Source organism: Algoriphagus oliviformis, assembly GCF_017254915.1.
GTDB classification, from domain to species: domain Bacteria; phylum Bacteroidota; class Bacteroidia; order Cytophagales; family Cyclobacteriaceae; genus Algoriphagus; species Algoriphagus oliviformis.
Genome location: NZ_JAFKCT010000008.1, coordinates 171354 through 229024 on the forward strand (window position 1 = coordinate 171354; position 57671 = coordinate 229024).

A 57671-nucleotide genomic window follows, 5' to 3' on the forward strand; every position below is an offset into this window, starting at 1 on the left:
AAAGAGGTAAAAATTATGGTCATCGGAAGTGGGCGCTACCGGAAAAAATGGATTGAGGTTCATCGCGTCCATCCTCCGCTGCTCCAGCCTGTTTTTGATCTCCTCGATGATGTCTCCGACCGGCTTGGGCTCAGTGACGAGCAGGTAGCCGTACTGCGGTCTTTGCTGATCTTCTACAAAAAACTTGACCTGGCAATTGCCCGACGCAAGGGTCTTGGTCGTGATGCTGATTTTTTCGGCGTGTTCCATAGCTGTTTCAGATTTACGCCAGCTAAGTTAGAAATGTTGTTTTTATAAACATATCGATGATCAAAAAATAAACATCCTTTCCGACGATTTCTGTCAGTTTTCCACCCAGTCTCGCAACACGCTATAAATCAACGGACATCAGGATGGAGAATCCGGATTTTTTTTCCAAGATCCACTGCTTATTCGGTTTTATTACCGCTCAACTAATTCTCACCTGACATCCTTCTTTTATCTGGCTTCCTTTGTAGGCTACTATATCCGCTCTCCAGACTACCCAAGAATCCCGGAGTAGAAACACGAGAAACCGCAATAAACCATGAAATACCTATTATCCCTTGCACTCTTTTTGTCAGGCCTGTGTGGCGCTTTTTCCCAGACCTACACCGTGAGGGGAAAAGTACAGGACACCGGCAACCAACAGGGGATTCCCTACGCCAATGTCCTTTTGCTTTCCGTAGCCGACTCCGCGCAGGTCGCCGGCGTGATCTCCGACCCCGAGGGCAATTTTGAACTTACCACCTCTTCTGAGGGAGATTTTATCCTCAAAATCCAATACCTGGGGTACCAGAGCGCCTTCAAAAGTATCCACATCACAGGGGACTTGGACATCGGCACTTTGGGCATAGGTGAGGAAGCCACTGCACTGAGCGAGGTGGTCGTGGCTGCCAGGCGATCGAGCGGCACCCAGAAGAGCGACACGACGATGTACAATGCCGACGCCTTCAAGACCATGAAGGACGCCAGCGCACAGGTGCTGATCGAAAAACTCCCCGGCGTGGTCTCTGACAACGGAACCCTCCAAGCCCAGGGCGAAAGCATCGCCCAAATCCTCGTGGACGGGAAGCCCTTCTTTGGCACGGACGTCAAAACTGCCCTGCAAAATCTCCCTGCGGAAGTGATCCAGAGCATCGAGATCTTTGACCAAAAAAGCGAAAAAGCCCAGCTCAGCGGATTTGACGACGGGCAACGACTCAAGACCATTAACATCATCACCAAACCCAACCGCCGCAAGGGCCAGTTTGGCAAGGCGACCGCGGGATATGGAACCGACGAGCGCTACATGGCCGGCGCCAGCATCAACGCCTTTGACGAGGATAGACGCATCACCTTTACCGGCCTGACCAACAACATCAACATGCTCAACTACTCGAGCGACCCCAATTCCCAGGACAACTCCAACCCCCAAGAAGGCATCATCACCACCAACATCCTGGGACTGAACTACACCGATCTCTGGGGTGAAAAAATCAAGGTCACCGGAAGCTATGTCTTTTCCAAGCGGGAAAACGTAGGTGTGGTCAACAGGTTCCGCGACTTCGTGACCACGGACGAGTCCAGCCAGTTTTACACCGAGACTGCCACCGACTTTCGCAGCAACGACCAGCACCAGGCCCACCTTCGTCTGGACTACAACATCGACGACAAAAACAGAATCCTGTACATCCCCCGATTTTCGGCCCGCTTCGAGACGGAGCGCTCAGCTTTCACCGGCCAGACCGAGGACGGCTCGGGCCTGATCAACGAGGTGGACAACCTCAAGACCGGCTACTACAAGGACTACGACCTGTTCAACCGCCTACTCTACAGCCACAAGTTTGACAAGCCTGGCCGTACGCTCACGCTCCGGGCCAACTTTGCCAACAACCTGAACATCGACGAATCTGACCGCAAAGCGAGAAACACCTACTACGAGTCTGACGGGGTGAGAAATGAAAACCTGGACCAGCGCACCACCCGCGAGCGTACGGGAGACTCCTGGGAGACGGGCATTTCCTACACCGAGGCTTTGGGCAAAAGAGGCCAGATGGAGATCGAATATGAAATCGGCAACCGAGGCAACGACTCCGACAAACTGACCTTTGACGTCGAGGGCGGGGACTTTGAGACAGGCACCCTTTACCTGGACACGGCTCTGAGCAATACCTTCCAAAGCGAGTATCTCACCCAGGAGCTGGAGGTAGGCTATCAATACAGTGCCGAAAAACTCAAGGTACAGGCGGAAGTCCAGTACCAAGACGCCCAGCTGGACAATTCCCAGGAATTTCCGGAGCCATTTGAGCTGAGCAGAAACTTCAACAGCATCCTGCCTACGGTGAGGATGGAGTATAAGTTTTCGCCCAACACCAACATCCAGCTGGACTACGACACGCAGACCAACGAACCGCACATCAGCCAACTGCAATCGGTGATCGACAACTCCAATCCCCTGCAGCTGCGCACGGGAAACCCAGAGCTCGACCAGTCCTACCGAAACCAGTGGAGAATGAGGCTGAGAAGCAACAATCCCGACACCGACAAAAGCTGGTTTGTGTACGCCCAGGCAAGCGTGGTCGACAACTACATCACCAACAGCTCTTTCATCGCCCAAGAGCCCACCGAAATCCAAGACGGGATCATCCTCGAAAAAGGCTCCCAGCTCAACAAACCAGTCAACCTGGACGGGTATTTCGAATTCAGGTCCTGGATGAACTACGGCATGCCCCTGGACTTCATCAAGTCCAAACTGAACGTCAACCTAGGCGGCGGGGTGTCCAAACTGCCCAGCTTGGTGAATGATGCGGTCGGCTTCAACAATTCCCAGCGCATCGTGACCGGCTTCTCCGTCAACTCCAGCATCAGCGATCAGATCGACTTCAACATCTGGTCGAGATCTTCATTCAACGACGTGGAAAACACCGTCAACCCAAGCCTCAACAACCACTTCTTCCAGCAGCGTTTTCGCGTGAACTTCAACTGGATCTTCTGGGCGGGATTTGTGTACCGACTCGACCTCAACCACCAGATCAACTCCGGGCTCTCCGAAGGCTATGACAACAACTTTTCCCTGGTCAACATGAGCTTGGGCAAAAAGGTCTTTGGCAACCAGCGGGGCGAAGTCAGCCTGATGGTCTATGACCTGCTCGGCCAAAATGCCAACGTCCGCAGAAACATCGCCGAGACCTACATCGAAGACGTCCAGACCAACGTCCTCCAGCAGTACGTCATGCTGTCCTTCACCTACAACCTGCGCCGATTCAGCAAGGGCATGGACGAGGACAAATACAATCAGATGTACCAAAACAACTGATCTCCAGTGTGAAGTAGGCAGTCTGCAGCAGCCGCTCCTAAGTAGTGGATGTGAGTAGTAAGTCGTGAGTGGTGTGTGCCAGACTACTCGCGACTTACTACTCACACTTTCTGACCAAACTGTGACTGATCACTGCCTAGGGAATCTATCTTTCCCAAAAAGCCGGCGGTGCGATCCCCAAAGCCCTCAGATACACATAGCCCTGCCCGCGATGGTGTACTTCATTGTCGATGAAATACAATAAGGTGCAGTATCCCTGATCTTCGTATTGGCCGAAAGCCACCAACTTTTCCTGGAACCGTCCTTCGGGAATTTGCGCCCAGTATTCGTTGATCTGCTCGGTGGTCTGATCCCAAAGCTCCAGCAGCTTGGCCTTGTTGCCTTGGGCTTGATCACGCTCGTCCAGCTCTTTCCACTCGTCCGTAGCCAGCCCCACCACTCCCGGCCCGGCGATGGCAAGCAGCTCCGCGACCAGGACTCCAAAAGTCCGCATGCCTCCGATGCTGAAAGAAAAAAGATCTTTTTCGGGAAAGGCCTCAATCGTTCTTCGGGTCAGCGCCCGATGTCCTTGCCAGTGGGCAAGCAGTTGTTCTTTGGAGATCAGCGTTTCGTTTTTCACTTGGGTTTCCATGTTTTTTTTTGGTTTAGGTTAGATATTGACCCAAAGAAACAGCCGCCGAGTGACAGCCCTATGTCAGCAGGCTTTTCGTATTTTTCACTTTTTATAAAAAATCAAACGCATGAACCGGATCGACCGCCTCACGGCCATCCTTACCCAACTACAATCCAAGCGAGTCACCAAAGCCCAAGAGATCGCCGACCGGTTTTCTATCAGTCTACGGACGGTCTATCGGGATGTGCGGGCCTTGGAAGAGGCGGGCGTCCCGGTCATCGGCGAGGCGGGACAGGGCTATTCCCTGGTCGAGGGCTACCGCCTTCCGCCGGTGATGTTCACCCAAGAGGAGGCACAAGCGATGGTCGTGGCTGAGAAAATCTTCGAAAAGCTCTCCGACCGCAGCAGTTCGGATCATTTCCACTCGGCCATGCTCAAGATCAAGTCTGTCCTTCGCAGTTCGGAAAAAGATCGGATAGACCAGCTTTCACCCCTGGTAGCAGTATTCCGCAACCGCAACCAACTCCAGCTCAAGGGCAAGGACGAACACTTGCGTCTGATCCTCGATGCGCTGGGCGCCAAAAAACTGCTGGAGATGGAATACACGACCTTTGATGAGGAAAAGACCAGCACGCGAACGGTAGAATCGGTAGGCGTATATTACGCTTTTGAGCAGTGGTATATGATCGCCTGGTGCCGCCTGCGGCGGGACTATCGCACCTTTCGTCTAGACCGCATCCAGCGGCTCAGGGTACTGGAGGAAAGCTACAGTCCCACAGGACACCCTACCTTGAAGGAATACATCGACAAAGTCCGCGCCTCGGAAAATCTGCTGCAGATCGTCTTGGCGGTGCCCTTTCCCACGGAAAAGTACCTGCGCGAGCAGAAGTATAACCAAGGTTTCGTGATGGAAAAACGAATGGACGACCATGTAGAAATGACTTTTATGACTTCCCACTTGGAGGGCTTCGTACGCTGGCTGGTGTGCCTAGCCGACCAGGTCCGCATCCTAGCCCCTTTCGAGGCCAAGGAAAGAATGAAAATACTGGCGGAAGAGATTCGGTCTAACTCGCAAGGCTGAGACAAAAGGCAGCAACCAAACGCGAAATCAGTCTTTTCCCCACCCTCAAAAAGCCGCGCATGGCATAGCCAGCTTCCTACACCCAAACTGCTCTTCAAGCCCTGCATTGCACTTTTTAGTATTTTCCGAGAAACAAACAACTTGAAAAAGTACCAATCACTTTTCTTAAAAGTACAATATTCGGTAGATTGAAAAGAGACAGTCAGTTCCTTTGCTGTGTAACTGACATCGGTACCCGCTCGGGTTACACCATTTTTACCCGTTTTCTTTCAACTAAAATAAACCCAAAAACAATGAAGAATCTCTTTCCAAATTCCCTTGGAGGGCTGTTGCTGATTTTGGCTTTGACAGTCTTCCAAACAGGTTGCCTTTCAGACGGCAGCGAGCAAGAACAACCCCTGGACCCCAGCATGGATCTCGATGAAACGATGGGGGTTCCCGATGCATTCCCTCTCGAAAACATGAGAATGGACGGAGCTACCGCCAAGATGCTGGGTAAGCTCAGATCGGCTACAGCGAAATACCACCGTTTGGAGGTGGCTCTAGAGGATGGCTATATCCTTGGCTCAGAATGTGTCGCCTCGGCGGACGGCGGGATGGGCTTTCACTACATTTTGCCGCCGGCCATTGATGGTGCGCTGGACTACGACCAACCCGAGGCATTGCTCTATGAGATGGACAAACATGGCAAGCTAAAGCTCGTAGGGATAGAATATGTCATTGTGGCCGCGCTTTGGGATCTGGAAAATGACGATACACCCCATTTCGGCGTACAAGTCTTTGACGAAGTACCCGCTCCAGTTCCACTTCCTTTCGACAACTACCAGCTCCATGTCTGGGTATGGAAAAACAATCCGGCGGGGATTTTCATGAAATACAATCCCAACGTCAAGTGTCTTTAAATCCCTAGCCAAATGGAGAGAGAAAGCGCTCTCTTTCCTCGTCACGTTCATCAAAAAAGCCCCAGGCAGCATGTGCTACCTGGGGCTTCAAATTTCCAATATCCAATAACTACCTCCCAAACTTCCCCTTCAGCATCGCCAGCTTTTCGGCCATGGTGCCTTGGGGCTCCTCGGCTTTTTGCGATTTCTGGGCGGGCTTGCCTTGACTTTTGCCCCGCTCCGCAAAAGGATCGGACTTCATGCTAAGGCCAATCCGCTTTCTCGGAATATCCACTTCCATCACCGTCACCTGCACTTTTTGGCTTACGCTTACGACCTCATTGGGATCTTTCACAAAGCGATTTGCCAAGTGGCTCAGGTGAACCAAACCGTCCTGATGCACTCCGATATCCACAAAAGCCCCAAAAGCCGTGATGTTCGTGACCACTCCAGGCAGCTTCATGCCGACCTTCAGATCCGCCATGGAATTGACCCCATCTTGGAACTGGAACACCTCAAAAGTCTCCCGAGGGTCTCGCCCCGGCTTGGAGAGTTCGTCCACGATATCCTGTAGCGTGGGCAGGCCGACGGTCTCAGACACGTAGTTTTTCAGGACGATTTTGCTACGCAAATCCTCCGAACCCATCAGCTCCTGCACGGAGGCCTTGAGGTCTTTGGCCATTTTTTCCACCAGCTCGTAGCGCTCGGGGTGCACCGCCGAGCCGTCGAGAGGATGCTTGGCGTTGCGGATTCTCAGGAAGCCTGCCGCCTGCTCATAGGCCTTTTCGCCCAAACGAGGCACTTTCTTGAGTTGGGATCGGGAGGAAAAAGGCCCGTTTTCCGCACGGAAGTCCACGATGTTTTGAGCCAGGCTTGGCCCTAAGCCGGACACATAGGTCAAAAGCTCCTTCGAGGCCGTGTTGACCTCCACACCTACGCCGTTCACGGCGGACATCACTGTATCGTCCAAAGCACTTTTCAGCGCATTTTGGTCCACGTCATGCTGGTACTGGCCTACTCCGATGGACTTGGGGTCGATCTTCACGAGTTCCGCCAGCGGATCCATGAGTCTGCGGCCGATCGACACCGCTCCCCTCACGGTGAGGTCCAAGTCTGGAAATTCGTTTCTCGCCACTTCCGAAGCGGAATAGATAGACGCGCCGGACTCGTTGACCATGGTCACGATGACCGACTTGGGAAGACCCAGGTTTTTCACAAAAGCCTCCGTCTCGCGACCGGCGGTGCCGTTGCCGATGGCGATGGCCTGGATGCTAAACTTCTCCACCAATCCCTTCACGGTCATGCCTGCGACGGCAGTCTGGCGCTGGGGTTCGTGGGGAAAAATCGCTTCGTAGTGCAAAAGCTGCCCCTGAGGGCCAAGACAAACGAGCTTACATCCTGTCCGGAAACCCGGGTCAATGGCCATCACGGACTTTTCGCCCAAAGGCGCCCCCAGGAGCAACTGGCGCAGGTTTTCCGCAAACACACGGATCGCCTCTTCGTCGGCTTTCTTCTTGGTCAACAGGCGAACCTCCGTCTCCATGCTCGGCTTGAGCAGTCGTCTGTACGAGTCTTTCACGGCGATTTTCACCTGCTCCACGGCGGAGTTTGCCGCGTCTTGGATGACTTCTTTCTCGATTCGAGCCAAAGCGGAAGCCTCCTCTGGACAGGAGTCCAGCATCAGAAACAGCTCCTTTTCCCCTCTCCGCATCGCCAAGACGCGGTGTGAAGGTGCGGACTTGATCGGCTCAGACCAGTCAAAATAGTCCTTGTATTTGATCGCCTCGTTTTCCTTGCCGGGAATCACGCGGGAAGTAAAAGTCCCTTCGTCGAGGAAGAGCTTGCGCATCTTTTCGCGGACCAGGGCGTTTTCGTTGACCCACTCGGCGATGATGTCGCGGGCGCCTTGGAGTGCTTCCTCCACGCTTTTGACTTCCAATTCCTCGTTCAGATAGTGGACGGCTTCGGCCTGAAGGTCAAAGGACTCTTGCGCAAAAATCCGCTCCGCCAGTGGCTCCAAGCCTTTTTCGCGGGCGATGGTTGCCTTGGTTCTGCGCTTGGGCTTGTAGGGCAGGTAGATGTCTTCCAGCTTGGACATGGTCTCTGCCCCTTCGATGGCTTTCTTCAGCTCAGGGGTCATCTTGCCCTGTTCTTCCACGGATTTCAGAATCGCGTCTCGGCGCTTGTCCAGCTCGCGAAGCTGCTCAATGCGGTCACGGATGCTCGCCACCTGTACCTCGTCCAGGGTGCCAGTGGCCTCTTTTCTATATCGGGAGATGAAAGGGACCGTCGCCCCTCCGTCCAAAAGTTCTACTGTAGCCTGTACCTGATGGGGTTTCACGCCCAGTTCGGAGGCGATTTTGATCTCGTAATTCATATTTTCGGGAATTCTGTCATGCTTGCAAAACGCCGCAAGTTACGGTCTCATTGGAATTGGGAAAGCGCAAATTGTGATCGGCGTCACTAAGGGTCTGGATTATAGATTGTAAAATTGGGACTGGGATTGGAAAATTTGAAAATTGAAAGATTGGAAAATTGTGCTGTGTCGTGTCAGTCCGAGCACCTGAGCGACGAGAGTCGCGAAGTCGAGGACAGGGCTTCGACTTCGCTCAGCCTGACAGTGGTCAAACGCTACTCATTAAGCGGCCTACCTTTCAAACCTTCGAGGTTTTTCAAAACCTCAAATGTGATCCAAAACCTCGTATTTCGTAAATCGTACTTCGTCCTTAAGAATGGATTGGAAAAAAGAATTTAAGTCCTGGGGCCTGATTTTGGCCTTTTTCGCATTTCTCTACTTCACAGGCCTATTGCCCGTGATCCAAGGCGGTCTGCAGTCGGTCCTGCTCGCCACGGGCCTGATGAAGCCCAAAATCGAAATCCCCGATCTGAAAGACCAAAAATTCGACTACCGAGGCCAGTTTCGCGACTTTGAGGGAAACGTGGTCAATCTCCAAGATTACCGTGGCAAAACACTTTTCATCAACCTCTGGGCTTCCTGGTGCGGCCCCTGCCGCGCCGAAATGCCCCACATCTCCGAACTTTACAAATCTGTCAAAGACACCCCGGAGCTGGAGTTTCTGATGATAGGACTGGACAACGATATCGCCAAAAGCCAGAATTTCATGGAAGGGAAAACCTGGGCTTTCCCTGTCGTCCATGCCAGCTTTGGGCTCAACCAAAGCCTGCAAAGCGAATCCATCCCCACGACTCTCGTCGTAGACAAAAACGGAAAAATAGTCTTCTACCAGCAGGGCATGAGCAATTTCAACACCGAGGAGTTTCGTGCTTTTCTGAAGTCGCTTTAGGCAAAACAGCCCCCTTATGATTCCTAAACGCCTTGATCTGGTCAGCCTGAGCACTGGAGTGACGAGAGTCACGGATATCGAAGGCGACTCCAATCAATAACTCCACATTTCGACTTCGCTCAATGTGACAGGCTCCTTTTTTTGACAGTACAGGTTGGCTGACTTGGCGATTTGTCGTAATCTTGGAGCATTCCCAAGTAACCCATGAAAAAGTCTCCCATTTTAGTCCTGTGGGCATTTTTTGCAGTATTTTCTGTCCATGCCCAAAACTCCGTCCTTTGGTACCAGCAGCCCGCGGAAAAATGGGAAGACGCGCTGCCCATCGGAAACGGCAGACTCGGTGCGATGGTCTTCGGCATCCCCGGCCACGAGCGCATCCAGCTCAACGAGGACTCCATGTGGCCCGGTGGCCCAGACGACTGGGATCTGGCGGACGGCACCCCGGCCGATCTCGCCCAAATCCGTGAATACCTCATCGCCGGAGACCACAAGAAGTCCGATTCCCTGCTGGTTTTGAAGTTTTCACGCAAGGATGTCACCCGCTCCCACCAGACCATGGGCGACCTCTGGTTTGACTTTGACTGGGAAAACGTCACCGACTATAAGCGCAGCCTCGATCTCCACAGCGCCATCACGCTCACCGAGTTTAAGAGCGAGGGACACGCGGTGATGCAGGAGGTCTTTGCCTCCGCTCCGGATCAAGCCATCCTCATCAAGCTCAAAACCGACCATCCTGAGGGCTTTCGCGGCCTGATTCGCATGGATAGACCGATGGACCAGGAGCATCCGACGGCGGAATCCAAAGCCCTCAACGACAACCTACTGGAGATGAGGGGCATGGTCACCCAGCGTGGCGGACAGATCGACTCCAAGCCTTTCCCCATCCTGAATGGCGTGAAATTCCGCGTTCTTTTGCTCGCGCAAAACCAAGACGGCGAAATCAAGGCAATGCCTGAAGGGCTACTGGTCGGTGGTGCAAAGGAAATCCACCTCAAGCTCGTCGCCGAGACGAGCTACTATGAAAAGGACTTTGCCAAAAAGGCCGAAGCCAGACTCGACGAGATAGCCTTCAGCAGCTGGGGACAGCTGCGACAGGCGCATGAGCGGGAATACCAATCTTGGTTTGACCGAATGAGCCTAAAGCTGGGCCCGAATGGCACCGACCAAACCCCGACCGACCAGCGCATCGCCAATGCTAAGGCCGGGCAGCAGGATCTGCATCTGGAGAAGCTGCTCTTCGACTTTGGACGCTACCTGCTCATCTCCTCCTCCCGGCCGGGCACCAATCCCGCCAACCTACAGGGACTCTGGAATCAGCACATCTCGGCGCCTTGGAATGCCGACTACCACCTGAACATCAACTTGCAGATGAACTATTGGCCGGCTGAGGTAACCAACCTCAGCGAGCTGCATGGGCCGCTTTTCGACTTCACCGACGAGCTGATCGAAAACGGGAAAAAGCCAGCCTCCCAAAACTTCAAGATGAAGGGAGCCATGCTTCCCCACACGACCGACCTTTGGAAAATCCCCTTCCTACAAGCCCGAACGGCTTATTGGGGCAGCTGGATCGGAGCTGGAGCCTGGCTGGGAAGACATTATTGGGAGCACTACCTTTTCACCCAAGACGAGGAATTCCTGGAGGAAAGAGCCCTTCCGGCCTTCACGCAGATCGCACAGTTCTATTCCGATTGGTTGATGATCGACCCTCGGGATGGCAGGCTGGTTTCAGCACCTTCCACTTCTCCCGAAAACCAGTTCATCAATGAAAAAGGCGTAAAAGCCGCCTCCACCATGGGTGCGGCGATGGACCAGCAGCTGATTGCCGACATATTTGGCATCTACCTCCAAGCCAACGAACTGGTAGGAAAGCGCTCGACGCTGAGCGACAAGGTCCGCAGCCAGCTCGCCCAACTTCGGCCCGGCGTGCAACTGGGTTCGGATGGACGAATCCTGGAATGGGACCGCGAATACGAGGAACCGGAAAAAGGCCACCGCCATATGTCCCACCTCTACGCGTTTCATCCCGGTGCGGCGATCACCAAGGCAGGCAGCCCAGACCAATTTGATGCCGTGAGAAAGACCCTCGACTATCGACTCGCTAATGGCGGAGCAGGCACGGGCTGGTCTCGCGCTTGGCTGATCAATTTCTCCGCCCGACTGATGGATGGGGAGATGGCGCACGAGCACATCCAAAAGCTGCTTGCAACCGGCCTCTACACCAATCTTTTTGACGCCCATCCCCCCTTCCAGATCGACGGAAACTTCGGCTACACCGCTGGCGTGGCAGAAATGCTGCTGCAGTCCCACGAAGAGGGCATCATCCGTGTGCTCCCCGCCCTGCCCAAGGCCTGGCGCTCCGGCGAAGTAAAGGGAATGAAGGCCAGAGGCGGTTTTACGCTGGATTTCTCCTGGGAAAACGGAGAGGTGAAAACCGTGAAAGTCCACTCCGACAAAGGCAAAAAAGTCGTGCTTTTCGCGGATGGCTCCGAGATCGACCTGCTTCTGAAAGCCGGCGAAAGCATAGAAATGGAGTTTTGAATCGCTAGTTTTCACCACAGAGAGCACAGAGGAAAAGGAGTGTCAAGGCATAGCTTTTTAGCAATGTCCTCACATCCCTTCCCCGTACTTTTCTATAGATCACCAAGGAAGGCTTAGCTTTCAAATCCTTCGCGCCTTTCAGTCTTTGTGGCCATTGATTCTCTGCGAAAACTCCGCGACCTCCGCGCCTCCGAGGTGAAAACAAGCGAAGCGTCTGAAATCGCCACAGATGCACGGATATCACTCAATATTGAAAACGACAGATCTTAGCGCCTTCCTATCTTCGTGGCCATTGATCCTCCGCGACTCCGCGGTGAAAACAAGCGAAGCGCTTCACGAAACCCAAAGTCCTTCCTCCTGCTAAAACCCTGACAAAAGTCAGCCGAGCGACACGTTTTGGGCAGTAAATCACCCATGCAGACCGAGGTATTTTTGGGCCTTCGCTTAGATTAACCCCCGCATCCATGCTCTCATCCCCATCGCTTCACACCTTCCATATCCCAGTCATGGGCCTCGGCTACACGGTCGACACCCCGCTCAAAGTCGCCCGCTTTGGCATCTCCAGCGTCGTGTCCATCATGGATGATTTTCTCCTGGAGGACATGCGCAAAATCCACTCCGAAAAGCTTGGCTTGCCCTTTTCCCCCATTCCTGAGACTGCCGAAGACCATCGAGCCAAGCGTATCCAGGCCTACCTCGATCTCCTTCACGACCTGATCCAAAACCAGATGGAAGCGCTCAAAAACGAGGATTGGGAGTCTGGTCAGTCTATCGCCCAGCTCATCGTCCTGCTGCCCGAGGACAGTGAGGTCGCAGTGCTTTTTGCCGACTACCTCAAGTCCGAGGGATTGGCAAAAGACGAACTAAAGAACCGGATTTTCTCCCTGCTGAAGCCCGGTGCCGTGGATGTGAATATCATGACCAAGGTGGACAAACTCAACTACGACCGGGAAGGCCAGGTGCTTCCCCGAGAGTTTTCTGATGCGCTTTCGGCATTGCGGGGCTTCGCGAAAAGCAAGCTGAATGCAGCCGTGGTCTTCTCAGCAGGCATGAATCCAGCACTCTACAGCTATGCGGAGCAGTTTGCGGACTTTTTCCCGGATGAAAACGGAACACTCAAAAAGCGCATCATCCTCAAGGTCAGCGATTACCGATCGGCCTTGATCCAGGGAAAGTTTCTCGCCAAAAAAGGACTCTGGGTATCCGAATTCCGCATCGAATCCGGGCTCAATTGCGGCGGTCATGCCTTCGCGTCTGACGGCTTTCTCGCCGGGCCCATCCTCGAAGACTTCAAATCCAACCGAAAGGAACTCATCGAAACCATCCGCCAGTCCTGTAATCAGGCTTTGGGGGAAAAGGGATTGCAACTTTTACCCGAAAAGGAATCCATCAAGATCACCTACCAGGGCGGGATCGGCACCGCCGGGGAGGACAGTTTTCTCCGAAACCATTACCAGCTTGACGGCACAGGTTGGGGTAGTCCCTTTCTGCTCGTTCCAGAGGCCACGGCCGTGGACGAAGAGACCATCCAACGCATCATTGCCGCCAAGCAGTCCGACTTTTTCCTCAGCCAGGCCTCGCCCCTCGGCGTGCCGTTCAACAACCTGCGCACCAGCAGCGGGGAAGTGCAGCGCAAAGAGCGCATCGAAAAAGGCCGTCCGGGCAGCCCTTGCTACAAGAAGTTTCTCGGTTTCAGCACGGAGTTTACCGAAAAGCCCATCTGCACGGCTTCCCGTCAGTACCAAAACCTCAAAGCCAAGCTTTTCAAAGAAGGGAAAGTCAATCAGGAAGACTTGAATGAGGCTTTGGAAAAAGACTGCCTCTGCGAAGGGCTGAGCGCTCCGGCGATCTTGGCTCAGGGCGAAAACCCAAGAAGAAATCTCAATGCCGTGACCATCTGTCCGGGGCCGAATTTGGCCTACTTTAAAGGGACTTTCAGCCTCAAGGAAATGGTCGATCACATCTATGGGAAAATCACGCTGAAACTGGAGTCTGATCGCCCGCACGTCTTTGTCAAAGAAGCCCAACTTTACGTTGATTACCTGAAAAAGGAATTCCAAAAACTCTTGCCTGAAGCCTCCGCCAAGCAGGAAGCCTACCTGGAGAAATTCCGCAAAAACCTGAATCTGGGCCTAAGCTATTATCAGGATTTGGTCAATTCAATACAACTGGATTCGGAGGAAATCATCGAAAAGATGAAGCTTCAGCTGGATGGGTTGAAGGCCGAAATCGAAGCGTTAAAGCCTGTGTTGGCATAAAAAACTGTCCTGCTTCTCTAGAAGCAGGACAGTTTACCTTAGCCCTTTAATATTCTGTCAAAAAGAAAAAACTACTTTTTATGCGCCTGAGCCCTGTAACGCTCTACAAAGTCTCTTGCATCCCCCATATTGTCAGGATACGGCACAAATTCTCTTTTTGAATCCATACTACCTTTTGTTTCTCTAATTTCGCATATATGCTGATAATGAAACCCTTCGCAAATTAAAAACCGAATCACCTCCCATTTTTTGTCGTCAGTTTTCTTTGGCGGTCTGAACCGATGAGGCAAAAGCAACATTGACTTTCCACATTCTGGGCATGGATAGGTAAGCTCAGAACCACTGTCAAATGGCCTGTTAAGTGTCTTCTTACATTCTAGACAGACTTTCTTGTGTCCCATTTTAATTTTAACAGTAAGCCCAATAGTTTACTCGACTTTTCTAGTTTTTCTGCTCTTAGAGAAGGAGCACAACACTTTTTTATGTCATCTCTACGTTCTCGGCTCTTGATTCTAGCGTCTAAAGACTAGCTACTCATTCAATGCCTTCCTCCTCCGAGGATATGAAACACATGCAAGACCGCAGGGAAGATGGCATCCATGGACTCGCCAGCTCCAGCTGCAGAGCCTGGAAGCGCCAGCACGAGCATTTTGCCAATTGTCCCAGCCACGGATCTGGACAGCATCGCAGTCGGCACACGCTGCTGACCATAGCTTCGGATGGCCTCTTCGATCCCCGGGATTCTCCGGTTTAGGATGGGCTCCAAGGCCTCGGGGGTGATGTCCGTGGGGGAAAGTCCAGTGCCTCCCGTAAAGATCAACAAGTCCGCCTCCTGTGCCATGGCATCGTGGGCCGCATTTTGGATCCGGTCGCTGTCGTCGGGAATCACCACATAGCTGTTTACCTGGACCCCCAGGCCTTCCAGCTTTGCGATGATGACTTTGCCTGACTTGTCTTCTCCTTGCCCTTTAGAGATCGAGTCGGAGCAGACGACCACCGCGGCTCTGAGCTTGCTGAAATCCGACTTTTGGTCAGACTTTCCGCCCCGCTTCTCCAGCAGCTTGATATGCTGTATGCTGATGCCCTTATCAATCGGCTTGAGCATGTCATACATGGTCAGCGCCACCACCGAGGCCGCATGCATGGCTTCTACTTCCACCCCGGTCTTGTAGATGGTATGGATCTCCACCAGCACCCGGATCTCCATCTCGCCGATCTCATAGCTCACCGAGGTAAACTCGATAGGCAATGGATGGCAATCGGGAATCATGTCGGCGGTGCGCTTGGCGGCGAAAAGTCCTGCCGTCTTCGCCATTTCGAGCACGTCGCCTTTGGGAACGCTTCGGTCTTTTACTGCCTGAATCGTTTCCGGTTTGCTGACGCAAACGATAGCCTGGGCAATTGCCTTTCTCAGCGTGGGTGATTTATGGGTAATGTTGATCATTCTTTAGTTTTTTGGTCGATGGCCCATAGACCATAGTCATTAATTCTATTGGAACGTGACATCGGACACCGGACATCCAACCTCACACATTCACCTTCCACACATGCCCTTCCGTATCCAAAATCTCCTTTCCCCAGACCGGCAGTTCGGCCTTGATCCGCTCCACCAGCTCGTCGCAGGCGTCCATGGCGGCTTTCCGGTGCTTGGAAGAGGTGAAGACGAAGAGGCAAAGCTCGCCCACTTTCACCTCACCGAGGCTGTGGTAGATGTGCATGCAGGTCAGGGGATACTTGGCAAAGATGGCCTCGCGGATCTCAAAGGCCTTTTCCAGCGCCATCTCTTCGTAGGCCGTGTAGTCTATCGCCACGACCTTGCCCTCCGGCTTCTCATCCGCCCGTACCTGTCCCAGAAAGATGGAATGCCCTCCGATATCCGTTTTGCCGGAATGGTTGGCGATGGACTTGGCGATGGCGTCCGGGGAGATAGCTCCCTGCACGAATATGTTTTTGGGTGTTCTGACTTTATCCATGGTTGCTTGTCTGTTTGGGAAAGGCCTTGATGCCTCCCCGGATGGAATAGATTTTTTTGTCGGGAAAAATCCCCTTCAGCTGCAGTGCGGCAGTTTGGCTGCGCATTCCGCTTTGGCAGAAAAGGTAGATTTCCCCGCTGTCCTCCAACTTTTTGGCCGCAGTGGAAAGCTGGGAAAGCGGAATTTCCAAGAGGCCTGCGCGCTCTAGTCTCGGCAGTTCGTCCCTGTCCCGTACATCGACCAAGGTAACGCTTGGCCTTGGATTTTCGAGGACAAACTGCCAATCCACCTGCTCCACGCCTTCGCAGGCCAGCTCGTAGTTGGTCTGGGAAAAAGCCCTTTTGGAGCTTGGGACAGCAGCTTTTGAAGTGGGATTGGGAAAAATCTCGACTTCGTAAGTTTGGGCAGAGAGGGAGTTGAAAAACAGCATTTTGTTCTTCAGCGGCTTTCCAAAACCGGTCAACACTTTGATCGCCTCCAAAGCCATTAGGTTACCGATAATCCCCGGCAAAACGCCCAACACGCCGGTTTCGGCACAGTTGGGGATCTCCGAGGCGGCTGGCATCTGGGGATATACGTCGCGGTAGTTGCAGGCATTTTCTTCCAGATTGAAAACCGAAACCTGTCCCTCATTCAGGTAAACCGCCCCGAAAACCAGGGGCTTGCCCAGCAGCACGCAGGCATCGTTGACCAGGTATCGGGTGGGAAAATTGTCCGATCCGTCGATCACCAGGTCGTAGTCTGGGAGGATCTCCAGGGCATTTTCCACGGTGATATACTCAGGGATCTCCTCGATCTCCAAGTCGGAATATTTGCTTCGAAAGTAAGATGCAGCGGCTTCCACCTTGGGTTTCCCAAGGTCTTTTTCCCCATAAAGTACCTGACGGTTAAGGTTGGAAAGGGACACCTCGTCCCCGTCCATCAGGCCGATTTTGCCCACGCCCATGGCAGCCAGGTAGAGCAAAATCGGACAGCCCAAGCCACCAGCCCCGATGAGCAGCACCTTGGCATCCTGGAGCTTTCGCTGGGCATCGGCTCCAAAGCCGGGCAGGATCGTCTGTCTTTCGAAGCGGCTCATTTTTTATCCTCCGGAAAAGGGTGGCAACAGGGCTACCTCGGCTCCTGCGGGAATTTCCGCATCGCCTTGCAGCAGTTTTTTGTTGATCGCAAAGCCAAACTTGGCCGATTGCAAGTCCGGAAAACGTCCGCGGAGCGTCTCCCCCAGCGCGGCTAGCGTGCCGGGATTTTCCAGCTCCAGCTCCGCCGTGCCGATTTTCTCGGCGATCATTCCAAAGGCTTTGAGGTGTATTACTTGCTTCATGATAGCTAATCTACGATTCTGGGCTGGCTTTAGCCAATAATCAGCTTCACCGCCGCAAAGGCCAGCACAAAGGCCAACAGGTATTTGAGGACTTTCGGGCTAAACTTTTTGGCTCCCAAATAAGCCCCAGCGGCTCCGCCGGCGACGGTCAGCGGCAGCAGGATCCAGAGCTGCGTGGAGAATTCGATGTGAAACACCGAGGCGCCTAGAAAGCCCGAGACGGAATTCAAAAAGATAAACAAGGCACTCAGCGCGGCGGTTTCCTTCACTCCTGCCCAGCCCAGCATCAGGATGATCGGGGACAGGATGATGCCCCCGCCTATGCCGATCATGCCGGAGAACAGACCGATGGCAAAGCCCAGCAGCGGCCCCATCCACCATTGGCGCTCGATCTTTTCCGTATCCGAAATCGGAAAAACGCCGGCAAAGCGCAGCACCGGAAAGATGAGCAGGACACCCAGGATTCTTTTGTAAATCCCCGTCTCCAAGAGCATCGTGCCGCCCAGATAGGCGGCCGGGATCGAGAAAATGATCAGGGACAGAAAGAGGCTGAGAGGAAACTTGCCCGATTTCCTGTAGTTGAGGAAGGAAATCATGGACACAAACATGTTCAGAATAAGCGCAGACGGCCGGATTTCCTCAGGCGCAAAACCCATCAGGGCCAAGATCATCAAGTAGCTGCTGGCGCCGCCATGGCCTACCGATGCGTACATGAATGCCGCAAAGGGCATCAGAACGTATAAAAACCAGTCCCACATTTCCACCGGCTACCAAGGATAAAATGCGACCAAGCTGGCCTCTTCCACATGATTTTGGTCTTGGGGCACTTCCACCAAGCCATCTGCCACGCCAAAGGGCAGCAGATTGAAGGATTCCTGGCCGGGCAGCAGCACGACTCTGCCGCTTTCCACTTTTGCCTTCAGGAAAAAAGTCAAGTCCGCCTGCTTGTCAAAGTCGCGCGCTATCGGCAGGTATTGGGGCGAGCGCCAGGCGGCGGGATTGCCCATCCAGTGCTGCATGCAAGGCTTCACATACTGCATGAAGCAGGACAGCACGGAGGCCGGATTTCCCGGCAGGGCAAAGACGAGTTTGTCGCCCTTTTTCCCCGCAAAGAGCGGCTTTCCCGGACGCTGCTTCACTTTGTAGAAGAGCTGCTCCACTCCATTTTGGTGCAGGCTGTCTTTCACAAAGTCATAGTCTCCCACGGAAATGCCCCCTGTGAGCAGCAGGATATCGGAGGCTTCCAGCGCTTCCGCCACCACCCGCGTGACTTCTTCGGGCTCGTCCTTGGCCTTGAAGACCCGGAGTCCAGAAATGCCGAGCAGCTCCAAATAGGCGCTGAGCGCGGGCCCGTTGGCATTGTAGATTTGTCCGGGCTGCAGGGCATAGCCCAAGTCGATGATCTCGTCACCCGTCAGGATCAGTGAAATCTTTGGAATGGAAAAAACCTCCACTTCCTGGATGCCCAGCGAGGCCAAGAGGCCGATGGTGCCGGGCGTGATCTGCGTGCCGGACGCGACCACTTCGCTGCCCTTGCGACATTGGGCTCCCTGCTTTCGGACGTTCGCCCCTTTGGCAAAGTGCTCCGCGTCAAAAAACACCATATCCCCTGTCCGCTCGATCTGCTCCTGCTGGATCACCGTGTCAGCCCCCTTGGGCACCGGCGCACCGGTGAATATCCGCACGGCCTTGCCCTGAGGCAATACAAAGTCCGGCATGGCTCCGGCCGGTACCACATCCACCACTTCCCGTCCCTCTCCCGAGTCGTCGAAGGCCAAGGCATAGCCGTCCATCCCCGAATTGTCAAAGGAGGGCACGTCCATGGGGGCGAGGATAGCTGAGTAGGTAAACTTCCCGAGACTCTCCGCCAAGGGAAGGCGGATCGGAACGCGGGTGATTGGTAGGTTTTTGAGCAGGATTTTGGCTTCGGATACGCCGATGAATTCTTTCATTTATCCTCCGATTGTGATCATACTTCGGTTTTCCATCTTGTCGGGATCGGCCTTTTTGTAGTCCGAGGTGAACTGTCCACCTAGGGCGGCGTGCTTTCTGGCCACGGACTCGTGGATCAGCGGCACCACTTCCTGTCCAGCCCTCAGGGCCGACAGCAGATCCAGTTCTTCTTTGCCAAAAAGGCAATTTTTGATCTTCCCATCCGCAGTCAGACGGAGGCGGTTGCAGTTGCCGCAGAAGTGCTCGCTCATCGTGGTGATGAAGGCAAAAGTCCCCGCAAATCCCGGCACCTGGTATTTCTTGGCCGTATCGTGCTTCATATCTTCGAGCTTTTCCACCGGAAACTCCCGTTTCACCCGGTCCAGCATCTGCTTGGCGGTGACCACCTGCTTGCTGGTCCAGTGGTTGCCCGCGAAGGGCATAAACTCGATGAAGCGTACATGGAGGGGCAGCTTTTCCGTAGTGCGGACAAAGCCACAAAGCTCATCCTCTATCAGTCCGTGCAGCGCCACCGCATTGACCTTGACCCGAAAGCCCTCGTCGAGCAGCAGCAGGATATTGTCCCACACCTGCCCAAACTGGTCACGACGGGTGAGCTTTTGGAATTTTTCCCTGTCCAGCGTGTCGAGACTCACGTTGACGGAGCGGACTCCGGCCGACTTGAGGTTCTGAATGTGCTTGTGGATCAGGACGCCATTGGTAGTGAGGGTGGTCTCCACGCCCATCTTAGCGATGCCGTCGAGGATCTCAGGAAATTCCTTTCTGACCAGCGGCTCTCCCCCGGTCAGGCGGATCTTTTTCACTCCCAAATCCACAAAAACCCTCGCCAAGGTCAAAACCTCCTCCGTGCTCATGAGCCGGGAAGAAGGCATCCACACCATCTCCTCCACCGGCATGCAGTAGCTGCAGCGGAAGTTGCAGTTATCGGTCAGCGATATCCGCAGGTAATCGTGTGTACGTCCAAACTGATCCTGAAGCATGATACGATGATAGGCAATAATATTCTGAATTGAAATTTACGGTTTTTTCATGGGAACGTCCCCCTACTCGCCCTTTCGGTACTGAGTGGGACTTTTGGCCATGTGTTTTTTGAAGAAATTGTTGAAATGGGTCACCTCGTTAAAACCCAAGGCGAAGGCGATCTCCGACACGTTCCATTTGCTCTGCTGAAGGAGGATTTTGGCCTCCTGCAGCAGCCGCTCCGCGATCAGGATGGAGGTGGTCTTGCCGGTCATTTCCTTGACCGCACGGTTGAGATGGTTCACATGGACATTGAGCTGGCTGGCGAAATCCGAGGGCGTCCGCAGCTGTATGGTCGCGTGGTTTTCGTCGATGGGAAACTGCCGCTCCAGCAGCTCCAGAAAGATCGAAGCGATCCTAAGGGCGGCATTCCCCCGATGGTGGGCGACCTGCACCTCGGCAGGCTGCAGCTTCATCCCAAAATGGATCAGCTCAAAAACCAGGTTTCTCAGCCGGTCATACTTGTACTTGTATTCGGAGTTGAACTCCTCCAGCATCTTTTCGAAGATCTTGCCCACCTCGCTCGCTTCCTCGTCGGAAAGCTCGAAAATATGCGTTCCGTTTGGGTGGAAGACCTCGTACTGCTGGATCTGCCCAAAATTCATGAAGAAATGGGGATTGAAGATGCAGTACATGCCGCCGTTGTGCGCATTGAGGTGGTCCCACTTGTAGGGAACGAGGGGATTGGAAAAGGACAGGGCCTGCTTTTTCACCACATAGACCCGGTCCGCGTAGTGCACCGTGCTCGCTCCGGTCACCAGCATGACCTTATAGAAATCCCTCCTGCGGTAAGGCACGCTCTTGACGTTCCCCTCCAGGTAGGGCTCCAGGCGAAAGATATTGAAGTGTCCCAGGTCGTTTTTGATGCTTTCGGGAATCCACTGAAACTTCCTGCTGTAAAACTCCTCCAATGTTTCTGGCTTTTCCATGGGCTTAGTTTTTGTCTTTTCGATAGTCATTGGCAAAGGTGTACAGGAGACTGACATTCCATACCAGGTCGTCTCCGGGGACCGTGGAGTCTATTTTTTGGTTAAAAAGGGTCTGGACTCCTATCGGAAAATCCTCCTTGGTCAGCGTGAAGCTGGAAGACACATAAAACCCCGAGGTCTGGTCCACCCGCAGAAAGTAGAGCTGGGGATTGACCCGCAGCATCAGGTCCTTCACGATCCGCAGGTCAGACAGCACCGTATTCCAAGCGACAAAATCCGTCCTTTTCGGCCCTGTGGGGTTGAACCCTTCCCCATGCAGGTAGTACAGGCCGGTGCTGAGGTGGTCGGACACCTTGTACATCGGCGTGAGTTCCCCGGCCAAGTAGCGGTTGGCGACAAACATCGTCTCCGTCTTGCCGTCGATGACCACCTCCCGGTCTTGGAAGATAAAAGCCGGGTGCGCACCTGCACCTAGCGTAAACCGACTGTCCTTCAGTATTTTGTAGCGCCACCAAAAGACGAAAGACCAAGGCTTGCCATTCATCCCGAAGCGAAACATGGGATCAAAGGACAGGCGCTCTCCTCCCGCACTGAGGTCAAAGAACACCGCCGGCCTGCCGAGCGAGAAGGAGGGAATGATGGATATCCCGTTGTTGGTCGCGGAGATGGTGCCGTCGAAATGTTTGATTCCTTGTGCCCGCAGCGGCGAATGGCCTGCCGGCCACAACGTGACCCCGCAGACGAGCAGCAGGGCAAATCGAAATACTTTCATGGTAAGGTCTATTTTGGGTGAATGCTGGCTTCTCCATGCATTTCTTCAAAATTGGCTGATTGAGTGCCTGGAGAAAAATGAAAATCAAAGTAAAACTTACACATTTCAAACATAGAAACCTCAAGCCTCTACTTAATTCTATGATGCTAAGAGTCTAGTCCCACAGCAGGCCAGACCGACCAACAAAGCTTGGATATTTGATTTTGATAAGTATTGGTTTGATCCGCGTTGGTTTATCCTTCTGGAAACAAGGAACTTTGATTACTCTTTAAAAAAGGACTTTGCTCCGAGGCAGGTTGACCTGTTCCTACCGTGCGCAACCCCTAGGAACCGCCGCTACTCTGGGCTAATCCCAATCCACACTTATAGAAAAGAAAGACATGGAAAAGCGAATTCTTGGAACCAATGGCCTCGAAGTCTCCACGCTGGGACTGGGCTGCATGGGCATGAGCTTTGGCTACGGCCCTGCCAAAAGCGAAACCGACATGATTCCCGTGATCCGGGCCGCGGTAGAAAAGGGCGTGACCTTCTTTGACACCGCGGAGGTTTATGGCCCATTTATCAACGAAGAGCTGGTAGGCAAAGCCCTCGAACCCTTCAAAGGACAGGTGAAGATCGCCACCAAGTTTGGCTTTGCTCCCGACGAAAACGGCAAATGGTCCCAGCTCGACAGCCGTCCGGAGCACATTCGCCAGGTAGCGGAAGCTTCGCTCAAGCGGCTGAAAGCCGAGCGCATCGACCTCTTCTACCAGCATCGGGTCGATCCCAAAGTCCCCATCGAGGAGGTGGCCGGAGCGGTCAAGGAACTGATCCAGGAGGGCAAGGTCGCTCACTTCGGGCTTTCGGAAGCCGGAGCCAAAACCATCCGCCGGGCACATGCCGTGCAGCCCGTGGCGGCCTTGCAAAGCGAGTATTCCCTCTGGTGGCGGGAACCAGAAGCCGAAATCCTGCCAACCCTGGAGGAGCTGGGGATCGGATTTGTGCCCTTCAGCCCGCTGGGCAAGGGCTTTCTGACCGGCAAGATCGACTCCTCTACGGCCTTTGACGCGAGCGACTTCCGCAGTGTGGTTCCGCGCTTTGCGGAGGAAAACCGCAAGGCCAACCAAGCGCTCGTCGACCAGCTCCAGCTCATCGCCGATGCCCACCAGGCCACACCCGCACAGATCGCGCTCGCCTGGCTTTTGGCGCAAAAGCCCTGGATCGTCCCCATCCCCGGCACCACCAAGCTCCACCGCTTGGAAGAAAACCTGGGCGCCGCTTCGGTCAAGCTTTCCGCCCAAAACCTGATGATCATAGACCAAGCCCTCGAAAATCTGAAGATCGTAGGCGAAAGATATCCCGCCGCCGCGCAAAAGATGATTGACAGGTAGGGATGTCCGGAGGTGAGGAAGTCGGGAGGTTGGAAGTCTTCATTATTCGAAATTCGAGATTCGACATTCAAAATTGAAAACGACGAAAGACAGGCTTCCTTTCGCCTAGCCGGTCGGATTCCTTTAGACTGACTCCCCCTTTCGTTTCGAATTCTGTTTGGAATGCCCTAATCAGTCAAAAGGGGGCTGGGGGGATTGGATTCTTTCCATTCTTATACTGTCCTCAGACACCAGAAAGAACTAACCAAACACCAGGTTTTGAAGTCTTTCTAAAGTCCTTAAATCTTACCTCATAAATCACAAATAGATATGAACCAAGACCAAAATACCCCATCGCGAAGAAGTTTCCTGAAAGCAGGCGCATTACTCGGCACCGCCTGGATGGCAAGCCCCACCTTGGCGGCCAGTGGTGAAGCGTCGAACAGAACTTCCCCTGCCACCTCCATCACCAAAAGACGCACGCTGGGCAACGGCAAGCACGCCCTCGAGGTCTCCGCACTCGGCCTCGGCTGCATGGGCATGAGCTACCACCGGGGCAGAATCCCCGACAAAAGCGTCTCCATCGCCCTGATCCGCAAGGCCTACGAGTCCGGCGTCAACTTCTTTGACACGGCAGAAGTCTATGGCCCGTACACCAATGAAACACTTGTGGGCGAGGCCATCCAGCCTTTCCGAAAGGACATCTTGGTCTCCACCAAGTTTGGCTTCAACATCGAAAACAACCAAATGGCCGGCCTCAACGGACGTCCGGAGCAGATCCGGAAAGTAGCGGAGGAATCTCTCAAGCGCTTGCGTACCGACGTGCTGGATCTCTTCTACCAGCATCGCCAAGATCCCAACGTGCCCATCGAGGACGTGGCGGGTACGGTCAAAGACCTGATCGCGGAGGGGAAAGTGCGGAATTTTGGACTGAGTGAAGTGTCCGTGGAGACGATCCGCCGTGCACATGCCGTGCAGCCCGTCACTGCCGTCCAGAGCGAATTTCACCTGATGTGGCATCGCGTGATCGAAAACGGCGTGCTGGCCGCCTGCGAGGAACTGGGCATCGGCTTTGTGCCCTACAGCCCGATCAACCGGGGATTTCTCTCCGGCATGCTCAATCCCCAGACCAAGTTCTTTGCGGAAAATGACAACCGTGCCGGGTTGCCACGATTCCAGCCCGATGCCATGGCTGCTAACTGGCCCTTTATCGAGCTGCTCACTGACTTCGGCCATCAGCGGGGCCTCACGCCCACACAAGTTTCTTTGGCTTGGCTCATGAAGCAAAAGCCCTACATCGTGTCCATACCCGGGACGACCAAAGCCGCCCATCTCATGGAAAATCTTGCGGTCGCGGATATCACGATCTCGGACGCGGACTGGAAGGCCTTCGATGATGCGCTGGGAAAATTGACCGTGGAGGGAGATCGCTACACCCAGACCGAGCGCAGCCGAGTGCAGAATTGAAAGTGGGGAAAACCGAGATCTTAAGGGTTCGGATATCCAATACCCATGGATTGAAATTCGAAAAACGGCGAAAACTGCATTACCCAATGTCTCGGATGACCCCGTAAATCAAAAATCCAAATTCGTAAATCCATAAATAGATTGGGTAATAAGGAAAAGAGGTCGCCTGCGTAGGAGGTCTTTTTTTTGCAAAAGGAAACCTGCAATTCTTGATCTTTCCAGGAAACATTTCCTGCTTTTGTTTTCCGGAGAAAACAATTTGCGTCCGAATCCGGAGTTTTGGGCGGACTTTCCCTATTTTTCCTCCCATGCCCACCGACGCGATCATCCGTTTTCTCGAAAACTACATCCCCGTTTCGGAGGGGGAAAAAAGCCTCATTCAGGCCCCTTTCGAAGAGCATGTGCTGAAGCGAAGGCAAAAACTGCTTCGCTCGGGCGAGGTCTGCAAGGCCTACACCTTTGTGGTCTCGGGCTGCTTTCGCATGTACGGCGTCGATGACCGGGGATTTGAGCACAACATCCAGTTTGTGGCGGAAAACGACTGGATCGCCGACATGGCAAGCTTCTACACCGTAAAAGCCAGCCTCCTGAATATCGAAGCCCTGGAGGCGTCCCGAGTCCTGCAGATCGGGCAGGCCGACCTCTACAGGCTCTATGAGGAGGTGCCCAAACTCAACCGGATCTTCAAGGTCATGATCGAGCACAAGTACATCGAGCTCCAAAACCGAGTCCTCCAAAACTTCAGCTCCACCGCAGAGCAGCGCTATCTGGACTTTTTGGAACAATACAAAGCCCTCGCCAACCGCCTGCCCAATACCCAAATCGCCTCCTACCTGGGCATCACGCCGGAGTTTTTGAGCAGAATCCGCAAAAATATGCAGACTAAGCGCTGATTTTTTAAACTAGGTCAAGGGTACCTATCAAGGCAAGTGTGGATTTTTGTAACTTCTACTGAACAAAAACCTAAAACTCATGAAAGCCTTAGCTACACTTACCCTATTTCTGGGACTTTGCTCCCTGTCTTTTGCCCAAGGTTCGGTCGACGACATGATCAAAGACTGGGAGCGCGCCAAAGCCTACACCAAGGAATACCTGGATGCCATGCCGGCAGACAAGTACAGTCTCAAGCCCACGCCCGAAATGCGCTCTTTTGCGCAGCAGATGCTCCACCTCACCGACGGCAACTACGGCTTCACAGCTGCCGCGACGGGAGTCGCCAGCCCGGTGGGCATGGGTGCCTCCGAAAAAGCCGAAGACCAGTCCAAGGAAAACGTCACCAAGCTGGTGATGGCTGGATACGACTTTGTGATCAACGCCATCAAAACCATGACTCCGGAAAAGCTGGACGAAAACACCACGCTGTTTGGACGCTTTGAGATGAGCAAGGGAACGGCGCTCGAAAAGTGCTTTGAGCACCAGACCCACCACCGAGGCCAAGCGACTGTGTACCTGAGACTGGGCGGAGTCACCCCTCCTCAGGAGAAGTTGTTTTAATTCTTTTCCGCCAATACGCTACTACTGCCGGCTTGTGTGAAAACTTGCCGGCAGTATGCTTTTTAGGGCGAAAATTTAATTTTTAAGTTGTTTCAAAAATCCCATATTTGTAAAAGGGGTTTGATCAACTCCCACTTCTGTTGATTTTAATCTCATAAATGTTTCGGAAAGCCTGGCTGAATGACCTCGCTCAATTTTATAGCAAATCAAACATCCGTTTCCAGCAAAAAATGAGCAGCAAGAAGACGTGGAATAATATAGAGTCTTTTTTGAAAATCACCGACAAAATCCAACCAAAATACCAAAGCCGCAGGGCCAAGATAGACCAATTGCCGCAGGCAATGTTGGCGAATGTATTCCGAAGGGAATTGTGGGACAAAAAGTTAAGGTGCATGAAATGGAAGCTGGATGGGATGATGCCGTACAAGAAAAATAGGTCTTAGTAAACTGAAAGTCTTTCATAATGATAATTTCAATTTAGTATGAATTTAGGAGAGTGGTTTTCATGGATTTTTGGATCTGTATTCATTACAGCTCTTGCTGCAACTCTGACATTTATAACCAATTTTCTAAATTTAAGAGATAGGTTTCTGAATTGGAGAAAGGTGAGTGATTCCAGCGGAAAGAGAGAAGAAATGGGTGCGGTAATTGAAACTGAAGCAAAAAAAATAGAGCCTTTTATTTTTAAAATAGGCTGCGTTTCGAATTCAGAACCAGGTAAATGTATATTAATGGTAACCATTATAAATCAATCTGGAGAACTCAAATTTATTGATCCTATTTCTTACCATTTTCAATTTGTTGAGAACACTGATTTATTACAACCTTCAACAATGGTAATGGGTTCTGATAAATGGCCAAAGAGACTAGAGCAAGGTGAGCGATTTACTACCAAGGTTGAATTCCATATAATTTTAAATAACTCTTTGTATCAATATTACAAAAGGAATGTGGTTGTTTTTGGCTCTTTTTCAAGTACTGTAGGAGACACAGTGAAATCAAATCATTTGGAGTTTGATAAACTAACTGAAACACTTGTTCCGCTAAATAGTGAATATGTGATTCTAGCAGAGAAACTGGCAAAAAAACTAAAAGGATGTTATTGGGAGGTGTATTTATCTTTATGGCAACTTCAAATTTTCAAAAGATTAACTGTGCACATAGCAAAACAACTTAATCAATGTAAGATTCCAATGAAAGAATACTTAATAAATGAAGTTGGATTTACTTTTGAAAAAGACCCATGGTATGAATGGTATAGACCTTTAGAAGAAAAGAAAATCCCAGCTGTAGAAGTAGTAAGATTTCTACAGTCTTTTCTTAAGACTAAAGCAATTTAAATCGGTCAGAAAGTAAAGGAATAGGCGAGATAGGCTGAGGAATAGCCTTTCCAAACCAAAAAACCTATCTTATCGGGGATTAACCTTTTTCCCAAAAACACCTCGATGAGACAACTCCTACTCGCCTTGCTGCTCTTGCTCAGCGCCAGGGCATCCTTCTCCCAAACCAACCGGGTGATAAACCTCTTCCCGGAAGGCACCACCCTACACGGAAACATTCCCTACCTGGACGACACGCTCAAAAAGCACCTGCTCGACATCTACCTGCCTCCCAATGCCAGCGGCAAGCTTCCGCTGGTCGTCTGGGTTCACGGCGGCGGATGGCTGAGCAACGACAAGTACGCCGACATGGGCTACATGAAGGAGACGATCAAGGAATTGATGAACCAGGGCTACGCCTTGGCCTCCATCGATTACCGATTCAGCACGCAGGCTACCTTTCCCGCTCAGATGCTCGACTGCAATGCGGCCATTTCCTATTTGGTGAAAAATGCCGCAAAATACGGTTTGGATACCGATCGCATGGCCCTGATGGGATTTTCCGCGGGAGGACATCTGGCTGCGATGCTGGGCCTTTCCAAAAACGACAAGGTATCTTCCTTTTTTGTCCCCGGAACCAGCAAGAAGTTTGCTCTCAAAGCTGTCGTAGATTTCTATGGGCCAGCCGATCTCACGCTTTTTCCCGGAGCAGTTGATCCAAAATCCCCTGAAGGGCTGTTGATCGGTGCGGCACCTTTGGACAGACCCGATCTGGCCAAGGCGGCTAGTCCCGTCAGCTATGTGGACGAAAAAGACCCGCCTTTCTTGATTATCCATGGGGAAAAAGACGACCTGGTCTCGCCCCGCCAATCCCAATTGTTAAACTCCTGGCTGCAGGTCAAGGGCGTTCCGACCGAGCTGATCGTGGTGAAGGGCGCTCCGCACTTCGGGGTGGAGTTTGACGCGCCGGAGGTGAGGACGGCGGTCTTTGGCTTTTTGGAAAAGCACCTGAAGTAGCACCGCCCTCTGCTCGGAAGTGTTTGAAAAGCGTAAGCACAAAGCGTCCAGAACCCAGTACCTTATAGCCAGTTTTAGTTTAAGTGTTATTTGCCGTCTGAATAGGGTCTCGACTCCCTGCCTACCGGCCAGGCAGGCGCTCGACCTGACACTCCGGTGTCACCTTGAGTACCTGAGCAACGGGAGTTGCGAAGTCGAAAGGTCATTTCAGAATTAACATGACACCAATTTCAGTTCCAATTGACCTTTGGCCATGACCAATCTTCCCGACAAGCTCAACCGACGATCATTTCTCAAAGTCTCCGCCCTGGCTGGAGGCGGCATGATGCTCAGTTTCGCCTGGCTGGCGGGCTGCAAACCCAAAGCGCCCGAAACCCTAGGCCTTCCCAAGGAGTGGTTTCGGCTCAACGGCTTTATCAAAATCGGTGAAAACGGGCTGGTGACCATCCTTTCCCCCAATCCAGAAGGGGGACAAAACATCAAAACCGCTTTTCCCATGCTCGTGGCAGAGGAGCTGGACGCCGACTGGAAAAACGTGCGCGTGGAGCAGGCGCCGCTGGACACCGACAATTTCACCCGGCAGTTTATCGGAGGCAGCCAGGCCATCCGCACAGGCTGGAAAGCCCTGCGAACCGCCGGTGCCACGGCCAGAAACCTGCTGATCCAAGCCGCCGCGCAGACCTGGGGAGTTTCCGCCGCCGAGATCAGCACCGAACCGGGATTTTTGCTGCATTCTCCTACAGGGAAAAAGGGACACTTCGGAGAGTTTGCCTCTCTGGCAGCGACCATGCCCGTGCCGGAGGAAGTCCAGCTGAAGGAAATCTCGGACTTTAGGATCATCGGACACTCCCAAAAGAACGTCGAAACCCACAACATCGTCACCGGCAAGCCGCTTTTCGGGATCGACTACAAAAAAGAAGGAATGGTCTATGCCATGATCATCCATCCGCCTGCCCATGGCTTGCGCCTGAAGTCCTTTGACGACTCCAGCGCCCGCAGCATGCCGGGGATCTTGGACATTTTCCAGATCAAATCCCATCAGGACGAGTACGAAAGAACGTTCTTTGACACGACCAGCTTTACCGATCTGGTCGCCGTGGTGGGCAAGTCCACTTGGGAGGTCATGAATGCCAAAAAGGCCGTTGCGGCAGAATGGGAACCATTTTCCACCTATGAGGAAAGTCGGGACTGGGGACAAAGAAAAGAACTCCGAACCATCCCGGGAGGCTTGGAAAGCCAAGAGCAGCAATTGCAAAAGATGGATGAGGCGGCAAAAAATCCCCGCACCGTCCGCAAAGACGGAAACCCGGAGGCGGCTTTCGCCAGCGCCGCCAAAGTCATCGAGCGAACCTACCGAGGCCCTTTTCTCGCCCACAACTGCATGGAGCCGATGAATTTCTTTGCACACGTGCATGACGGAAAAGCCGAATGCGCCGGGCCGCTCCAGAAGCCCGAGCTGACCGAGCAGGCGCTTTCAACCCGTCTGGGCCTACCCATAGAAAACATCCACATTGACATGACACGCTTGGGTGGGGGCTATGGACGCCGCTCCTACGCCCACTGGCTGATCGAGGCTGCGGTGATCTCGCAAAAAGTCAATGCGCCGGTCAAGCTCACCTACAACCGAGAAGACGACATGACCGGGGGAATCTACCGCCCCATGTATCAGGCGACTTACCGTGCGGGCCTTGACGAAAACAACAACCTCGTCGCTTTTCAGGTCAATGCAGGCGGACTGGTGGAGCCGCCGCTCTATGCAGACCGCTTTCCCGCCGGGGCCGTGGCAAACTACCTCGCCGAGGATTGGACGGTGGCTTCCAACGTCACCGTGGGTTCCTTTCGGGCTCCCCGCTCCAATTTCATCGCGGCGGCAGAGCAGTCCTTCTTGGACGAAGTGGCCGAGGCCGCGGGCAAAGACCCGATTGAGTTCCGCTTGGAGCTTTTGCAGAAAGCCAAGGAAAGCCCCGTTGGCGAGCGAAATGACTACGATCCCGAGCGCTTCGCCAGGCTCCTGGAGCAGCTGAAAACCAAGTCGAACTGGGGTCAAGCGTCCACGGGAGTGTCCCGGGGAGTTGCCGCCTACTTCTGCCACAACAGCTATGCGGCGCAGGTGGTGGATCTCAAGGTAGAAAGCGCCCAAGTTCAGGTGGACAAGGTCACCCAGGTCGTGGACTGCGGCCTGCTCGTCAATCCGGACGCCGCCAAAAACCTCTGCGAAGGCGCGGTGGTGGACGGCATAGGCACGGCAATGTTTGGGGAGCTGCGCTTTGAAAACGGAGCGCCCGTGCAGAAAAATTTCGACGGCTACCGAATGATCCGAATGAAGGAAGCTCCCAAGGTGATCGAAACCCACTTTGTCGAAAGCCAGGAAGACCCTACGGGCCTGGGTGAACCGGCCTATCCACCCGTCTTTGCAGCGCTCGCCAACGCGCTCTACCAGGCGACGGGAAAGCGGCTGTATGAGCAGCCTTTCCTAAAACAACTGTCCAATTCTTGAATAACCACGCTTCAATCAATTGATTTATAAAGGATTCTGTTTGATTTTCGTAAGAAAGCTCCAACTACAAATCCCTAAATTGTATATCTAAAATCATCACACTATGGCCCTATACAACCTCAACATCAACGGTAAGTCCCAGCAGGTCGACGTGGATCCCAACACCCCCATGCTGTGGGTACTGAGAGATCACCTGGATTTGGTGGGCACCAAGTTTGGCTGCGGCATCGCCCAGTGCGGCGCCTGCACCATCCATCTGGACGGCAATGCGGTACGCTCTTGCCAGCTGCCTGTCTCTGCTGCTGAAGATGCCAAAATCACCACCATCGAGGGGCTTTCCGAAGCGGGCGACCACCCCGTGCAAAAAGCCTGGATCGAGCATGACGTGCCCCAGTGCGGCTACTGCCAAGCCGGGCAGATCATGAGTGCAGCGGCGCTTTTGGCACAAAACCCAAGCCCCTCCGACTCGGATATCGACAACGCGATGAACGGAAATATCTGCCGCTGCGGCACCTACACCCGCATCAAGGCCGCCATCCATACCGCCTCCCAAAACCTCTAATCTCCCGAAGCTATGACAACCGTAAACACAAAACTCAACAGGAGATCGTTCTTGAAGGTGTCTGCGCTGGCAGGCGGAGGCATGGTACTGAGTTTCAGCTGGCTGGCAGGATGCAAGCCTGCGGCAAAAGAGGAACTCTTGGCCATGCCCAAGGAATGGTTTGAACTGAACAGCTACATCAAAATCGGCGACAACGGCGTGGTCACGCTCATGTCCGCCAACCCGGAATTTGGCTCCAACGTCAAGACTTCCATGCCCATGATCCTAGCCGAAGAGCTGGACGTGGACTGGAAAAACGTCCTCGTGGAGCAGGCAGACTTCTACCCCGAGCGCTTCGACCGTCAGTTTACCGGCGGTAGCCAAGGGATTCGCCAAGGCTGGAAGCCGCTCCGCACCGCAGGTGCCACCGCGCGTCAGATGCTGGTGCTCGCCGCTGCCAAAACCTGGAACGTCCCCGCTGGTGAAATCACCACTACAGCGGGAACCCTCGAGCACAAAGCCTCTGGCAAAAAAGCCGGATACGGGGAAATGGCTTCCGCCGCCGCGACCCTAGAGGTACCGGAGGAAGTGGCTTTGAAAGAGGTCAAAGACTTCCAGATCATCGGCAACTCCAAAAAGAACGTGGACGGTCAGAAAATCGTGACAGGCAAGCCACTTTTCGCCCTCGACCACAAAGTAGAGGGCATGAAATACGCCGCCATCGTACATCCGCCTGCTTTCGGGATGAAGTTGAAATCATTCGACAAAAGCTCGGTAAGCGGCATGACTGGCATCCAGGATGTCTTTTCCATTTCCATTTTCAAAGATGACTATCAGCGCAATTTCTTTGACACTACCACCTTCCCAGAAATCATCGCTATTGTGGGCAATTCGACCTGGGAAGTGATGCAGGCAAAAAAGGCCTTGACAGTAGAATGGGAAAACGCGCCAGAATCCAACTTCCAAATGGCCGGCTGGGGAGGAAACACCTCCACTGTGACGGTTCCGGCTGGACTGGAAAATTCGGCTAGGCACAAAGAGCGCATGGCTGAGTATGTCCATAAATCGGGCAACGTAATCCGCAGGGATGGAGACCCCGAAGGAGCTTTCAAAAAAGCCGCCAAGGTATTGGAGCGAACCTATTCCGCACCGTTTTTGGCACACAATACCATGGAGCCCATGAATAGCTTCGCGGATGTCAAGGGCGACAAAGCCGTCGTGTATGGCCCAACCCAAGCTCCGGAATCCATCATGGGAACGCTCGTTCAAGCCTTGGGAATTCCCAAAGAAAACATCCAAATCAATCTTGCCCGCATGGGTGGAGGTTTTGGAAGACGTGCTTATAGCCACCACATGGTCGAGGCAGCTCTGATCTCCCAGCAGATCCAAGCTCCTGTAAAGATGGTCTATACCCGGGAAGACGACATGACCGCAGGTGTTTATCGTCCCACTTATTCAGCAACCTATCGGGCTGCTCTGGATGAAAACAACAATCTGCTGGCCTTTCATGTAAGAGCGGGTGGGATTCCCGAGACTCCGCTGCATGCAAATAGATTCCCCGCCGGAGCCATTGACAACTACTTGGCAGAGGGCTGGGATATCCCTTCCAACATTACCATCGGAGCATTTCGCGCTCCACGCTCCAACTTCATTGCCGGAGCCGAGCAAAGCTTCCTTGACGAGCTGGCGGAGGAAATGGGCAAAGACCCCATCGAGTTTCGTTTGGAATTGCTCAAAAGAGCGGAGACTAATCCCGTGGGCGAAAACAACGACTACGTGCCTTCCCGCTACGCCGGGGTCTTGGAGCTCGTGCGTGAAAAGTCCAAGTGGAACGCTCCCCAACCCAATGTGAGCCGGGGCGTGTCGGCCTACTTCTGCCACAACTCCTACGTGGCCGAGGTCGTGGATACCGTGATCAAAGACAACCAGCCAGTAGTGGAAGCCGTCTATGCGGCTGTAGACTGCGGCGTGGTGGTCAATCCTGATGCTGCTGCCAACATGGGCGAAGGCGCGATTGTGGATGGGATTGGCAATGCCTTCTTTGGGGAAATGGCCTTCGAAAATGGTAAGCCAACCAAGACCAACTTTGACAAATACCGTATGATCCGCCACCGCGAGGCTCCCAAAAAGATCGAGGTACACTTCGTCGACAACGGAGAAGAACCGACCGGACTGGGCGAACCGCTCTTCCCGCCGGTGTTCGCAGCAGTAGCCAATTCGCTCTACAAAGCCACGGGCAAGCGCTATTACGAGCAGCCCTTCGCTCCGCAGCTGGAGATGCAGAATCTGAAAATGTAATGGTTGAGGTTTTCATAACCTCGAAGGTTTGATCCTAAAACACCGAAGCCCGGAAATTTCCGGGCTTTTTGGTTGTTAAGCTTTTTTGCTCACCACTGAGGGCACGGAGAGAAAGGCATTGCGTGAGAAAAAAGCCCGATAGAATTTTTCCACCGCCAAGATCACGATGTACGCGAAGTCTGCGCAAAGAAATCGGGAGTTCCTGGGCGAAGCCCTTTTGCGTCCGTCGCGTACTTTGCGGCCAGAATTTCTCCTGCGATCTTTTTTACCACTGAGTTCACAGAGGAATGGGAGAAAGCTTCGCGCCTTGGCGTCTTTGCGAGAGCTCTTTTCTCGCGGAGACGGAGAGCCGCAAAGAATTCAGAAAATGCCCTCCTTCTATAGAAGCATCCTAAGGAATAACCGGATAGATCAAAAAACCGAACCCTCCTTATTTCTCCCGCTCTCTGTGGTGAAAAATCAAACAAGAAAGTTTTATCACGGAGATCACGGAGAGAAAGGAGTTTTCGCAGAGACTTTTGTTGGCCACAAAGGCTCAAAGTCGAAAGGGTTTGCAATTCTTTTTCTCCAGAAGCTGGACTTTGTCGAGTAATCATCTGTGCATCTGTGGCATTTCAAGGCGCTTCGCTTGATTTTACCACGGAGGCGCTGAGGTCACAGAGTTTCCGCAGAGAAGTGATGGCCACAAAGGCTCAAAGTCGAAAGGGTTTGCAATTCTTTTTCTCCAGGAGCCGGATTTCGTCGAGTAATCATCTGTGCATCTGCGGCATTCTAAAACGCTTCGCCTGATTTCATCCCTGAGTCGTCAAAAAAGCTTTCTCACCCAACCCTCTGCGGACTCTCTGTGGAAAAAAGTACCACTGCGGCATTTATCCGGAAGCCGCAAAAATAGAATCACATCTTTTTCATCTTCTTCACGATCAAATCCACCGCCATTTTGGGGTTGAAGCGATAGAGGTAATCCAGCATCGTAGCGTCTTTTCCCACCAGGACCCGGTATTTGTTTCGCTCAATGCCGTCGATCATGATGGCGGCGGCCTTCTCGGCGGAAAGAATCTTCGAACCGGCCTCCGCAGCAGTAGCTGAACCGGGGGACTGCACGTCCGAGTTCTTCATGATGTTCGTGTTCACGGCTCCGGGATGGATGACGGTGACGCCGACAGTCGTTCCTTTGAGTTCGGAGTAAAGGCCCTCGGTCAGGATCTTGACCGCGGCCTTGGAAGCGCTGTAGAAGGTCTGCCCCGGAAAAGGAATGAATCCGCCCATGCTCGACACGTTGGCGATGTGGGCTTCGGGCCGCTTGAGCAGCTCCGGCAAAAAGGCCTTGACCATGTACAGCGTCCCGTAAAAATTCACATTCATGACCTGTTCTATCACGGCATAGTCCAGATCTTTCACATCCACAAAGGGCTGGATAATACCCGCATTGTTGATGATTCCATCGACTGCGCCGTGGCTGGCGATGACTTCCGCGGGAAGTTGGTTGACTGTATCCCGATCCGTGATATTGACCACATGGAGCGACACCTGGTCCTTTCCAGCCAGGCTTGCGGTCTCTTGTAGCCCTTCCTCCTGGATATCTACCAGGGCTACCTTGGCTCCTTTTTGAACCAGCTGAATGGAAAGCTCTCGGCCCATTCCACTGCCTGCCCCGGTGACGACGATGACTTTGTTAGTTACTTTCATAGCTGTAAAACACTTATTCCTTCACGGTGACTTTGACCCGATCCAAATTCAATATTCTGGTAAACGGAGTCTGGACATCTCCCTCCCGTTGGGTGGCAATCCTCAGCGAAGGATAGTACGTTCCGGACTTTTCAAACAGGTGGTTAAATGTCAAAGTGACCTCAGATCCATCCGAGGAAATCTTTGCCGTACTTAGCTCAATTTCATTTTTGAATTCTCCGGACCCGTCAAAATCCCAGGCTGCATAGACCAGTTTCCCCGCATTTTTGGGAATTTCCACTTTGGCCACAAACACCAAAGGCTCTCCTTTCGAGATACCCGTATGATCGTTTCCGTTTACCGTGGCATGAACAGTAGCTTGAATCCCAGCCCGCTCTGAGGCATTTTCGGGAATATTTACCTGACCTCCGTTCACGACTTCGTAGGCTGTGCTGGGAGCTGGGGAAACTCCCTTTTCCACCCACTGGCTAAGATCTCTCAAGGCTTGCTGAAGGACGCCCAAATAGCTCACCACTCTAGTGTTGTCATCCAATTGCCCGGACGCATCTCCATGAATCGCATGATCGGTGTACCAAAGGCGGAAATGATCCTGAGCTTTTTCACCCAAATGCTCCTTCACCCGATCATGATACCAAGCCTGCTGCCAAGGGTATGCTTCCCGATCCCAGAGGGAACCCAAAAGGATCATTTTCCCCTCAAACTTTCCTGTAGGAATCGATCCGGCGGCTCCCCTAGTGAAAAGGGGGCCAATCAGAAACGGACGTTGGGGATAAATCGGCTGGCCATCTTCTCCCCTGAATTGATCCCAAGCGGTGTATTCCGAACCCGGTACCTGATGTCGATGGTAGGTTTGAACCGCCAGGAAATTGGAATTGTCCACTTGCACTTGATCGCCTGTTTTGATTTTGAAAAGCGTCGCGGGGGAGTTGGTTGGGCCGAGCACGACTTTGTTGCCGATCACATCCGTGATCTGAAGTACTACCCCATCAGCTTCACCGCTTTGGATGATCAAGTCTCCGCCCAAAAAGCCCACATCGGGCAGGGAATCCTCCAGTTCAAAGGCCACGGGCATCCCTCCTGCCTCTCCTCCCATGCTTTTCCAAGCAAGATCCGCACTTCCCCGATCAGCTTCCGAGATAGGTTCCTTGATCCCAAGGGAAATGGCCTTTTCCAAACCAATGGAAGCTTTGATTTTGGATTTTGCCTGAATTCTGGCTTTTCGCAAGGACTCGGGAGGATTGGCTCCCAAATAGCCTGGAGTGTTCCAAAAGTCCTTTTCGAAATACCCCTTGTCCGCCATGACCACGCCTTGGTACAAAACCAAAAAGCCATGAATCCCCATTTCCTTGTATCCATACCAGGATTGGAGCGGGAAACCCATCTGGGTAGCTTCCAAAAGCGCAGCTTTTTCCTCCTCATTCAATCCCTGATAGGGATCCCCTGAGCCTCCCGGCTCCATTGCCGCCACGATCTGCGGAAACTTGTCTTTCAAGACCCGCATGGCGTGCATGCGGATGGTAAAGGAATTGGGGATAGCCATCGGCGAACCCATCACATAAGGCACCGCTCCATCCCATACGCATTTCGTATTTTCTATTCCACCCACCGTGCGGTAAGCTCCTCCACTCCCCCCAAAAGAATATCCAAAGGGTCTTTCACCTCCATAGAATTCCTGGGCCACCTTTCTCGAAAACTGAGCCGACGCGGCATTTGCCCGATAGGCTCCGATGGTGGCATCGTTGGCTTGGGGATTGGAAAAATCCGTCCGTCCTCCGCCGTTGGTTTCCACAAAATAGGCCCCACTGGCGATTGAAAAGCCAATCATGTCCTCCTCTCCTTTTTTGCCCTGACTGAGATTTTCATTGTCCGGGAAGGGAGTGATGTATTGGAAAAACCTTCCTTGATAGTGCTCTTCCGGGGGAAAATAAAAAGAAAACCGGGTCTCAGTTCCCTCAAATCCTCCATGAACATAGCGATGGCGTACCGGCTGATCCCTCCTCTCATCAATATCGATATAGGGATGAAGAAATACCGAATCCACTTGGGAAACAGTCTCTGGAGTCTGGGCAAAGCCCATCCCCACAAGCGCAGACAGGGCTAAGGAAAGGAGTATTTTGGGTAGCTGTCTCATGATTTGGCAGGTCTTGTTGGGTGAAACAATGGGAATAGGGATTCGCTTTTTGATCTGATAAGCGGCACCGGCAAAATCCTAGAAACCAAAGGCGGCCAATCCGACCGCCTTTGGCTTCCTGGATGACAGTCAAAAACAACCGATCAGGGCTTCCCCAGACGCTTGGCCTTCGCCGTAAACATTCCCATCAGGGTTCCTTCGAGGTTGTTGACGTCTTTCTTTTTCAGGTCGATATTGACATCAGTACCTTCTGCGAAAAAGAGAATGGAGATACTGTCAGGATTTTCGATGACCTGCTCGATAGTCATTTTTGGAGCCGAAGGGTTGTTGGCGTCAGACAGTACGCCGGTCAGTTTGCCGTTGGTTCGGGTGAGCGTGGTTTTCAGCTTTGCATCGCCATTGGGAGTGTCAAAGACCGAGATTTCCCAAGCCCCCGCAAAGAAGTCTTTGGGCGCGGTCTGGGAGTAGCCCTGGAAAACCAATCCCAGGAACAGGAGGACGATTACTACACTTGCTTTTTTCATTTTTACTTTGGTTTAGGTTAGTTATTAATTGATTTACAAGTCTTTAAATTCTTAAAATAGACCATTGAAAGTCGGTTAGCTCAGCCATACCTTCCTTGGGCTCTTGGGGATAGCGGATCTACTTCAGCATAAATCCCGTCACCATTTCCAGGAAATTCGCCTTGTAGGTCGTCTTCATGAATTCGCTCAGTGACAATACCTGTTCGGTTCCCGGGATTTGTCCGAGCACATTCAACTGCTTGGACATCAGGTAGGGAAAAACCGTCTGGGACACCAGGATTAGCTGAAATTCCAAAGCGGAGATTTTTCGGATTTTTCCTGCGGCAAATTCCTCCTGCAGCATCGCTTCAAGCTGCAGGTGTATTCCCGAGGAGTCCGGCAAGCCATTCTCGGGCTTAAGATTCTCGTTGAAATGCAACTCACTGAGGATAAACATGGGCAAGCCCGGATGCTCATCCATACCGGCGATCATTTCATCGTAATAGTTTTCCAGCCTCTTTTCAAAACTCAGGGAACGGTCCATCAGCAGCGCAATTCCGAAATCCCTGTACTGGCCAAACCTTTCATTGAAGATGTCCAGGAAGAGCTTGTCCTTGCTCTGGAAATAGTAATTCATCAAAGCCAGATTGACCCCGGCTTTTTCGGCGACTTTTCTTACGGTGGTTCCCTTCGAACCATATTTTTCAAAGAGAGCCAAAGCCGCTTCCTTGATTTTGGCTTCCGTCTGAAGGTCTTTGGTAATCATATTGGATTGGATATTTCTGAATGATTCTGAAATGTAAACATTTTTTTAAACAGTTGTTTAAAACATCTGTTTAATTTCTTTAGATTTGTTTGATACTGAAAATCAGTTCTTTTCAAAAACAAGGAAAACATCATCAACAAACCCAAGCTTAGCCATGCCTTTTATCTCGCCCAGCCTAATCAGCCAAGCCCTTTTGGCGCTCTCCTCTCTGTGGACCCCCAGTCCGGCGGCGCCCGAGGAGTCCATCCTCCACTTTTCCCAGCTCTCCCAGATTGCCGAAGTGGATGAGCGATACCAATCCGTGAATGTGGAAATGTGCGAGGTCGTCGGAGGGGAATTCTGGATCCCCTATCACCTGATCGACACTGCAAGGGTGAAAACCGAAGGGTTAGCAGCTCTGAAGCGAAAAATCGATCCGGTGGATTTGTACAATCCCAAACTGAGAAAACTAACCGAGGCCTTGGGGCCGATGTATATCCGGGTGAGCGGAACCTGGGCGAACACCACCTATTTTCAAAACGACGACCAAACCAAGCTTTCCGAAGCTCCCGAAGGCTATGAGAACGTCCTCACCCGAAAAGAGTGGAAAGGAGTCATTGATTTCGTGAATTCTATGGACAATGAGCTGGTCACTTCTTTCGCCATCAGCGAAGGGATGAGGGACGAAAACGGCAACTGGACCCCAGCTCAAATCCAACCTTTGGTAGAATATACCCATAGTATTGGAGGCAAAATTGCAGCGGCTGAAATGTTTAACGAACCCTCCCATGCCGAATATGGAGGCACTCCCAAGGGATATTCCCCTGTGAACTATGCGGAGGACTTCGTCGCATTCTCGGCTTTTGTACAAAGAGAAATTCCTGAAATGAAGATCATGGGCCCAGGATCGACTGGCGAAGGGGGAATATTGGGAGAAGTCCATGAAATGGCCACGGACAAGATCCTCAGCCAAAGTCAAAAACCCGAGTTTGAGATCTTCTCCTACCACTATTATGGAGGAGTATCCCAGCGCTGCCGGGGAGATCTGAGTCCAAAGGACGCTTTAGCTCCTGAATGGCTACAAAAAACAGAATTGGGATTGGAGTATTATGAAAACGCCCGAGACGAGTACCTTCCCAACGCTCCTATCTGGCTGACCGAAACTGCTGAGGCTGCCTGTGGCGGAAATCCCTGGGCGGCGACTTACATTGACACCTTTCGATACCTGGAGCAGCTGGGCAGGCTGGCCAAAAAAGGGGTAAAAGTAGTCATGCACAACACGCTGGCAGCAAGTGAATATGCGCTATTGGAGCAATACACCTTCAATCCACGCCCCAACTACTGGGCGGCCTGGATGTGGGCCAACCTGATGGGAATCAAAGTTTACCAGTCACCTTACCAAAAAGACGGACTTGACATTTTCGTCCACAGCCTTAAAAACTCTGAAAAAGGACATGCGGTCATGATCGTCAATCCTTCGGAAAGCGCTTCCAGCATTCAGGTTTCGGCTCCTTCAAAGCAATACACCTTGTCCGCGGATGAGCTATTGGGAAAAACCGTCAAGCTAAACGGCAAAGAGCTGAAGCTGAATGCAGATGATTCCCTTCCGGAACTGCAGGGAGTGTCCAAAGCAAAAGGTGTCCTGGAAATCCCTCCTCTGAGCATTGTTTTCCTTGCTGTGGAAGGGGAGTGATTTTGAAAACTAGCTGGAGATTCTTTTCTCAGGCTAATTCTTTCTTCTATTGTCTCATTTTAGAGATAATAGCCTTTTTATTTATATTGACCCGACTAAGCAATAAACCCATGGCTCAATATCTTTCTTCACGGCGCGTGCTGATCCTACTTGCCGCCTCAGCCCTATCTCTTTTCTCCCAAGGACTTGCCGCGCAAGCCTCCGCCGAAAAACCCCGGATCATCATCACCGCCGATCCTGAGCTCGACGACAACAACTCCCTGATCCGACTGATCCTCTACAGCTCAGACCTGCAAATTGAAGGTTTGGTCTATGCGAGCAGCCAGTTTCACTGGACGGGAGACGGAAAAGGGACCCAGTGGTTTGTGCCCGGACGGGAATACGATCGATTTGGGATGAACGAGTGCCCATGCACCTCTTGGCGATGGGCCGAAGGGGAGCGCTTTATCCACGACATCGTGGAAGCCTACGAAAAATCCTACCGGAACCTAAAGACCCACAATCCGGAATATCCCAGCCCCGAACATCTAAAGTCTGTGATCCGCTTTGGCAATATCAAATTTGACGGGGATTTCAGCGAGGACACTCCAGGATCGGAGCTGATAAGGGAAAAGATCCTGGACGACCAGCCAGGCAAGCTCTTCATCACTGCTTGGGGTGGAGCTAGCACGATTGCCCGGGCGCTATACACCATCCAACGGGACTTTGAATTCACCGAAGATTGGCCGGAAATCGAAGACAAGATCAACCGAAAGGTGGTTCTTTTGCCCTCTGGCGACCAGGACGACACCTTTGCCAGCTACATCCGACCCAACTGGCCCGACATCGAGTACCGTCAGTTTCGGCAGGTACCCAACTACGGCTACGGTGCCCAGATCCGTGCCACAGCCGAAAATGCGCCTTACCTGACCCCAGCCTGGATGAAGGAAAATGTTTCAGACCGAGGCGAATTGGGAGAACTCTACCGGGTTTGGGGTGACGGCAAGCAAATGGTGGAAGGCGACAAAGTGGACTACTTCGGCATCTCGGGCAAGACCAACGAGGAATTGAAAGAAATGGGCTATTTCGTCTGGATGCCTGTGCAGGAGAAGGGTTCTTGGCTAGGCGAGGGAGATAATCATACCGTCATGAACATGCTTGGAAATGGCCTTCGGGCTTTTGAAGCCGGAACCTTCGGCGGTTGGGGAGGACGATCTATCGTGACTACGCAACCGAGTGTAGTAGCGGGAATGAGTTCCTCTGGCTCCGCAGACGACATGGCCGCTACCCTTTCCAATCAAAACCGAGCCCAGACCGATCTAGAGCCCTTTCCCAACTATTTTCCCGCGGCCCAGCAGGACTTTGCCGCGCGAATGCAGTGGGCGGTGACTCCCAATTTCAAGGATGCCAACCACGCACCTATTCTAAAAATAGAGGGTCCCCTTACGCTGATGGGCTCTCCGGGACAAAAGATCAAGCTCCACGCGTTCACTTCCGATCCCGACGGGGATGAGGTGTCGCTCAGCTGGTTTCAGACTCCTGTCAGTGGGTTTGGGGCAAAGGCGGAATTTGCCCAGACCGAGGGCAAAAGTATCGAGCTGACCCTCCCCAAGGACGCAGCAGCCGGCCAGGAGATCCATGTGATCGTCGCCGCCAAGGATACTGGAAGTCCCGCATTGACCAGCTATCAGCGGGTGGTGATTCGGGTAAAGGGGCAGTAGTCGGGGCGGACTGGAGTTTTCTGGCTTCTTTTCAAACCTAGCTGGCTTTTCTCTCCTCCCTTCTTGGTTTTACTTCCCCAAAAAATCCTGAACGATCTTCAGCGGACGGAGGGAGAGCCGATTTTTGGTACGCAGCGCAGCGACGCGCTTGGCTATGCTCTGGAGTGTTTTGAGCAGCTCCAGGGTATGCGGGCCTTTGTTGAGCATGATGCACTCGGCGGCGGCGGCGCGGCCTGCGTCCGTGATCTCGGCCCGGGAGGCCAAGCCGGATTTGTGCAGGCTCTCCAGCACCTGGGTCGCCCAGATCACCGGCACATGACCCGCTTCGCAAAGCCAGGATATCTCCTCCTGTATCTCCACCAGACGCTCAAAGCCGATCTCCACCGCCAAATCCCCACGGGCAATCATCACTCCAAAGTCCGGCTCCACCATTCCTTCCAGAATGAGTTCAGGCAAGTTGACCACCGCCTCGTGGGTCTCGATCTTGAGAATGACCGGGGGAATATCCTCCCTCAGCTCCCGCATAGCCGACCTCAGATCGGAAATGTCCTGGGCGGTCCGGACAAAAGAGAGCCCCACGGTATCGGCATAGGCACAGACAAACGGCAGACACGCCCGATCAAAGTCGGTCAGCGAGGGGATATCAAGGGAAGAGTCCGGGAAATTCAGGCCTTTTTCGGCTTTGATGCGAGGCTTTTTGGAGGAGATGCGCTGTATCCGCACCGCAGCCCTACCCGGGGCCACTTCCTCCACCTGCCCATAGATCATCCCGTCGTCGATAAACACCCGATCTCCGGCCCTGAGGCTGGCGATGATCCCCGGCTCATTGGGACTGATGACCGTCTCGCCGCTCTCAAAGCCCTCCGCGGAATCGCTCAGCCAGACCAAGGATTCGGGATGCACTTTCACCTTGCCTTTCTTTTTCCCCTTTCCCAAGAGGACGGTGCGGATCTTTGGTCCGGCCAGGTCAAAATGGATCTTGCAGGGAATTCCCGTCTGCTTGCTCGCCATCTGGATTTTCTCCACCATCTTCAGCCAAACACCCTCGTCGTCATGGGCGCAGTTGATCCTGGCGACGCCCATGCCGTTTTTCAGAAGCTCGGCCACGAGTTTTTTCTCTTCCAAAAAAGAAACGTCAAAGGTCACCATCACCGAAGAGGGCCACTCGGCGTGCATCTCGCCAAAGAGCCGCACGCTGCTTTTCGCGATCTTCCTGTTGCCAAAATCCAGCGTACAGGGATCAAGCTTCGGGAATTTCACGCCGAGGTGCTGGAGGGTCACTTGGATCTGTCTGTGGATGTGGCTTTCGCCCGAGGCCAGGGAAGACAACCCGCTGGCATGCAGCTGGTCTTGCAGTTTGCGAATGTCGTTTTTCCGCAGGATCAGGTATTTGAGAAAATTGCCCGCAGACTTGCGGTTGTCGGGATGGATACGCTCTAGCTGGCTGGAAAACAGGTTTTCTACGCCTGACATGGCCTCATGGAGCGCTGTCAGACGGGCTTGGATTTGGGAGCTTACATTTGGCATAGGGTCTCGTCATTGCCCCAAGCGGCGGACAAGCAAGGACTTCTCTTGACTTGGGATCTGTGGGAAGTTAACATCCCTTTTTCGAAAAAAAATCCCCCGCTCCTGCGCTGGAGAAACCTTCTTTTTGCTTTTCCCAGAAAAAAAATCTTCGACAAAAGCGGACCAGGTGAAGCGGATTCCCTCCCTTCTCCGTCTAGGGGTAGAATTTGATTATTTAACCCAATAAGTATGCGTTTTATTTCCAAAAGCAAACCGACTACCCGCAGGGGATTTCTGGCAGCCACGGCCCTTCTGGCCGGCACCCTACTGTTCACCAGCTGCCTGAACGACATCGAATCACCCGAACTCCCTCCCGCGGCCTATGTCTCCATCTTCCAAGGAGCCACCGACGCTCCGGCGATGGACATCTTTGCCAACCAAAACCGGGTAAACCAGCAGCCCGTCCAATACACCCAAGTACTGCCCTACAGTGCGTACTATCCCGGCAGACGTGACTTCCGCTTCTCGGCTTTCAACTCCGCCACTTCCCTACTGGAGAAAGACCTCGTGCTCGAAGCCGACTCGGTGTATTCCATCTTCGTAGCTCCTGAGGCCACTGGCATCGACGCCATCCTGGTCAAGGACATCTGGGAAGAACCGACGGCTGAAAAAGCCCAGTTGAGATTTGTACACCTTTCCCCGGATGCGGGCAAGGTCTACCTGCAGGCGGTCGGCACCAGTACGCCGCTGGTCACCGAGTCCAGTGTGAAGTCCGTGTCCGGCTTTGAGGAGCTCACTCCCGGCAACATCATCCTGACGGTCAAATCCAGCACTACGGACGAGGTACTGATCCAGACCGGCACGCTGGCCCTGAAAGGCAACCGCGTGTACACCCTGGTGTTGCGGGGACTGAAAGCGGAAGCCAGTGGTGAGAAAAAACTCGACGTGCAGCTCATTACCAACTTTGTGAACTATTAAAGAAGCCTCATTTTTTAAACTCAAAATCCCGGAACTCCAAAAGAGTTTCGGGATTTTCTTTTTTGGCGAAGCCAGTCCAAGCAGGCATCAAACGCGGGCCTAGCTCCCCTCTCCCTCCTCAAGATCCGGCTTGGGAATCGTGATCCCAGAGCCGTCCCTGCTGGCGCGATAGTGGGGAGACATGATCTCTATGCCCCTATCCCGGCAAAAATCCTGGATGTTCTTGTGCAACTCCGAATATACGACGGCCTGCTTGCTCGCCTCGCGGGTGTAGGCATTGAGCTGATAGGACACATAGAAATCGTCCAGGCTGGTCTGGAGCACAAAGGGCCTCGGCTCCCGCTCGATCATGTCCGTGGCCAAAGCCGCATCGATGAGGGTTTGGTGCACTTTCCGCCAGGGAAGGTCGTAGCCCAGCGTGATGGTAGTGTGCACGATGAGCCCCTGTAGATTCGCATGCAGGGTATAGTTTACCGTGTTGCCCGTCAATACGGAAGAGTTGGGAATGGTGATGACTTCATTTTTGATGGTCTTGATGCGGGTCACGAGCAGGGTCTTTTCGATCACATCCCCGGACACGTCGGCGATCTTGATCCTGTCGCCGGGCTTGAAGGGCCTCATGTAGGTGATCACCAGGCCCGCGATCATATTGGTGACCGCCGAGGAAGATCCCAGGGAAAAGAGCACGCCGATAAACACCGTCACCCCCTTGAAAATGGGCGAATCGGAGCCTGGCAGATAGGGGAAAATCAAGACCAGGGTAAAGGCAAAAAGCAGGAAACGGACGATGTTGTACGTCGGCATCGCCCAGTCCGAATGGAAGCCGTTGATCTCGAGCTTTTCGGCCTCGATCTCCTTGAAGATAAACTTCGTAAAGCGGATCAGGTAGCGCATGAAAAAGATGATCACCACGATACTGAACAGATTGGGCAGGTACTCCCAGACCGAATGCAGCACCTTCCTCACCGGCTGCAGCACCCATCCCAGGATCACATCCGACCAGTCTCTGGACATGGGGAAGATGCTGAACAAGACAGGAAGCAGAAGATAGAGCGTGATCAGGATCACCAGCCACTTCAGTACCTGGATCAGCTGGAGTACCAGGACAAACTCCCGCTCTTTGGAAAGGTAGGTATAGTTGCGGTAGGACAGGTTCATGAAAAAGCGCTCCTGCCTGTTGGAAATCCACGAAACCAGCCGCTGTGAGCCTTTTTGCACCAAAAAGAAAATCGCCACCGCGGTCAGAATGGCGGTGAGGGTCAAGCCTATGCGCAGCACCCAGGCATGCCACCGGTTTTCCTCCTGATAGGTCTGTACGTGGCTGTCGATGATATCCCTGAGCCGCACGGCCAGCTCCTCCAGTTCCGTTTCGTACTGCGCCGCATCCGCACGGGACACGGTGATCAAGATCTGCTCGTTGTACACGAGGTCCAGGCTTCCTTCGGCCTCCTCGATCTTGAGGGAATCCGGCGAGTAGAGCCCGTTTTCGACCAGGCTTTGGATTCTCTGGGTGATGCGCTTGGCCCGGTCCTCGGGAGTAAGGGAGCCCGACCGGGAGTAAACCAGAAAGAGCGTATCGCCATCCGCTTTCAGTACGGGATAGCCCTTGGGATCTGTCAGTTCCGGCTTATCTCCTTCAATGGGTGGTGAGGAGTCCTGTAGCAAATTTGCGGAAGCGTGGACTTCTTGACCGGCAGCCAGCCACATCAGGCAAATCAAAAGCGCTGAGAGAATTCTGTTCATATTCCAAAACCAGATTGGGCATGAATATAAGCCAAAATCAATGAAATGGTAGGGGGCGCTTTTTCTCTAGGCAAGAAATCAAACCCAAATGAAACCAACCAGCCCTCCCAGTCTCCCGATCAAAAAAAAACCACCCGAGATTGCTCCCAGGTGGTTGGTCGTTGGCTTAGGTTTTCTGTCAATGCGCTAGGTGCCAAGGCTTGGCACTCTGGACCATGAGTGCGGGACTACTTCTTTTGGATGGTACCAAAATTGACTTTGAAGGAAGCCCCAAACATGCCGAGCTTCTCCCCATATCCGGAAAACTCCTGCAGGGGATAGTTGTAAAACGGCATCACCTCGTAGCTGGTCTTTCTGGACTCAAAGACGCGGATATTCAACCCAAGATTGGCGGTGGCGAGGGGGTAAAACTTCTGGTTGGGCACATTCAGGTCTTGGGACTGGCTGACCGCCTCGGACCTCAGCGTGAAGTAGTCTGCATTGGCCGCGTCCATCACCGCCACCTGCCGGGTATAGTAGGACTGCTGCTCCGCACCTTGGCTAAAGGTGATCAGGTTGGAAAACCCCGCCTGCACCGAAACGCTCTGGTTTCTGGTAATGGGGTACTTGAAATAGAGCGGAATATCCAGCTGGACCTGGCTGATCTCGTTGGTCTCGGTGACGGAAGATGCCGCACTGAAGGCCGCACCCGGCAGGTAGGCTTGGCTTTCGCTGCTTTGGCTGAGGTAGTTCACCGCGAGCCCAGAGCCCATGACCAGTTTGCCGGTCAGCTCCATGTCCACCATCACGCCCAGTCCCAAGCTGGCACCACTGGTGGCAGCCTCGGCGCTCTGCGAGGCGCCAAATCCCGGAGACACGCCCATGGCAATGCTGGCTGCGGACTTCCTTTCCAGGATTTCTTTGATCTCCTCGTCGCTCAGCTCCGGCTCTTTCGGCAGGGAAGCCTGCGCAAGCTGGCTCTGGAGCTGGTTTGGCGCGGTTGGGGCCTGCGCTTCTCCGGAACGAGCTTCGCCGGCTTGGTTCGCATCGGCTTCCTTCAGCCCTTGTGCGGCGGTTTCCTTGCTATCCCCTGTCATTGCCAAGGCTCCCTTTTGAGCGGATCTGTTTTGCTCTGGTGAGGTCTCAGTGGCTGACTTGGCGGCAGGAGGCATAGCCTTGCCGGCATCGGTTTTGGACTTGGAGGCGGAGTTGTTGCGGTCGGCCGAGCTGGCCAAGGCCTTTCCTCCAAGCGATGAATTGGCTGGAATGGAAGCTTTCCCAGATTCGCTATCGGAGCCTGAAGCTTCCCCTCCAGTTTCACTTTCTCCCTTACCATCGGACTCCAGCTGAGCGGCCCGCGGCTCAGACTGCCGGGGTGCTTCCACAGCCTGCTCTTCCTGTAGCGCAAGCTGGCCTGCGGGCGAGGCATCGCCGGATACGCCCAGATCGCCAGCTATCCAGATTCCTCCGGCTACCAGCAGCAGCGCCAAGGCCGCCGCGACACCGGATATCCAATAGGCCGATTTCTTTTTGGCCGAGGCGGCGCGCTTCGCTTCGAAAGCCTCCCAAGCGCCCAATTCGTAAGGAAGAGGGTTTTCTTCCTGCCGCTTTCGCAGCTCGGAGGCCAACCATTTTGATGTTCTATCTTCCTGCATATTCTTTCATGTGTTGTTGTATCAGCTGACGGAGCTTGGATTTGGCCCGCGTCAGATAAACCCGGGAGGAACTCTCGGTGATTTCCAGCCTCTCGGCTACCTCCCTATGACTATATCCTTCAACCTCGTAGAGATTGAATACCATTTGTTGATCCTCCGGCAATTGCTTGAGCAGCTTGATGATGTCCTCAAATGCCAATTGGTCGGGGGCATACACTTCATCGAATACCGGCGTTTCCCCATCCGCTTCCAGGTGGTTTTGAAAGCGTTTGTCCTTCCGGTAGTAATCTATCGCGGTGTTGACGGTGATACGTCTCAGCCAAGGCTTGAGGGAGGGGGCTTCGTCCATTTTCTTGAATGAATCAAAGCACTTCATAAAAGCGTCATTGGTGATCTCCAGTGCCAAATCCCTGCTTTTGGAATAGGACAGACTGATCCCCATGACATAGCCATAGTACTTTTTGAAAAAAAATTCCTCGTGTTTCTTTGACCTACGTTTGCAACCGTCGATCAATTCTTGGTCTGACCAGTTCAATTCAAACTTCCGCTATTTTCTTACTCTTTATCTTTTCCCCGGACTAGGCCCAGAGGAATATCCACTTGCATCACCGGCAGCCCCGTCAGAGGCTTAGGTCACAGTTGCCCACACAGTTGAAATCCCGGAAGCTGCAATGCTCCCTGAGGTAGATGGTGAACAGATCGCTCGAAGCGCCAAGCAGGGCCCTGTCAAGGTCCACCTTGATCACATCCAGCTCAGTCTCCGAGCTTCCCGCACAGGAGGGAAACATCCCGGTGAGGTAGAGCTGCATCCTGCGGGGCGAGGATTCCTGCCAGGTCCCGTCCCAGACCAGCTCGTATTTGCCCACGCAGCCTTTAGGACGTTCGATGGAGAGCGTAAGTTCCTTTTCCGTCCTCTTGATGCCTTTGAGCTCAAAATTCACCTGACAGAGGGATGGGTCCATACGCTTGAAGTCCAGCCTCTGGTACTTGCCGGCGTCCACGGTAAACTGATAGCCAGGCCCGACGACGTTGTACAGCTCCTTTCCGTCCATAGTGTCCTCGGCGTCACCCACAGAGCAGCTGACGAGGAAAAGCAGAAGGAAAAAGCGAAAAACGGCGTTCATTGGTGAATTTTTACCCTAGACGTACAGTACGCTCCCAGACGCTACACCCGCCACAAAAATTTCTCCCGGCCTAGCCGCTCGGACTTCAGTATTGCTGGGGCTCAAAAAACAGGCTCGCCACCAAGAAGGCAAGAATGGAAATCACAAACCCAAACATGAAGACATTGTAGCTTTTGCGGAGCATCATGTACTTCTGGCCCAAAACCTTGCCCAGAAAGTAGATATCCCGCGTCATCGTGCCATAGAGGTAGTCTCCGTCGAGCAGCATCTTGCCTATGCCCTCGGAGTAGTCCTCCAGCGACATCTGGTAGAAATTGCCAAAGTACAGGAGGTTGCCCTCTTTTTTGTCGATGTCTTCCTTGGTGACCACGCCCTTGGTCACCTTGGGGCGCGTGGCGAGGATGGCAAAAACCATCGCCACCAAACAGGTGCTCACCAGCAGGATGGCAGGAACGGTGTAGTTGGGAAATTCCTCCAGCTTGCGGATCAGGATGGTCACCACGATGGAGATGATGATGGAGTTGACCGAGATCATGATATTGGCCTTGGTGTCCGCCATAGCCGAGAGCTCCATGTGATTGGCGGAGGTGACCCGAAAGAGTGTCTCCACTCCACGATCCGGCCTGGACTTGTCCTTTTTCTCCTTTTTTTTGCCCTTTTCCTTCTTACCCTCTGCCTCCAGCTGCTCGATTTTCAGATCAAGGTATTTGAGGTTTACCTGCTTCACCGGCTCTAGGTAGCGCTGTCCAAAACTCGTATGGTAGCGATGCTGCCGGGTGAATTCCCGCGACTCCGCCAGCCAATCCTTCAGCTCCATGGGACTGCCACTGTGCTCATTTTCGCATTTCAGCAAGAGCGTCTGGTCGTAAAAGGACTCCGTGCCCAGGTGGTACAGATCCGCGTCACAGATGATGGACTCGAAGAGATCCTCCGGCTTCTGCGGCATCCGGGTGGCCAAAATCGCCTTTTTGATCCGGTCTATCCGGACCTGTGGCAGGCCAAAGTCCGACAGCACCTCCTGGGCCACCTCGGCACCCCGGGCTTCGTGCCCGGGAGCGAGCCCATCCCAGTAGCCCACGTCGTGAAGCCAGGCCGTGTAGGCCAGATCTTCCTGATCTTGGTCCGAAAGCTTGTAAAACTCCCCCATCTCACGAACTTTGCTTACCATAAAAAAGGTGTGGTCCAAGTTATGATAGCAGACCTCCTTTCTTTGTTTTCTGGCAAACATGTCCCGAATCCAGGCCTCGAATTTTTCTGATTGGATATTCACTTCGCTTGGTTTAACTTTTACATGCGGCTAGGAAGATACTTGGTTCTGATCTAAAAACGATGCGATATCCCCTTCTCATTTTTCTGCTGGCGCTTTTTGAGTCCTGCGACTACAGCAACGGCAAAACCCCTCCCCACTACTCCCTACCCCATGGATACCGGCTGGAAGCCATGGAAAAACTGCTGCTGTCCGAGGATCTGGAGGAGGTCTCGGGCCTCGCCTGGCACCGGGATGAGCTGCTTGCCATAGAGGACGAGTCGTCTATCATCTACCGCCTGGACCCCGAGACGGGCAAGATCCGCAAGAAAAAGAAGTTTGAGAAAAACAAGGACATCGAAGACCTGCTCGTCAGAGGCGACACCGCCTGGGTGCTGCGTAGCAATGGCAACCTGTACCGAGTGGTCGACTTCAGGGAAAAAGACAGCCAAACCGTGATCTATCCTTTCCCAAGGCGGGAAAAGCGGGATTTGGAGGCGATTTTGGCCAATCCCAACGAACCATTCATTTGGCTTTTTTGTAAAGTCTGTGAGTGGGATGAAGACCCCAGCCGATCTTCCTTTTTCAGATTCCATTTGGAAACCATGCAATTTGACTCTTTGCCCGCGGGAAAAATCGAACGCAGCCAGCTCAGTACCCTCATGCCCCAGCAAGAGCTGGAGGAGCTGAAAATACAGCCCTCCGCGGCGGCCATCCATCCGCTGACCGGGGAGTACTTTCTGCTGTCTTCCACAGGAAAATGGCTGATGACCTTGGATGGGCAAATGAAGCCCAGCTCCGTCCATACCCTCGACCCTTCCCTATTCAAGCAGCCGGAGGGGATCACCTTTGCGCCGGACGGCACGCTCTACATCTCCAACGAAGCCCGGGACGGCAGGGCCAACATCCTTATCTTTAGCTACCGCCCATGAGAGCTTTTGTCCTGCTGGCCTTCACCCTGCTGACCCTTTCGGCACAAGCGCAGGATTCCCTCCTTCGGATGCGGATCTACCTCATTGGGGATGCCGGCGAGATGGAAGACGGACAGCACCCCGTGGTGGAAGACCTCAGCTCCAAGCTTTCACCCAAGCCCGATGTCCCCACGCACCTGATCTACCTGGGCGACAACCTGTACCCCCTGGGCCTGCCTCCCGAAGATGCCGAAAACAGGAAGGAAGCAGAAAAGATCCTCCGCACCCAGCTCGACCTCTGGGAGAAGCTGCCGGGGCAGATCTGGATGGTCCCCGGCAACCATGATTGGGAAAAGGGAAAGTCAGATGGCTGGAATGCCGTCCTTCGCGCAGAAGAGTTCATCTCCGAAAACTACCCCAAAGACAAAGTCCACTGGATCCCCGAGAGCGCATGCCCAGGACCAAATGCCGTCCCCCTGGACGAAAACACCCTGCTGATCACCTTGGATAGCCAGTGGTGGTTTCATGCCAATGACAAACCGGGGGTGGACTCCGACTGTGAATACAAGACCGAGGAGGAGATCATAGCCGCCATCGCCTACCTCCTGGAGGAAAACCAGGACAAGATTGTGCTCTTTGCCATGCACCATCCGCTCCGCGCCTATGGCCCGCACAACGGCGCCTACAGCTGGAAAGACCATCTGTTTCCGCTCACTGCGGCAAAAGAAAAACTCTACATCCCCCTCCCAATCCTCGGATCGATCTACCCCCTCTACCGCACGCTGTTTGGCGACATCCAGGACATCCCCCATCCCAAGTACCAAGCCTTTATCGGAGTCTTGGACCGCATCTTTGACCTCCATCCCCACGTGATCCAAGTGGCCGGGCATGAGCACGGGCTTTTTTATACCCGGGAGGGCAGCAGGCACTACATCGTCTCGGGCTCGGGAGCCAAAGACACCTACATCAAAAAAAACAACCCCGCCGAATTCACCTACAACAACCAGGGCTATGCCTACCTGGATTTCCACGAAAACCACCAGGTCAACCTGACCTTCCTCGACCCTACCCAAGCTCAACCCCTCTACCAGACGGAACTCATCCGGCCTTTTGCCCTAGCCAAGGAAGAACTGAGGCTGTTTGAGCGGGAGATCCCCGGGCAGGTCACCCGTCCCATCTCGCTCCAATACCAGAAGGGAAAGCTCCACCAGCTCTTCTTTGGCACCAACTATCGCGACACCTGGGCTGTGCCCGCCACCTTCCGCAGCTTAGACCTCAGCAGCGAAAAAGGCGGACTCACCATCACCAAGCGCGGTGGCGGCATGCAGACCAAGTCCCTGCGCACCGAAAACCGCAACGAGAGGGAGTTTGTCCTCCGGTCGATCAACAAATACCCCGAAAACGCCATCCCCGCGCCGATACGCCAGACCATCGCCAAGGACATCGTCCAGGACCAGATCTCGGCCTCCCATCCCTACGCCGCGCTGGCTGTGGCCCGACTTGCCGAGGAGGCGGGCATCCCCCACACCTCACCGCAAATCGTCCACCTGCCGGATGACCCGCTTTTGGGGATTTTCCGGGAGGATTTCGCGGATGCGCTTTATCTCTTCGAAGAAAGGGAAGTAGCGCCGGAGACGGACAAAAAGGTGGAATTCTACAGCACGGACAAGATGCTCAAAGAGCTCTACAAGGACAACGACCACGAGGTCAAGCAAAAAGACGTGCTTCGGGCGCGGCTCTTCGACCTGTGGATAGCCGACTGGGATCGGCACGACGACCAGTGGCGCTGGATTGCCGTCAAGGGAAAAAACGGACTCGAGTTTAGCCCCATGCCCAGAGACCGTGACCAGGCCTTCTTTGTCAACGAGGGCCTTTTCCCGAAAATAGCCAGCCGAAAGTGGGCCAGCCCCAAGTTTCAGGGTTTTGGCTACGAGCTGAAAAACGTCAACGGGTTCATGTTCAACGGACGCTACTTTGACCGCAGCTTCATGGCTGGCCTCGACCGGGAAGACTGGGAGGAAGAGCTGGACGAGCTCCTTCCCAAACTAGGGACGGAGACCATCCAGAAGGCCTTCCAGGACTGGCCGGAAGAAATCCGGGACAAGGACAGCCCCGTGATCCAGGCCAAGCTTCTGGCGAGACAGGGCTGGCTCCGGGAGAAAGCGCTGGAGTACTACGACTTCCTGGCCGACGCCGTGGACGTAGTGGGCTCCAACAAGAATGAGGAGTTTGAGATCCGCCACCTCCCCGATGGCAAAATCGACGTGGAAGTGCGGAAGATCGACAAGAACGGAGATCTGGAGCAGAAGCTCTACAACAGGACTTTCGACCCGGTTGAAACCAAGGAAATCCGGCTCTATGGTCTCAAGGGCGACGACCGCTTCATCTGGAAAGGAGAAGGGAAAAACGAGATCCTCGTCCGCGTGATCCCTGGAGAAGGGGACAAAGAGCTGATCGACGACGCCGAGCTGAGCGGAAAAAAACACCGCGTCTACGTCCCCCAAAAGAAGACCTCGCCCTACTCCGGCGACAACCTGCGGATCATCCAAGCACCCCGCCCCGACTACCTCGCTTATGACCGCATGGCCTTCAAATACGACAAAGTGATGCCGCTGGCCTCGGTGGAGTTCAACAAGGACGATGGGATATTTCTCGGTGCGGGCGTCCTGTGGGAAAACCACGGCTTCAAGAAAAAGCCCTATGCCTCCATGCATACCCTGACGGGAAACTATGCGATAAAAACCGGCGCTTTCAACCTGGAGTACAAAGGCCGGGCCGTCGACGTGGTGAAAAACTGGGATCTGGTCTGGCTGGCCGACGTCAAGGCTCCAGACTACGTCTTCAACTATTTTGGCAGCGGAAACGAGAGCGTATTTGACCGGGAGCAGCACAGCATCAACTACTACCGATCCCGCTTCAGCTGGTACGAGCTCAGTACAGGCCTGCAGGCACAGCTCGGTGACATCGGCCGGTTTGCCCTGGGACCCAGCTACCAAGTGTACCGCTTTGACCCCGATGACAACCAAAACAACTTCATCACTTCCCCGGAGAGCGACCTGGATCAGCAGCAGCTCGACCAGGCCAAATTCTACGCGGGCGTGACGACCCTGCTGGAGTTTGACAAAAGGGACAACCTCAAGATGCCGACCCGCGGGTTTTACTTTCGCCAGCAGATCCAGCATTTCCAGGGGATCAACCGCTATGCGCAGGATTATACTTCGGCCGAGGCGGAGCTCAGGCTGTATTGGGCTTTTAAGTATCCATCCAAGATGGTATGGGCCAACCGTACCGGTGCGGGCAAAAACTTTGGCAGCTACGAATACTTCCAGGGACAGATCTTGGGCGGCATGGACAACCTCCGGGGCTTCCGACGCTATCGGTACAACGGCGACGCGATGTTTTACAACAATCTGGAGTTTCGCCTTCAGGTCTTCAACTTTCAAAACCCCATCCTACCCGCGACTATGGGGATGATCGGATTCTACGACATGGGTCGGGTGTGGGTGAAGGGAGAGGACTCCGGCACCTGGCACAACTCCCTCGGCACCGGCGTCTGGATCGCTCCTATCAGCCAGATCGTGGCGACTTTTTCGGTGGGCTTCACCAAGGAGGAGACCTTACCTTTCTTCACTTTCGGATACCAGTTCTGAGGTGCCATCCAGATTCAGCCTGCCCTTGGGAGCGACAGTGACTCGGATGGCCTTCATCCCGTGCACCCCCTGCATGTCGTCCAGCTCCAGCTGCTCGACTTGATCTTCCAGCAGCTGGCGGTTTTGGAAAAACTGGATAAAGTCAAGGTACTCCTTGGCATCCTTGGGCTGGGAGTACACGATGGCGATCTTGCCGGGCTGCACCAAGCGCTCGTTGGTGCCCTTGATGAGGGCCTTGTCGATCCGCTTTTTGATGATTTCATAGCGGATGTTGTAGGCTCCCTCTACGTCAAACTTCCGCTCGTCCAGCCGGAAGCTGATTGTCAGGGGCGCGCTGTGGGCCAAGATCAGCTGCGTGGTCTCCAGGCTGACGTCCAGCGCCGGTGATTTTTCGGCTACCAAATTCACAATCTCGATCAAGGTCTGGAGCTGCCATAGCCTGAGGTTTTTCAGATAGATGGGATCAAAAACCCTGTCCTTGACCAGCGACTGCCCGATGTAGATGTTGTATTCGATCCCATCGGTCTTGAACTTTTCGAAATAATGGGGAAACATGCGCTGGATCTTGGTCTCCTCGCTGTCCAGGTATTTGCCCACCAGAAGATTGATTTCCTTCAGGCTTTCCTCGAAGGCTTTCCTGTGGATATACACCACCCCCATCTGCGGATCCACCGCCTGAAAATATTCCTGTACCGATGGCAGCAGGTCTGGAAACGACTCGCTGAGATGCTTGAAAGTCGGCTCAAAATCCAGCATGAAAAACTCCGTGATCCGCACTTCCTCCTCGCTGACCAAGATCAGCTGGATTCTCCGCTCAAACTCCTCGATCTTTTCCACCATGCGGTCCAAAAGGGGCAAGTAATGCAGTGATCGGGCTTTCTCCACCACGTTTTTTGCCAGGCCGAGCTGGATCAGCAAGTCACGCTGGATGGCGTTGTTCCGCTCTTGCGAGGAATTTTTCACATCCACGGCTCCGTAGAGGGGAAATACCTCCTGGAAGTTGATCGGAGGGATCTCCGGCGTATGGCCGCGCTCCTCCTCCAGCACATAGTCCAGTGCGATCTCGTCAAACTTCCACTCCACCACCGGGTGGATCGCGGTGAATTTCTTGCGGATGATGGACTTGATCTTGGAGTCGAGCAGCTCCGCCTGCTTGTTGAAGGCGATGGAAAGCGAGGGAGCCAGCATGTCCAGGTGGTGGAGCATGATCGGCTCAAAGGCTTCGTCCCGCAGGGAGCAGATCTCCAGCAGGCCCACCAGGTCCCCTTTGTGCTTGAGCGGATAGAGGATGACCTCCTTCACACCAAGCTCTATCACCTTGCCCATAAACTTGCTCTCGGGGTACTCGACCGAGAGCTCATTGAGCAGCACGGGTTTTTGGATAGCCGATAGAAAGTCCAAGACTCCCTGATAGGGGCGTTCGGTACCGGGTTCGCAGAGCATTTTGAGGATGTAGCTGTTGGCCAAGCGGCTGGGAGAAAAGACGAGCTTGCCCTTGACCTGCTGCAGGGAGGCAAGGCCGACCTTGATCTCCGAGACCCCGATCAGGGATTTCACGGAATCCTCCACCACCGCGGCAAACTCCTGGGAGGAAATGTCCTCTTGGTTTAGCACGGCTTCGTTGAGCGTAGCCACGCTCTGGGACACGGTGATCTCGTCTGCCTCGAGGAGCAAAAAGCCCTTGAACTCAAAGAGGCTCAACGGGAGGAATTTCTGCCAGTTTTCCACTTCGTAATGGTCTGGGCTGGTGCTGGTGCAGATCTGGGACTTCTCCAGAATATCGGGAAGCGGGCCCTTTGCTGTCACCTGCACAAACTGGAAGTTCATCCGGATCTGAAAATGCCTGAGAATCCCATTGGAGTCGCGGTACTTGAACACAAGGGGGTGGGATTGGTTGATCTTGATGCCATAGACCTGGTCGATGATCCGGCTGTAGAGGTTGACCACCTTGCTAAACTGGATCTTGCCCAAGTCTAGGTTTTCGGGGATCTTGATCGAGCCGTCCTCATTGAGAAACAAGTCCTTGAACGCCGGGGTCGAGTACACCGGCTGCATGTCAAATGGCGCCGCAAGCGCCAAAATCCGCTTTTCTTCCTGTCCCGACATGGGAAACAGCGAACCGAGGATCAAGCCAAAGCCGAGGAAGTTTTCCTGCTTTTTCAGCGCCTCGGGATCGACGGGGCTTTGGTTGAGATCGGGAAATTGCTTGATCCTGTTGATCAGATCGCGGTAGAGGCAGGTGTCTGCCTTGGATACGTCTGCTCGCTTCTCCCACTGGCTGAAGAGAAGCTGGAAATCCAAATGGGCGGAGTACGGCGTGTCGGTCATGCGCGTGCGAGGGGAAAATGTATCCTCGTTTGAAGTTAAAATACCTGAATAAAAGTTAAATAGTTCCGGTTTTTCCAAAATCGCCTTGCCGAAACCGCAAAAAAGCCTTACCAAAGCCCCAAAGTAAAAGCCCTGCCGAAGTATTTCCGGC

43 protein-coding genes (1 of these 43 only partly in view) are annotated in these 57671 nt (G+C 53.4%); 20 read left to right on the forward strand and 23 right to left on the reverse strand.

The genetic code is table 11. The annotated features are described in order from the left end of the window. A protein-coding gene (locus tag J0A68_RS17450; protein WP_206579515.1) for a hypothetical protein crosses the window boundary here: on the reverse strand, positions 1 to 249 show its 5' portion. Its footprint begins 9 nt before the window's first position; only the first 249 of its 258 coding nucleotides appear in the window; its start codon is at positions 247 to 249; its stop codon lies beyond the left edge, outside the window. 316 nt (positions 250 to 565) lie between these two features. Here J0A68_RS17450 and J0A68_RS17455 point away from each other — a divergent pair, with 316 nt between their 5' ends. Next, positions 566 to 3316 (forward strand): outer membrane beta-barrel protein, encoded by a 2751-nt coding sequence (locus tag J0A68_RS17455; RefSeq protein ID WP_206579516.1) that lies wholly within the window; start codon positions 566 to 568, stop codon positions 3314 to 3316. Positions 3317 to 3461: 145 nt separating this feature from the next. Here the strand turns inward: J0A68_RS17455 and J0A68_RS17460 are convergent, their stop codons facing one another. Next, positions 3462 to 3947 carry a DinB family protein gene (locus J0A68_RS17460; protein ID WP_206579517.1) on the reverse strand — a complete coding sequence of 162 codons (486 nt, stop codon included), beginning with the start codon at positions 3945 to 3947 and terminating at the stop codon, positions 3462 to 3464. 109 nt (positions 3948 to 4056) lie between these two features. Here J0A68_RS17460 and J0A68_RS17465 point away from each other — a divergent pair, with 109 nt between their 5' ends. Both J0A68_RS17465 and J0A68_RS17470 read left to right on the forward strand, forming a co-directional pair. Then, positions 4057 to 5010 carry a helix-turn-helix transcriptional regulator gene (locus J0A68_RS17465; protein WP_206579518.1) on the forward strand — a complete coding sequence of 318 codons (954 nt, stop codon included), beginning with the start codon at positions 4057 to 4059 and terminating at the stop codon, positions 5008 to 5010. A gap of 293 nt (positions 5011 to 5303) precedes the next feature. After that, on the forward strand, positions 5304 to 5912 hold the full coding sequence (locus J0A68_RS17470; protein WP_206579519.1) for a hypothetical protein: 609 nt from the start codon (positions 5304 to 5306) through the stop codon (positions 5910 to 5912). A 109-nt stretch (positions 5913 to 6021) separates the two neighbouring features. Here J0A68_RS17470 and J0A68_RS17475 read toward each other — a convergent pair whose 3' ends face one another. Continuing rightward, positions 6022 to 8268: a Tex family protein gene (locus tag J0A68_RS17475; RefSeq protein ID WP_206579520.1), complete on the reverse strand. Its 2247-nt coding sequence runs from the start codon at positions 8266 to 8268 to the stop codon at positions 6022 to 6024. A gap of 355 nt (positions 8269 to 8623) precedes the next feature. Here J0A68_RS17475 and J0A68_RS17480 point away from each other — a divergent pair, with 355 nt between their 5' ends. The 3 genes from J0A68_RS17480 to J0A68_RS17490 all read left to right on the forward strand — a co-directional run bounded on the left by J0A68_RS17480 (position 8624) and on the right by J0A68_RS17490 (position 13992). Further along, the gene (locus J0A68_RS17480; protein ID WP_206579521.1) at positions 8624 to 9196 is read left to right on the forward strand and encodes a TlpA family protein disulfide reductase; all 573 of its coding nucleotides are present in this window, start codon (positions 8624 to 8626) and stop codon (positions 9194 to 9196) included. 204 nt (positions 9197 to 9400) lie between these two features. Continuing rightward, the gene (locus J0A68_RS17485) at positions 9401 to 11734 is read left to right on the forward strand and encodes a glycoside hydrolase family 95 protein (protein ID WP_206579522.1); all 2334 of its coding nucleotides are present in this window, start codon (positions 9401 to 9403) and stop codon (positions 11732 to 11734) included. A gap of 464 nt (positions 11735 to 12198) precedes the next feature. Continuing rightward, positions 12199 to 13992 carry a hypothetical protein gene (locus J0A68_RS17490; RefSeq protein ID WP_206579523.1) on the forward strand — a complete coding sequence of 598 codons (1794 nt, stop codon included), beginning with the start codon at positions 12199 to 12201 and terminating at the stop codon, positions 13990 to 13992. Between the two features lie 538 nt (positions 13993 to 14530). On the opposite strand, the gene moaCB is transcribed toward J0A68_RS17490, so the two are convergent. From moaCB to J0A68_RS17535, 9 genes are all read right to left on the reverse strand, one after another. After that, positions 14531 to 15436, reverse strand: coding sequence for a bifunctional molybdenum cofactor biosynthesis protein MoaC/MoaB (gene moaCB, locus J0A68_RS17495; protein WP_206579524.1), 906 nt, complete (start codon positions 15434 to 15436; stop codon positions 14531 to 14533). Positions 15437 to 15518: 82 nt separating this feature from the next. Then, positions 15519 to 15965, reverse strand: a complete 447-nt coding sequence (locus J0A68_RS17500) for a molybdenum cofactor biosynthesis protein MoaE (protein WP_206579525.1) — start codon at positions 15963 to 15965, stop codon at positions 15519 to 15521. Then, complete coding sequence (locus tag J0A68_RS17505; protein ID WP_206579526.1) at positions 15958 to 17043, reverse strand: HesA/MoeB/ThiF family protein; 1086 nt, start codon at positions 17041 to 17043, stop codon at positions 15958 to 15960. Before J0A68_RS17505 ends, J0A68_RS17500 begins: the two co-directional genes overlap by 8 nt. A 3-nt stretch (positions 17044 to 17046) precedes the next feature. Continuing rightward, positions 17047 to 17286, reverse strand: a complete 240-nt coding sequence (locus J0A68_RS17510; RefSeq protein WP_236025650.1) for a MoaD/ThiS family protein — start codon at positions 17284 to 17286, stop codon at positions 17047 to 17049. A gap of 29 nt (positions 17287 to 17315) precedes the next feature. After that, complete coding sequence (locus tag J0A68_RS17515) at positions 17316 to 18044, reverse strand: sulfite exporter TauE/SafE family protein (RefSeq protein ID WP_206579527.1); 729 nt, start codon at positions 18042 to 18044, stop codon at positions 17316 to 17318. 9 nt (positions 18045 to 18053) lie between these two features. Beyond that, positions 18054 to 19238: a molybdopterin molybdotransferase MoeA gene (locus J0A68_RS17520; RefSeq protein WP_206579528.1), complete on the reverse strand. Its 1185-nt coding sequence runs from the start codon at positions 19236 to 19238 to the stop codon at positions 18054 to 18056. Beyond that, positions 19239 to 20219 carry a GTP 3',8-cyclase MoaA gene (gene moaA / locus J0A68_RS17525; protein WP_206579529.1) on the reverse strand — a complete coding sequence of 327 codons (981 nt, stop codon included), beginning with the start codon at positions 20217 to 20219 and terminating at the stop codon, positions 19239 to 19241. Between the two features lie 63 nt (positions 20220 to 20282). Further along, the gene (locus J0A68_RS17530) at positions 20283 to 21188 is read right to left on the reverse strand and encodes a helix-turn-helix domain-containing protein (RefSeq protein WP_206579530.1); all 906 of its coding nucleotides are present in this window, start codon (positions 21186 to 21188) and stop codon (positions 20283 to 20285) included. Positions 21189 to 21192: 4 nt separating this feature from the next. Beyond that, positions 21193 to 21960 carry a hypothetical protein gene (locus tag J0A68_RS17535; RefSeq protein ID WP_206579531.1) on the reverse strand — a complete coding sequence of 256 codons (768 nt, stop codon included), beginning with the start codon at positions 21958 to 21960 and terminating at the stop codon, positions 21193 to 21195. 380 nt (positions 21961 to 22340) lie between these two features. Between J0A68_RS17535 and J0A68_RS17540 the strand changes: the two genes are divergently transcribed. From J0A68_RS17540 to J0A68_RS17580, 9 genes are all read left to right on the forward strand, one after another. Continuing rightward, positions 22341 to 23330, forward strand: a complete 990-nt coding sequence (locus tag J0A68_RS17540; protein WP_206579532.1) for an aldo/keto reductase — start codon at positions 22341 to 22343, stop codon at positions 23328 to 23330. Between the two features lie 309 nt (positions 23331 to 23639). Continuing rightward, positions 23640 to 24776, forward strand: a complete 1137-nt coding sequence (locus J0A68_RS17545) for an aldo/keto reductase (protein WP_236025651.1) — start codon at positions 23640 to 23642, stop codon at positions 24774 to 24776. A gap of 308 nt (positions 24777 to 25084) precedes the next feature. After that, on the forward strand, positions 25085 to 25669 hold the full coding sequence (locus J0A68_RS17550) for a Crp/Fnr family transcriptional regulator (protein ID WP_206579533.1): 585 nt from the start codon (positions 25085 to 25087) through the stop codon (positions 25667 to 25669). 79 nt (positions 25670 to 25748) lie between these two features. Continuing rightward, positions 25749 to 26270: a DinB family protein gene (locus J0A68_RS17555; RefSeq protein WP_206579534.1), complete on the forward strand. Its 522-nt coding sequence runs from the start codon at positions 25749 to 25751 to the stop codon at positions 26268 to 26270. 482 nt (positions 26271 to 26752) lie between these two features. Beyond that, positions 26753 to 27610 (forward strand): hypothetical protein, encoded by an 858-nt coding sequence (locus J0A68_RS17560; protein ID WP_206579535.1) that lies wholly within the window; start codon positions 26753 to 26755, stop codon positions 27608 to 27610. Between the two features lie 105 nt (positions 27611 to 27715). Then, entirely contained in the window at positions 27716 to 28606 is an 891-nt protein-coding gene (locus J0A68_RS17565) for an alpha/beta hydrolase (RefSeq protein ID WP_236025652.1), read from the forward strand. A gap of 253 nt (positions 28607 to 28859) precedes the next feature. Next, on the forward strand, positions 28860 to 31103 hold the full coding sequence (locus J0A68_RS17570; RefSeq protein ID WP_206579536.1) for a xanthine dehydrogenase family protein molybdopterin-binding subunit: 2244 nt from the start codon (positions 28860 to 28862) through the stop codon (positions 31101 to 31103). A gap of 103 nt (positions 31104 to 31206) precedes the next feature. Then, positions 31207 to 31665: a (2Fe-2S)-binding protein gene (locus J0A68_RS17575; RefSeq protein ID WP_206579537.1), complete on the forward strand. Its 459-nt coding sequence runs from the start codon at positions 31207 to 31209 to the stop codon at positions 31663 to 31665. Positions 31666 to 31677: 12 nt separating this feature from the next. Next, positions 31678 to 33942 carry a xanthine dehydrogenase family protein molybdopterin-binding subunit gene (locus J0A68_RS17580; protein WP_206579538.1) on the forward strand — a complete coding sequence of 755 codons (2265 nt, stop codon included), beginning with the start codon at positions 31678 to 31680 and terminating at the stop codon, positions 33940 to 33942. A gap of 894 nt (positions 33943 to 34836) precedes the next feature. Here J0A68_RS17580 and J0A68_RS17585 read toward each other — a convergent pair. The 4 genes from J0A68_RS17585 to J0A68_RS17600 form a co-directional block, all read right to left on the reverse strand. After that, the gene (locus J0A68_RS17585; protein ID WP_206579539.1) at positions 34837 to 35628 is read right to left on the reverse strand and encodes an SDR family NAD(P)-dependent oxidoreductase; all 792 of its coding nucleotides are present in this window, start codon (positions 35626 to 35628) and stop codon (positions 34837 to 34839) included. Positions 35629 to 35641: 13 nt separating this feature from the next. Further along, positions 35642 to 37759 (reverse strand): hypothetical protein, encoded by a 2118-nt coding sequence (locus tag J0A68_RS17590; RefSeq protein ID WP_206579540.1) that lies wholly within the window; start codon positions 37757 to 37759, stop codon positions 35642 to 35644. A 143-nt stretch (positions 37760 to 37902) separates the two neighbouring features. Continuing rightward, positions 37903 to 38283, reverse strand: a complete 381-nt coding sequence (locus J0A68_RS17595) for a hypothetical protein (protein WP_206579541.1) — start codon at positions 38281 to 38283, stop codon at positions 37903 to 37905. Positions 38284 to 38401: 118 nt separating this feature from the next. Continuing rightward, complete coding sequence (locus tag J0A68_RS17600; RefSeq protein WP_206579542.1) at positions 38402 to 39028, reverse strand: TetR/AcrR family transcriptional regulator; 627 nt, start codon at positions 39026 to 39028, stop codon at positions 38402 to 38404. 154 nt (positions 39029 to 39182) lie between these two features. Here J0A68_RS17600 and J0A68_RS17605 point away from each other — a divergent pair, with 154 nt between their 5' ends. Beyond that, complete coding sequence (locus J0A68_RS17605; protein ID WP_206579543.1) at positions 39183 to 40700, forward strand: hypothetical protein; 1518 nt, start codon at positions 39183 to 39185, stop codon at positions 40698 to 40700. A gap of 110 nt (positions 40701 to 40810) precedes the next feature. Then, positions 40811 to 42400, forward strand: coding sequence for a DUF1593 domain-containing protein (locus J0A68_RS17610; protein ID WP_206579544.1), 1590 nt, complete (start codon positions 40811 to 40813; stop codon positions 42398 to 42400). Between the two features lie 69 nt (positions 42401 to 42469). On the opposite strand, the gene J0A68_RS17615 is transcribed toward J0A68_RS17610, so the two are convergent. Then, complete coding sequence (locus tag J0A68_RS17615; protein ID WP_206579545.1) at positions 42470 to 43927, reverse strand: pyruvate kinase; 1458 nt, start codon at positions 43925 to 43927, stop codon at positions 42470 to 42472. A gap of 228 nt (positions 43928 to 44155) precedes the next feature. Between J0A68_RS17615 and J0A68_RS17620 the strand changes: the two genes are divergently transcribed. Then, positions 44156 to 44884, forward strand: coding sequence for a DUF4397 domain-containing protein (locus J0A68_RS17620; protein ID WP_206579546.1), 729 nt, complete (start codon positions 44156 to 44158; stop codon positions 44882 to 44884). A gap of 99 nt (positions 44885 to 44983) precedes the next feature. On the opposite strand, the gene J0A68_RS17625 is transcribed toward J0A68_RS17620, so the two are convergent. The 5 genes from J0A68_RS17625 to J0A68_RS17645 form a co-directional block, all read right to left on the reverse strand. After that, a complete protein-coding gene (locus J0A68_RS17625) occupies positions 44984 to 46627 on the reverse strand; it encodes a mechanosensitive ion channel family protein (RefSeq protein ID WP_206579547.1) in 1644 nt (547 codons plus the stop codon). A gap of 227 nt (positions 46628 to 46854) precedes the next feature. Then, a complete protein-coding gene (locus J0A68_RS17630) occupies positions 46855 to 48261 on the reverse strand; it encodes a prolipoprotein diacylglyceryl transferase (RefSeq protein WP_206579548.1) in 1407 nt (468 codons plus the stop codon). Next, positions 48248 to 48796 (reverse strand): RNA polymerase sigma factor, encoded by a 549-nt coding sequence (locus J0A68_RS17635; RefSeq protein WP_236025653.1) that lies wholly within the window; start codon positions 48794 to 48796, stop codon positions 48248 to 48250. Before J0A68_RS17635 ends, J0A68_RS17630 begins: the two co-directional genes overlap by 14 nt. An 85-nt stretch (positions 48797 to 48881) precedes the next feature. Then, a complete protein-coding gene (locus tag J0A68_RS17640; RefSeq protein ID WP_206579549.1) occupies positions 48882 to 49385 on the reverse strand; it encodes a hypothetical protein in 504 nt (167 codons plus the stop codon). A gap of 85 nt (positions 49386 to 49470) precedes the next feature. Continuing rightward, on the reverse strand, positions 49471 to 50655 hold the full coding sequence (locus J0A68_RS17645) for a Pycsar system effector family protein (RefSeq protein ID WP_206579550.1): 1185 nt from the start codon (positions 50653 to 50655) through the stop codon (positions 49471 to 49473). Between the two features lie 59 nt (positions 50656 to 50714). On the opposite strand from J0A68_RS17645, the gene J0A68_RS17650 reads away from it, so the two are divergent. Beyond that, on the forward strand, positions 50715 to 51563 hold the full coding sequence (locus tag J0A68_RS17650; RefSeq protein ID WP_206579551.1) for an SdiA-regulated domain-containing protein: 849 nt from the start codon (positions 50715 to 50717) through the stop codon (positions 51561 to 51563). Further along, the gene (locus J0A68_RS17655; protein WP_206579552.1) at positions 51560 to 55192 is read left to right on the forward strand and encodes a BamA/TamA family outer membrane protein; all 3633 of its coding nucleotides are present in this window, start codon (positions 51560 to 51562) and stop codon (positions 55190 to 55192) included. The genes J0A68_RS17650 and J0A68_RS17655 overlap by 4 nt, the downstream gene beginning before the upstream one ends. Here J0A68_RS17655 and J0A68_RS17660 read toward each other — a convergent pair. After that, a complete protein-coding gene (locus J0A68_RS17660) occupies positions 55160 to 57520 on the reverse strand; it encodes a GAF domain-containing protein (protein WP_206579553.1) in 2361 nt (786 codons plus the stop codon). The two genes, J0A68_RS17655 and J0A68_RS17660, sit on opposite strands and share 33 nt — an antisense overlap. Positions 57521 to 57671 lie beyond the last annotated feature (151 nt).

What these genes read in the sequence shown, in the direction of transcription:
- J0A68_RS17565 (WP_236025652.1), top strand. Translation starts at nt 27,716, where the DNA reads ATGAGACAACTCCTACTCGCCTTGCTGCTCTTGCTCAGCGCCAGGGCA.
- J0A68_RS17650 (WP_206579551.1), top strand. Translation starts at nt 50,715, where the DNA reads ATGCGATATCCCCTTCTCATTTTTCTGCTGGCGCTTTTTGAGTCCTGC.
- J0A68_RS17610 (WP_206579544.1), top strand. Translation starts at nt 40,811, where the DNA reads ATGGCTCAATATCTTTCTTCACGGCGCGTGCTGATCCTACTTGCCGCC.
- J0A68_RS17605 (WP_206579543.1), top strand. Translation starts at nt 39,183, where the DNA reads ATGCCTTTTATCTCGCCCAGCCTAATCAGCCAAGCCCTTTTGGCGCTC.
- J0A68_RS17490 (WP_206579523.1), top strand. Translation starts at nt 12,199, where the DNA reads ATGCTCTCATCCCCATCGCTTCACACCTTCCATATCCCAGTCATGGGC.
- J0A68_RS17640 (WP_206579549.1), bottom strand. Translation starts at nt 49,385, where the DNA reads ATGAACGCCGTTTTTCGCTTTTTCCTTCTGCTTTTCCTCGTCAGCTGC.
- J0A68_RS17555 (WP_206579534.1), top strand. Translation starts at nt 25,749, where the DNA reads ATGAAAGCCTTAGCTACACTTACCCTATTTCTGGGACTTTGCTCCCTG.
- J0A68_RS17500 (WP_206579525.1), bottom strand. Translation starts at nt 15,965, where the DNA reads ATGGATAAAGTCAGAACACCCAAAAACATATTCGTGCAGGGAGCTATC.
- moaCB (WP_206579524.1), bottom strand. Translation starts at nt 15,436, where the DNA reads ATGATCAACATTACCCATAAATCACCCACGCTGAGAAAGGCAATTGCC.
- J0A68_RS17655 (WP_206579552.1), top strand. Translation starts at nt 51,560, where the DNA reads ATGAGAGCTTTTGTCCTGCTGGCCTTCACCCTGCTGACCCTTTCGGCA.
- J0A68_RS17460 (WP_206579517.1), bottom strand. Translation starts at nt 3,947, where the DNA reads ATGGAAACCCAAGTGAAAAACGAAACGCTGATCTCCAAAGAACAACTG.
- J0A68_RS17485 (WP_206579522.1), top strand. Translation starts at nt 9,401, where the DNA reads ATGAAAAAGTCTCCCATTTTAGTCCTGTGGGCATTTTTTGCAGTATTT.
- J0A68_RS17570 (WP_206579536.1), top strand. Translation starts at nt 28,860, where the DNA reads ATGACCAATCTTCCCGACAAGCTCAACCGACGATCATTTCTCAAAGTC.
- J0A68_RS17630 (WP_206579548.1), bottom strand. Translation starts at nt 48,261, where the DNA reads ATGCAGGAAGATAGAACATCAAAATGGTTGGCCTCCGAGCTGCGAAAG.
- J0A68_RS17475 (WP_206579520.1), bottom strand. Translation starts at nt 8,268, where the DNA reads ATGAATTACGAGATCAAAATCGCCTCCGAACTGGGCGTGAAACCCCAT.
- J0A68_RS17455 (WP_206579516.1), top strand. Translation starts at nt 566, where the DNA reads ATGAAATACCTATTATCCCTTGCACTCTTTTTGTCAGGCCTGTGTGGC.
- J0A68_RS17615 (WP_206579545.1), bottom strand. Translation starts at nt 43,927, where the DNA reads ATGCCAAATGTAAGCTCCCAAATCCAAGCCCGTCTGACAGCGCTCCAT.
- J0A68_RS17550 (WP_206579533.1), top strand. Translation starts at nt 25,085, where the DNA reads ATGCCCACCGACGCGATCATCCGTTTTCTCGAAAACTACATCCCCGTT.
- moaA (WP_206579529.1), bottom strand. Translation starts at nt 20,219, where the DNA reads ATGCTTCAGGATCAGTTTGGACGTACACACGATTACCTGCGGATATCG.
- J0A68_RS17545 (WP_236025651.1), top strand. Translation starts at nt 23,640, where the DNA reads ATGAACCAAGACCAAAATACCCCATCGCGAAGAAGTTTCCTGAAAGCA.
- J0A68_RS17560 (WP_206579535.1), top strand. Translation starts at nt 26,753, where the DNA reads ATGAATTTAGGAGAGTGGTTTTCATGGATTTTTGGATCTGTATTCATT.
- J0A68_RS17620 (WP_206579546.1), top strand. Translation starts at nt 44,156, where the DNA reads ATGCGTTTTATTTCCAAAAGCAAACCGACTACCCGCAGGGGATTTCTG.
- J0A68_RS17580 (WP_206579538.1), top strand. Translation starts at nt 31,678, where the DNA reads ATGACAACCGTAAACACAAAACTCAACAGGAGATCGTTCTTGAAGGTG.
- J0A68_RS17585 (WP_206579539.1), bottom strand. Translation starts at nt 35,628, where the DNA reads ATGAAAGTAACTAACAAAGTCATCGTCGTCACCGGGGCAGGCAGTGGA.
- J0A68_RS17510 (WP_236025650.1), bottom strand. Translation starts at nt 17,286, where the DNA reads ATGAAGCAAGTAATACACCTCAAAGCCTTTGGAATGATCGCCGAGAAA.
- J0A68_RS17625 (WP_206579547.1), bottom strand. Translation starts at nt 46,627, where the DNA reads ATGAACAGAATTCTCTCAGCGCTTTTGATTTGCCTGATGTGGCTGGCT.
- J0A68_RS17595 (WP_206579541.1), bottom strand. Translation starts at nt 38,283, where the DNA reads ATGAAAAAAGCAAGTGTAGTAATCGTCCTCCTGTTCCTGGGATTGGTT.
- J0A68_RS17535 (WP_206579531.1), bottom strand. Translation starts at nt 21,960, where the DNA reads ATGAAAGTATTTCGATTTGCCCTGCTGCTCGTCTGCGGGGTCACGTTG.
- J0A68_RS17470 (WP_206579519.1), top strand. Translation starts at nt 5,304, where the DNA reads ATGAAGAATCTCTTTCCAAATTCCCTTGGAGGGCTGTTGCTGATTTTG.
- J0A68_RS17530 (WP_206579530.1), bottom strand. Translation starts at nt 21,188, where the DNA reads ATGGAAAAGCCAGAAACATTGGAGGAGTTTTACAGCAGGAAGTTTCAG.
- J0A68_RS17465 (WP_206579518.1), top strand. Translation starts at nt 4,057, where the DNA reads ATGAACCGGATCGACCGCCTCACGGCCATCCTTACCCAACTACAATCC.
- J0A68_RS17575 (WP_206579537.1), top strand. Translation starts at nt 31,207, where the DNA reads ATGGCCCTATACAACCTCAACATCAACGGTAAGTCCCAGCAGGTCGAC.
- J0A68_RS17600 (WP_206579542.1), bottom strand. Translation starts at nt 39,028, where the DNA reads ATGATTACCAAAGACCTTCAGACGGAAGCCAAAATCAAGGAAGCGGCT.
- J0A68_RS17660 (WP_206579553.1), bottom strand. Translation starts at nt 57,520, where the DNA reads ATGACCGACACGCCGTACTCCGCCCATTTGGATTTCCAGCTTCTCTTC.
- J0A68_RS17590 (WP_206579540.1), bottom strand. Translation starts at nt 37,759, where the DNA reads ATGAGACAGCTACCCAAAATACTCCTTTCCTTAGCCCTGTCTGCGCTT.
- J0A68_RS17520 (WP_206579528.1), bottom strand. Translation starts at nt 19,238, where the DNA reads ATGAAAGAATTCATCGGCGTATCCGAAGCCAAAATCCTGCTCAAAAAC.
- J0A68_RS17505 (WP_206579526.1), bottom strand. Translation starts at nt 17,043, where the DNA reads ATGAGCCGCTTCGAAAGACAGACGATCCTGCCCGGCTTTGGAGCCGAT.
- J0A68_RS17540 (WP_206579532.1), top strand. Translation starts at nt 22,341, where the DNA reads ATGGAAAAGCGAATTCTTGGAACCAATGGCCTCGAAGTCTCCACGCTG.
- J0A68_RS17515 (WP_206579527.1), bottom strand. Translation starts at nt 18,044, where the DNA reads ATGTGGGACTGGTTTTTATACGTTCTGATGCCCTTTGCGGCATTCATG.
- J0A68_RS17480 (WP_206579521.1), top strand. Translation starts at nt 8,624, where the DNA reads ATGGATTGGAAAAAAGAATTTAAGTCCTGGGGCCTGATTTTGGCCTTT.